This window comes from Roseobacter weihaiensis (assembly GCF_020622345.1).
In the GTDB taxonomy this organism is placed as follows: Bacteria; Pseudomonadota; Alphaproteobacteria; order Rhodobacterales; family Rhodobacteraceae; genus Roseobacter; species Roseobacter weihaiensis.
The window spans coordinates 1-56,665 of sequence record NZ_JACNMO010000024.1 but is presented as its reverse complement, the minus strand read 5'-3'; the positions used below and the strand labels follow the sequence as shown (position 1 = coordinate 56,665).

Sequence of the window (56,665 nt, the reverse complement as noted above, 5' to 3'; positions counted from 1 at the left end):
GTCTATTCCAGACGAATTATCCGCCAGCTGAATGTCGGCGAGGATCAGATCGGGCTTGTCCGCTTTCCCCAGGGATACGGCCTCTTCGCGGGTGCGCGCAACGCCCGTGACCCTGTGACCCATATCGGAAATGATGTTTTCAAGGTCCATCGCGATGATCGCCTCATCCTCGATGATCATCACCGAGCCCGAGACCGCATCCGATATCTCGCGGCGCGCAATCTCGACAAGTTCTTCGGCCTCACCCTGATCAATCCCGATGATTTCTGCAATCTTATCAAAGGTGAAGCCTTCAAGCGTATGCAGCAAAAGCGCTTCGCGGCTGTTGTCGGTCAGCTTGCTCATGTGGCGTTGCGCGCGGGCTTTCAATCCGCTTTCGCCTTCGTCGACCGGGGCACCCGCACTGGACCAGATGCGGTAGAGCGCGCGGAAGAGCCCGGTTTTGACATCCACCCCCTCCAGCACCGAACGGTCGATCAGGATGGCTTCGAGGGCTGCCGCGGCAAAGCTGTCTCCGCTGGATTGGCTGCCGGTCATCGCCCGCGCAAAACGGCGCAGATAGGGCAGGTAGGTACCCAGTTGGTCACTCACATCCTGGGTATTTGAAGTATCCGACATAACCGCGTCCTTTTTTTCAGCGTCTTGGGAACCATATAGTGTTCAGTGAGGTTCACTTGCAATCGGGTCTAACACTTTCAACCGCTTCGGGGAATTTTGATCTCAATGGCTCAGTCAGGCGCAGATCGGAAACGGGAAACGATCATTGATGAGAACCTCAAGCGGGTCTATGACGAGGCGGTCGAGCAGGCTGTGCCAGATCGGTTCCGCGTGCTGCTTGAAGCGCTCAAACAGCAAGAGCAGGATCAGGGTTCCTGCAAATGACCTTTTATGATCCCCGCGACGACCTTGTGGATCATCTGCCCGCCCTGAGGGCCTTTGCAATCAGCCTGACCCGTAACGCCGCCACCGCGGACGACATGGTCCAGGATACCATTGTCAAAGCCTGGACCAACATCGAAAAATTCGAGGCCGGCAGCAACCTGCGCGCCTGGCTTTTTACGATCCTGCGCAACACCTATTATTCGCAACGGCGCAAGACAAAACGCGAAGTTGCAGATGTCGACGGCATTCACACCGGGGCCCTGGCGGAGAAACCGGCGCATGACGGGCGGCTGCAACTCGCCGACTTCCGGTCAGCGTTCGGACAATTGACCGATGAACAGCGCGAGGCCTTATTGCTTGTCGGCGCCTCCGGGTTTTCTTATGAAGAGGCGGCCAGGATGTGCGGCGTTGCCGTTGGCACCGTAAAAAGCCGGACAGGACGTGCCCGGCAGCGGCTGGCAGAACTGATGCAACTCGAAGAGGAGGACGCGCTGGAAATGACCGATGACGCGACCCTGTCCGTTCTGACAGCCGGAAGAACCGCATCCGCGTGATATGACAGGCGGTTTCCTTGATGGCGATGTCTTCAAAGGGCTCGCCTTTCGCATCCTGCTGTTTCTGACGCTGGCGTTGCTGCCCTTTGGCCTGATCGCCGTGTTTCAGACCCGAGAGATTGCCCGTCAGGCGAATTCCAATTCCGAACTGTCTTTGCTGGCCCTCACCGATCAGGCGGCCAGTGCCGAGCGGTCGATCTTTCAGGAAGCCTTTGGTGCGGCAGAAGCCCTGAGCGCGCTGGCCCAGCTTTATGCACGGGACGCGCGCGCCTGCTCGACGTTTCTGGAGGCATATCGGCGGGCGGTGGGGCGCTATTCCTTCATCGGGTATCTTCCCCCTGACGGTGTCATGCGGTGTTCCTCTGCGGGTAGCGAATTTGATTTCAGCGGTTTTCCCGGTTTCGTGGAAGAAGTCGAAGCGCCAAGGCGCCAGATCACCTGGAACCCCGAAGGCGCGATCAGCGGTGAACCGGTACTGGTGCTGTCGCAGCCGTTTTTTACCCGCGTAGGCTTTGCGGGTTTCATGACAATGTCCGTCCCGCTGACGGTCATCGCGGCCGAGATGGCCTCGCCGCTGCAAGGTATGCCGGCCAATATCGTGACCTTCAACGCCGATGGCGTCATTGTCCGCTCTGACCGGGCCAGAGAGATTACGGACATCGACCTGCCAGCCAGCAAACCGCTGAGCAAACTGGTCGGGCAAGAGCCCACCGTCTTCAAAGACATAAATTTTGACGGCGCCTCCCGCATCTATGCGGTTGTGCCTGTTGTGCCGGGTGTCGCCTACGCAATGAGCATCTGGCGACCCGACGAAATGCAAGAGAGCCTGCGCCAGTCCATTGGCCTGAGCCTGTCGCTGCCGGTGCTGATGTGGCTGGCGAGCCTCGTGGTGGCCTTTTGGTCGTTGAACCGGCTGGCGGTGCGCCATATCCGCAAGCTTGGCCGTCAGATGCGCCATTTTGCCTATAACCGCAGGGTACCCCGGACCGCCTTGGGGCAGGGCGTCCCCCGAGAACTGGTAGAAATTCAGAAAGCTTTTGTGCGGATGGCCGATTCAATCGTGCGGGACGAGGCCGCTTTGGAAAATAACCTGCGCGACAAAAACATCCTGCTGAAAGAAGTCCATCACCGGGTGAAAAACAATCTGCAGCTGATCTCCTCGCTGATGAACATGCAGATCAGGCGCGCGCAGTCAGACGACGCCCGGCAGGTGCTCAAACGATTGCAGGACCGTCTGCTCAGCCTCGCGACAGTGCACAAGAACCTCTATCAGACCGAGGATCTGGACCGCGTGGACGCGGGCAAGCTTGTCGAAGAGATCATCGGCCAGCTTTTGGTCATGGGCCTGTCTGCCGCGCGCGGCGTGCAGCTCACGCAGCAATATGCGTCGATCGAGATGGATGCGGATGATGCAGCCCCGCTGACCTTGCTGGTCTCCGAGGCACTCACCAACGCGTTGAAATATCTCGGGCCGCCCCGCGATGGTGGACCTACCCGGCTTGAGATATCGCTGAAAAAGACCGACGAAGCCGAGGCGGAATTCTGCATCGTCAACTCGACCGCCGGTGCCCAGGGCAGCGCAGGCACCGGTCTGGGCTCACAGCTCATCAGCGCCTTCGCACGTCAGTTGAACGGCCATGTGGAAGTTGGATTTGAAAACGATGAGCACGCGTTAAAGCTCCGGTTTCCAATTCTGCAACGCGTCAAGGACGCTTACGATTTCTGAACCAATTCCTCCTATGAAACAGGCTTTGTGCGTTTCGGCCTGTAGGGATTTGGTATGTCGATTGAGCTTTTTGCAATTGGGTCCAGTGGTTTGGCGCTGGTTGCGGTTATCCTGATGGTCGCCACACGCACGGACGATGCGCCCACCCAAGACCTGCCCCGGCCCGATCCAAAAAGCGCTGCGCGGAAATCGCGTTAAAAGGGCGGGGGCGCAAAACTCTTTTCATCTGCGCGGTTCCACCGATTGCGATAGTCAGACAGCACGGCTGACTCCTCCTCCGTGTTCAGCAAGAACCCTTCCGGCAGATAGGTAAAGGCGTCGCTGGCTTCGACCATCTTTTTGTCCCCCAGCCGCAGCATCATGTGTTGCGGCATGAAATCTCCGGGCTGTCCAAGCCCTGCCGCCCCTGTCATCTCGCCCAAGGCTTTGAGCGTATTGCGGTGATAGCGCGCCACCCGGTGCGATTTTGATCCGACATCCAGCGCACGGGCCCGCACCGGGTCTTGTGTGGCCACACCCACGGGGCAGTGATTGGTGTGGCAGGCCTGCGCCTGAATGCAGCCGATGGCAAACATGAACCCGCGGGCTGAATTGCACCAATCCGCCCCCAGCGCCAACGCCCGCGCCACATCGAAGGCCGAGACGATCTTGCCCGCCGCCCCGATCTTGATCTGATCGCGCAGGCCCGCCCCCCGCAGCGTGTTGTGCACAAAGGCCAGCCCTTCGACCATCGGCATGCCCACATGGTTGGTAAATTCGACCGGAGCTGCCCCGGTGCCGCCTTCGGTCCCGTCGACCACAATGAAATCCGGGACAACGCCGGTTTCCAGCATGGCTTTGACCATGCACATGAACTCGCGTCTGTGGCCGATACACAGCTTGAAACCGACAGGTTTGCCACCCGACAGCTCGCGCAGCTTTGCGATGAACGCCATCATCTCCAGAGGGGTCGAAAAGGCGGAATGCGCCGCGGGAGACACACAGTCCACACCCATCGGAATGCCGCGCGCTTCGGCGATCTCCTCGCTGATCTTGGAGGCGGGCAGCATGCCGCCATGGCCCGGGTTTGCGCCTTGGCTCAGCTTGATCTCGATCATCTTGATCTGGTCGAGGCTGGCCGTTTCACGGAATTTATCGGGGTTAAAAGTCCCATCCCCGTTGCGGCACCCGAAATACCCGGAAGCCACCTGAAAGATCAGGTCTCCCCCGCCGGTCTTGTGATAGCGGCTCACCGAGCCTTCGCCGGTGTCATGCGCAAATCCGCCCATCTTTGCGCCCTTGTTCAGAGCCTCGATGGCATTGCCTGAAAGCGAGCCAAAGCTCATCGCCGAAATATTGTAGATCGACGCGTTATAAGGTTGCGTACAGGCCGGCCCACCGATCATCACGCGGAAATCGGTATCTTCGATGTGGATCGGGCAGACCGAATGGGTCACCCAGGCATATCCCGCATCGTAAACCCGCATGCGTGTCCCGAAAGGGCGCTTGTCCTCCTGCCCCTTGGCGCGCTGATAAACAAGAGACCGCGCATCCCGCGAAAACGGCTCTTCATCCTGATCGGATTCAATCAGGTACTGGCGGATCTCCGGCCGGATCCCCTCGAACAGAAACCGCATATGCCCCAGAACAGGGTAGTTCCGCAGGATGGAGTGATCCGGCTGTCGCAGGTCATGCACGCCCAGCAGGGTCAATGCGCCAAAGGCCACGAAAGGGATCAGAAGCCAGGGTCCCCAGATCGCAGCCGCAACCAGGCAAAGAAGGGTCATGAGAGCGACAACAGCGAGCGTGGTAAACCGCAACATCTGTTCCAAAGCGTGCATAGATCATTCCCTTTTCGAATCCCGCGGCAGCGACCTGCTCGATCAAATCAGCTGCCCCTGATCGTGTGACATTGCGGGACTATGTGCAAGGATTTGCCTTGGACGGTCAGACATTTAGTTGCGCAGGAGCGCCGGTCAGGATTTGAGGGGCCGTGTCAGGCAGCCGGGTGGCTAGCGCAGCCCCTCGCGCGCAATAAAGCTGGCCAGATCCAGTATGATCCGCCCCCGTGCCGCCGCGATTGCCGCAGGGCCTGCCGCAGGGTCAAAACCCACCGCCAAATCGAACAGGCCCGATCGCTCCCGCCGCCCGTCGGGCACGGCCACGAAATACTGCCCCGCAGCACGGTACTGCCCATCCGTCCCGGCAATCAGGGTTTCGAACCGCACGTCGAGCCGCGCGTCCGGGAAGGCGTCAAAAGGCCAGGGATCAGAGGCGACCCGCGCGCCGGTGATCTGCGCCAGATGCCTGCTCAGCTCCAAGGCGACCGCCCGGTCGGGTGTGTCGGCCCAAAGGACGCGGCCATCGCTGACCACCCTGCCATCCCCGGCGCGGATCGTGATCTCATCGGCAGCGGCATAAGCAGGCAGGGACACATCGCGCACTTCCAGCGCGCCAAAGGCAATCCGTTGCGTCTGCGCTGTTGTGGGCTGGGTCACCGCATAACGGTCCGGTGACGCCCCACAGGCCGCCAGCGCCCCGATCAATGTCAAAACGTGCAAAAGAGGTTTCATTTATCGCCCTCGTATCAAAGCGCTGGGGTTGCGTTCAAGCAAACGTGCAAGGGCTGTAATGGCATCTGCCGCCTGAGAGATATCGCGCAGCGCAGCCTGTGCATCCCGGCTGACCACCTCGCCCTTGTTGTACCCGGCAATCGTGGCGCTGGCCTGATCGAAAACCTCTGTGATGCGGTCCACAAGCGCGGGCAGATCACGGGTGGAAAGGGCCACCGCGTCCGCCGCATCCCGGCTCGACTGCAACGTTGCATTCACATTGGCAACGGCCCCTCCGGCGCGCAGTTCCGACAAGGTCGCCTCCAACGCGTTGAACGCGCCGGCCAGCGACAAGGGCAGGTCCTGCATGGCGGGGGCGCCCAGCACATCATCCGCCGAGTTGAGGATCTGCGTGATCTGTGCGGTGAGCTCTTCCAGCGGCAGGGCGGCGGCTTTCTCCGCCACACCGCCCAACTGGTCTACCAGCCTTGGCAGGCCCTCAACCGAGCTGCCCAGCGTGTCTGCGGCGGTGGTCGCGGTATCTATCGCGGCCAAAATCCGCGCCACGGCCTGCTCTTGCTCTATCTGGGCTAGGATCATGTCCAGCCGCGTCAGTGCCGTGTTCAGCGTCACGGGGATTTCAGTGACGCTATCGGAGGTGACAACCCCGCGAATATCCCCCAGCAAGGCCCTCAGATCCTGCGGGGCGGCGCGCAGATCGTCGCTTGTCAGAAGGCTCTGCGCGCTCTCCAGAAAGCTGATCGCGCTGATCAAGAGGTCTTCGATCGGCAGGCTGTTGATACGGGTAAAGACACCTTCGACGGTCGCCGCCGCATCCGAGATTTCGCTTGCCGTTGAGGGCATTTCCGGGACCGGGCCGCTCGCTACGTCAATCTCGGCAGGGGGGCTATCCTCGACCTCGACCAGCTCCACCTTCAATCCGCCGGTCAGCAAGTTGCCGGATGCCAGTCTCGCCCGCAGACCGTTGCGTACACGTTCACCAAGAAAGGCCAGCGCCGCTTCGGGCGTCACGTCACCTGAAAGCCCCAGGCGGGCCGGCTGAATACCCAGCACAACACTGAGCCGCACGCGGTTATCGCCGTAGGTGTCCTCATCCACGATGCCGGAGAGGTTCTCAACCGACCCGATCCGCAGCCCGCTCAGCTCCACCGGCGCGCCGAGCGAGAGGCCCGAGATATTCTCGTCAAAGATCACCCGCATCTCCAGGATTTCCACCTCGGAAGCGTTAAAGACACTGTTGCGCGCATCCGTATCCGAGGCGAAGACTTCAAAAACCGATCCGTCTCCGACCGGTGCCCCGCCCGAGACAAACGTGTCAAAGGTAATGCCCCCGCCGACGAGCGACGCCAGCGAGGAGAAATCGACCTGAGCCCCGGCCGGCCCGATCGACACGCTGAACCCGGATGTGTCCCAAAACCGCGTTGAGGGGGTAATCAACCGACCATGCGGGTCGTAGATAATGGCCTCGGCGATGGCGAAGTTACCCCGTTCCGAGATCCGCGCGGTCCCGACGCGACCCACTTCTATCCCCCGGTAGAGGATCGGCGTGTTATCGGTCAGCGACCCGCCGGGGATGGACCGCAAGGCGATTTGCAACCCTTCCTCGCCCGGTCGATAGAGCGGCGGTGTCGCAAACCCACGGAAACTGTCGCGGGGCGGCCCGATTTCACCGTCCCAGGAGCCTTCGATAAAAACACCGCTCAGCACCGTGTCCAGCCCGCTGACACCCTGCGCGGTCAATTCCGGCTGCACGACCCAGAAGGTGGCGGCGGAATCGATAAAGGGGGCGACTTCCTTCTCCACCCGCACCCGTGCAATCACCGATTGCAGACCTTCGCTGAACTGCAGCTCTTCTACGACACCCACTCTGACATCGCGAAACCGCAGATCCGTTTCGCGCGCGGTGATCCCGGCCCCATTGGAAAATTCAATGGATATCAGAGGACCACGGTCATTGTAGGACTGCCAGGCTACCGCCAGTGCGATGACCAGCGCCGCCAGCGGAATGACCCAGACAATCGACATGTTCCTGAAGGCCGGTCTTTCATCCGCATCAATGGACACGGGGGGGACGTCAGTCATCTTCGGTTCTTTCTTCCTACGCGTCGTCGGCGTCCCAAATCATCCGGCTGTCAAAGGCCTGTGCAGAAAGCATAGTGAAAATAACCGACAAGGCAAAAAACAGACTGGCAGGCCCCGGATAGATCGCAACCACGACGTTGAGTTGCACCAGAGAGGACAGGATCGCAACCACAAAGATATCAATCATCGACCAGCGCCCGATGTACTCTACCACCTCGAAAAGCATCTGACGCTGTCCTTTGGAGACCGAGGAGGGCCGTTGCACCGAAACCGCCAGAAAGGCAATGGCCAGAAACTTGCCGATGGGGATTGCGACCGAGGCAAAGAGAATGATCGCGGCAACGGCATAGCTGCCATAGTGGACAAGCTCGATAGCGCCGCCGATGATCGTGTCCCGCTGGGTATAGAAAAATGTCCGCGTCTGCAGCATCGGATAGAGGTTCGCAGGCACGTAGCACATCAGCCCAATCACCCAGAACGCCCAGACCCGTTGCAGGCTTTTGCGGTCGCGCCCGACCAGCCTATGCCCGCAGCGCGTGCAACGATCCACCTCTTGCGGCCAGACCTGCTGGCAGCGCTGGCACGCCACCAGGCCCAGCTGGCGCGCTGTTACGATTTTCGCCGTGTGCTCAACGCGTTCCATACGGACCACCTGCAAATGAAATTTTCCTGCACCACAACCAGCACAACCAGTGCCGCAAACATCCAGAAGGCCGGGCCAAAGGTGACATCGGCCAGATCGCTGATCTTGATGACGGCCACCGCGCAGCCGATGGCGAAGATTTCAGCCATCGACCAGGGACGCAGCGTCTCTGCCAGGCGAAAGGCCCTGGCGGCGTGGCGGGCGGGCGGGCGGTCCGCCACCAGGGGGACCAGCACGTAGAGAGACAACAGCACACGACAGAGCGGGATCAGAAAGATCAGCGCCGCTGTGGCCAGCGACAGCAGGATCAGCGGCCCGTCACTGAAGGCAAGGGCCGCGTCTATGATGGAGACCGAATTGCTCGCTCCGACGGCATGGACCGACAGAAACGGAAAGAAGGCCGCCCCGAGGATCAGGATCACGATTGCAACCGACAGCGCGATGATCTGAAGCCCCGCCTTGCGCCGCGGTGTGATGAGAACGGTGGCGCAGCGCTGACAAACCGCCCGCTGTCCGTTTTCAGGGCGCTTCAGCGCAAAAACGGCGTCACATCTGGGACAGACAATCAGGTCGGCACGCGGTTTCAAGGGCAGCGTGGGGACACCCGAGGCCGCTTCAGACAATGACACCGCCGTCATCGTCGTCCCCCGTCGCCTGCTGCAGGCGTTCAAGGTCGATGACCCGGAACCGGCGTTTGTCGATGAACTCCAGAATGCCATCCGACTTCAACTTGCCGATCTGACGGCTGACTGTTTCAACCGTAAGCCCCAGATAGTTGGCGATATCGCCCCGCGACAGCGGCAGAACCAGATCGGGGCGCATACCATCCTTACGGTCAAAATGCTGGCGTCGCACAACCATTTCCACAAAGGTGGCGATCTTTTCGCCCGCGGTTTTACGCCCCAGCAGCAGCATCCAGTCGCGGGCGGCATCCAACTCGTCCATCGCCAGTTCGATCATGCGCTGCGAGATATGCGGCACGTCCTTCAAAAGCTGGTCGAAGGGCGCTCTGTCGAAGCAACACAAGACGACATCGCTGGCCGCCGTCACATCAAAGTCGATTCGTGTTCTGCCGGGGTGGCCGATGAAATCAGACGGCAGCAGCAGGCCCACCATTTGCGTCCGCCCGTCCTCCATCGTCTTCTCAAGCGTCGCCACCCCCTCGATCACCGAGGCCACATATGTCAGATCATCCCCGCGCCAGAAGATTGCTTCACCGGCCTTGAAAGACCTGTATTTCTTCATCGACTCAAGCAACATGAGCTCGGCATGGTCACAACGGGAACAGACCGCCCGATGCTGGATCGGGCAGTCTGTGCATTTTACACCGGAGATTACATTATTCTTCAAAAACTTGACCTACATCAAACGGTCGGGCGCACTTGGGCCTAGTATAGCCGGATGGAGAACTTGGAACAACTGCGTTGCTCGGGACTGTTCGACGCACGTGTGCCGCGGTACACGAGTTATCCTCCGGCTGACCGGTTTGTTGCCGCCGAAGGTAAGTTGTTCCAGCAGGACTGGCTGCGCGCCGTGCCGGCACACGAGAAGATTTCTCTCTATATTCACGTGCCCTATTGCGAAAACCTGTGCTGGTTTTGCGCCTGCCGGACACAGGCGGCAGATCGGCAGGACGTCGTCTCCGCCTATATCGACATCATCCAAAAGGAGCTGGCTCAGGTCAGCGCCAGAATGCCCTCCGGCGTGCGGCTCGCGCGCCTTTACATTGGCGGAGGCACGCCGACCTTGCTGGCGCAACCCGTCATGGACCGGCTGCTTGATGATGTCTTTGCGGCTTTCCCAAAGGCAGTGGGGTTTGAGGGGTCGATCGAAATCGATACAACGCAGGTCCGCGAAGACCTGATCCACGGCCTGATCGCGCGCGGCATGAACCGCGCGATTGTCGGAGTGCAGGATTTTGACCCAAATGTGCAAAAGCAGATCGGACGTCGGCAGAGCTTTGACCAGACCCTCAAGGTGGTGCGCAAGCTGCGCCGCGCCGGTCTGGAGTTTCTGGATATGGAGTTGCTTTACGGGCTGCCGTCGCAGTCAAGCACCTCCATTGCCGAGACGACGCAACAGGTCTTGGCGATGGATCCGGATCGTCTGGCGGTCTGCGAATATGTGCATGTGCCGAACCTCGCCAAACGTCAGATCATGATCGACGCGCGCCATCTGCCCGCAGCCGAGGATGCCTTTGTGATGTCGCAGGTGGCCCGGCATATTCTGGTATCGGACGGCTACGAGCCCATCGGGATCGATCATTATGCCCGGCCGGACGACACGCTGGTCGCAGCCCGCAACGGTATCAAATTGCAACGTGATTTTCAGGGCTATTCGGATAACGCCTCTTATGCGCTCATCGGGTTGGGGGCCTCCGCGATTTCGCGCTTTCCGCAAGGGTTTGTGCAGAACCTATCGGCCACGTCGCTCTACACGAAAAGCATCCGGGCAGGCGTGCTGGCCGGGCACCGGGGCTATGCAATGACCCACGCGGATCAGGTCATTGGAAAAATGATCGAAATGCTGATGTGCCAGTTCCGCATTGATCGCACGGCGATGCTTGAAAGCTACCCCGATGCCGAACGCTTCGTGGACACGGCTTTCAGAAATCTCAGCAGGATTTACGACCCCTATCTGGAGATCACCGACGACAGCATCAACGTAAAGCCGATGGCCCACCCTTTGGCGCGGATGATGTGCTACAGTCTTGAGCAGCTGAGCACCCCCGCCTAGCCTTCAGGCGCTTTCGACGCAGGGGCCTTTGCAGGCGGGCAGTTGCCCGCCCCCGCTTTTTCAACGACAGTATATCCGCGCGGGCTGGGCAGGAAACCGGCCGCGCAGGCGCAACGGGAGACCAGAATGAACACCGCCCAGGATGGCAGACCCCGTATAGGCTTTTTCGTGACCTGCATTGTGGATGCGATGCGCCCCAATATCGGCTTTGCCAGTCTCAAGCTTTTGGAGGACGCCGGATGTGATGTTTCGGTCCCTGCCGCACAGACCTGTTGCGGCCAGCCTGCGTTCAACAGCGGGGATGATGCAACCACCCGCAGGCTGGCCCGTCAGGTGATCGAGGCCTTTGAACCTTTTGACTATATCGTCGTGCCCTCCGGGTCCTGCGCCAGCATGATCCGCAGCCATTATGGGGAATTGTTTCAGGACGATCCGGACTGGCAGGCCCGACAAAAGCCCGTCTCGGCCAAAACCTGGGAGATTCTGAGTTTCCTGACCGATGTGTTGCACTACACACCCAAGGGTGTTCGTTACCCCGGCACCGCCACCTATCACGATAGTTGCTCCGGCCTGCGGGATCTGGGAGTGCACGATCAGCCGCGCGCGCTGCTGGCCGAGGTCGATGCGCTCGATCTGGTGCCGCTTGAGGGCAACACCGAATGCTGCGGGTTCGGCGGGACCTTCTGCGTGAAATACCCCGAACTTTCCACCGCGATCGTGGCGGAGAAGGCCGCCAAAATCAAAGCAACCGATGCGGACACCCTGTTGGGGGGCGATATGGGGTGCCTGATGAACATGGCCGGCAAGCTGAGCCGCGACGGATCGGACCTGCGCGTCTTTCACACGGTTGAAGTGCTGGCAGGCATGGCAGACGGCCCCGGCATCTGCGCCCCGAGGCTCAAATGAAACAGACGTCGCATCGGTTTTCCCAAAACGTGACCCGCGCGTTGGCTGAACCAACGCTCAAACTCGCCCTGGACCGGACAACGACCCTGCTGCGCAGCCGACGCGCCAGGGTAATCGCTGATTTTCCGCAATACGCCCAGGCCCGCGAGACCGCGCAAAAGATCAAGGATCACACGCTCGACAATCTGGGTCATTACCTGCGGCAGTTCGAACAAAACGCCATCGCCAGCGGCGCGCAGGTCCATTGGGCCGCCACCCCGGCCGAGGCGCGCAAGATCGTGACCGACATCTGCACCGCGGAAGGGGCCAAGACCGCCACCCGCGTGAAGTCCATGCTGGGCGAGGAGATCGGCATCGGTGAGGCGCTTGCCGAGGCAGGTGTCGAACGGATCGAGACCGATCTGGCCGAGCATATCATTCAGCTCGCCGGGGACCCGCCTTCGCATATCGTGATGCCCGCGATGCACAAGACCCATGAACAGGTGGCGGAGCTCTTTGCGGACAAACACGCGCAACCGAGTGCCACCCAGGACGTGCCCGCCCTGGTGGAAAGCGCGCGACGCGAGCTGCGGCCCAAGTTCCTCAATGCCGACATCTCGATCTCGGGCGCGAATTTCCTGATTGCGGACACAGGCTCTTTCATCACGGTGACAAACGAGGGCAATGCCGAGCTGACCACCACCCCGCCCAGGACCCATATCGTGACCGTGGGCATTGAGAAGATGGTCCCGAGCCTGAAGCATGCCGCCGTGTTCCTGCGGCTGCTGTCCCGCGCCGCGATCGGGACGGAGATCACGCAATACACCACCTTTTACAACGGGCCCAAGCGGGCAGGGGACCGCGACGGACCAGAGAGGGTGCACATCGTGCTGGTAGACAACCACCGCTCTGACATGCTGTCGGATTTCCTGCGCCCGATGTTACGCTGCATTCGCTGCGGGGCCTGCATGAACCATTGCCCGGTCTATTCCGCGGTGGGCGGGCATGCCTACGGCGCGGTCTATCCCGGTCCGATGGGGTCGGTGCTGACCCCTGCAATGACCGGGTTGAAAGGGTCCAAGGATTTGCCCAACGCCTGTACGCTCAATGGCCGCTGCAAGGAGGTTTGCCCGGTGAACATCCCCCTGCCTGACATGCTGCGGTCGCTGCGCGCGCGACAGTTTGATGCCGGTATGGCAAGCCCTAGGACGGCATGGAGCCTGCGGCTCTGGGCGATGCTGGCCACGCGGCCCGCGCTTTACCGGCTGGCCACGGGGGCGGCCAATATCGGGCTGCGGGTCCTGGCGCGGGGGCGCGGCAAGATCAGCGCGGTGCCACTGGCCGGCGGCTGGACCCGGACCCGTGATCTGCCCCAGCCCGAGGCGGGCACCTTCATGCAGCAGTACAAGAAGAAAAGGCATTAGCCGATGTCCCGCGACGCCATTCTTGCCAAGATCGACCGGGTCAACGGGAAAGGCGACCCCTCCGGTATCGCTGAACTTGCCGCCGCCCTGATCGCAGAACCGGATGGGTTTCGCGCGACATTCCCCGACCGGCCCACCTATGAGAGGTTTGTGGCAAAGGCGACGTCCGACACCGTCACGGCAACAGTGGAACCGCTTTCGGGTCTGAGCGCGTTGCCTGCCGCCATTGCCGCGTATCTTACGGAAAATGGCCTAGCACAGCATATCGCGCTGCAGCCCCGCGACAGTCTGACCGCGCTTGATTGGACCGGGTTTGAGACTGCGGCAAGCGCCCGGATGGACGAACCCGTGGCCGTGACATTTGCCGATGCGGGCATTGCGGAAACCGGCTCGCTGGTGTTCCAATCCGCACCGGATGCCCCGGTGCTGCTGAACTTTCTGCCGTTGCATCACCTGGTCGTCATCCGTAAAGACACGATCCTGCCGCATATGGAGGATGCATTTGAGCGTTTTGGCACCTTGGCGTCAGACCAGCAGCGCAGCCTCAATATCATCACAGGCACCAGCGGCACCGCTGATATCGAGGCCAGAAATGTCCGCGGCGCACATGGACCAAGGTACATGCATATATATATATATTGTATCGATAGTTAATTTTTTAACATAATGTTGATTACACAGACCAACTCTGGAACACGACAAAACCGCCATGGATCACTTCACCGTGGGCCACGGTCGATTACTGTCGATTTTTCCCACGTCCGACCACATGTCTTTCAAATGTTCACAAGCCTTTTCGGCAAGAAAGGATAGTTTAGAATGACACGGACCGGATATCTGGGCGCGGCCCTTTTTCTGCTGGGCGCCTGCTCCACGATCGAAAGCGAAACGTTTCAGACAATCGAGCTGAATGGCCAGCCCACTGAACTGCGTACCCGGACAATTGCCGGCCCTGATGGGAGCGCTGTGACCCATAGCGTGCGGTCAAGCAATGGGACGTATCGGACCTGCGATCCGGATCAACCGGGCTCCTGCGCGTCGGCGGCGCGTGCGGATGCGGGTGGGAAAGGCAGATAGTCAGCTGGTGGCGGTCTCGGCCAGGCTACCAAAAATCGTCTTGGCGTGATCGCGCAGGTAGATGCGCAGCCACGGGGTAAACCGGTCGGGCGCGTTTTCGACCTGGATCAAAAGATCTGGGAACCGCACCCATTCCACCGCCATCACCTCCTCGGGGTTGGGGTCGATCTGCAGGCTGTCGTCGGCATTGGCAACAAAGACATCGACCACCTCATGCTCGATCAGGCCACCGCCCACCTCGGCGCGGTACTCCAGATGGTGTCGGTGGTGCGGGGTCAGACCTTTGAGGCCCAGCTCGTCGTCCAGCCGACGCACCGCGCAGGCACCGGGGGCCTCATCCCATGCGGGATGGGTACAGCAGGTATTCGTCCAGAGCCCGGGCGTGTGGTATTTGCACAGGGCGCGCTGCTGCATCAGCACCTTGTCGCCCTTGAGCACAAAGACGGAAACCGCCTTGTGTCGCAGCCCCTTCACATGGGCTTCGAGTTTTTCAACCGGGGTCAGATTTCCGTTGACCCAGGCCGGGATCATGATGGTCATACACGTGTCGTTGCCACAATGCCCGTCAGATGCGCAAGGTTTTTCAGGCCGATCTTCAGATGCGCCATGGGCCGCGCCCGGACGAGCTTCTTGTTCATATAGGCTTCGAACGTCAGCCGCTGCACATCGATATCATGGCAGAGTGAGACAAAACGTTCGCGCCGCTCGTCGCTGCGGTAATAGGCATTCTGCATGGAACCCAGCACCCGAAAGACCATTTTATGCTCTTTCATGAAAAGCTGCCGCGCCAGCCGCAGATCCTTGACCCGGCCCGAGGCGAGCGTGGCCGCACAGGCCGTGGCGGCCACACGACCCCCGACCATGGCATAATAGATGCCTTCGCCGGAACTGGGGGCCACGACACCCGCGGCATCGCCCGCCAGCAACACGTCTTTGCCGTTGTCCCACCGATCCAGCGGGCGCAGCGGGATCGGCGCACCCTCCTTGCGAATGGTTTCGCAATCCGCCAGACCCGAGGCCACACGCAGGGCGGCTGTCGCCTCCTTGAGGTTGACCGAGGACTGCTCGGTCCCCATGCCCACGCTGGCGCTGTTGCCATGCGGGAAAACCCAACCATAAAAATCGGGCGAAATCGCACCGTCATAAATGACATCGCAGCGCTGGGGGTCGTAGATGGCGGATTTTGGCGGGGCCTTGATGATCTCGTGATAGGCAAAGACCAGCGGCACCTTGTCGGCGTCCTTGACCTCTGCCAGCCCGACGCGGGATTTCGCACCATCCGCCCCGATCACCAGCTTGCAGGGCAACTCGCGTTCCTCCTGCGTGGCCTTGTCACGGTAGATCACCACGGGCGTGCCCTCCGGGCGGTCGATCCGCACGAATGTGCCGGTGAAGTATTCAGCCCCGGCCTCTGCTGCGCGGGCGCGCAGGAAGGGGTCGAATTCCTTGCGATCCACCATACCGACAAAGCCGTTCTCGATGGGGATATCCACATGCCGCCCGGTGGGAGAGATCATGCGCGCGGTGTTCACCTTGGCCAGAAGCTGATCTTCGGTGATGTGAAAATCCTGCATCAGACGCGGCGGGATCGCCCCGCCGCAGGGCTTGATCCGCCCTTCGCGGTCCAGCAACGCGACCTTATGGCCTGAATTGACCAGATCAAGGGCTGCCGTGGCCCCCGATGGGCCACCTCCAACAACGACAACATCATACATAGATCATTCTCCCGGCATCAGGGCAGGTCGCGCCTCAGCGCCTGCGGTGGGTGAGGTCAGCCGCAGCGCAAGGGCTGCCGCGACCAAGAAAACAAAACCTTCGAAGGCAAAGACGCTGCCGTAAGCCAGCGCGTCCATCGATGTGAGCAGGCGCATGATGTCGACCATGGCGGTGCCCGCAAAAGACCCCAGCCCAAAGGCGATGGCCTGTGCCGCGCCAAAAAGACCCATGCGCAGACCTTCACTGCCATCGCCGCCTTCGCGGGCCAGGCCCATCATCGCGCCGATGGCCGCCACGGCGAAAGCACCATTGGCCAAGCCGAGAACAAAGACATTCGCCGCAATCGGCCAGGTGCTCGCATGCAGGCCGCCATAGGCCAGCCCCCCCAGCGAAACCCCGGACAAAAGGCAGCCGCCGACAACCCAGACCCGCAGGGAAACGGTCACCCAGCGCGCCAGAAACGTACCGGCAAAAAGCACCGTGACCATCCCTGCAAGCGCCCCGGCGTGGTGCATGCCGCCCAGCTTGGTGCTTTCGCCCACCGACAGGCCAAAGACATGGCCCGCGAAGGGTTCAAGAATGAGGTCCTGCAGGTTGTAGGCCAGCATGGAGGCAAAGACGAAAATGGTGAAAATCCGCACCCTCCGATCGGTCCAGAGCGCACGGACCACACCGCGGAAGTCGCCTTGCTTCTTTTCGATGACACGTTTCTCACCCCGCTCCTGCCCCCAGATGCCAACAACACTCAGGCAGAGCGCCACAGCGCAGACCCCAAGCGTCACCACAACCAGACGTGTGTGCGTGTAAGGATCAAGCAACAGGCCGGCGGTGATGCCGGTGGCGGCAAGGCCAAAGATCATCATGATCCAGACCAGACTGCCGGCCGGGGCCTGCCGCGCCGCACTGACGCGGGTAGACAACAGCGCCAGCAGATTCGTGCCTGCCGAGCCGATGCCCAGACCAATCAACAGGAAAGACGGCACCGCCGCCGCAATCCCCATCCAGGCCGCCCGCTCCATCAATCCGACAGAAAGGGCAGCCGATATGGCGCCGGCGGCCAGCAGCGCAACGCCGCCCAGAATCCAGGGGGTACGGCGCCCCCCCTGATCGGCCCCATGGCCAAAGCGCGGGCGCAAGAACTGGGTGCCGTAGTATAGGGAGACCAACAGACCCGGCAGGATCGCGGGCATCGCCAACTCGACCACCATCACCCGGTTCATTGTCGCCGTGGTCAGCACGACAATCGCGCCCAGCGACATCTGCACCAACCCCAGCCGCGCAATGCCAAACCAGCTCAGCATCAGATCAGCCCCCGCACGGCAAAGGCGGTGACCATCATCCCACTGATATAAAGCAGCACGCCGGTGCCGTTATACCAGGGCGCTTTGGCCTTGGGGTCCTTGAACATCACGGTCATGGCCCAGAATTGCAGCAGCAAAACCGCACCGACCCCTGCGGCATGCAGCGGCTTGTCCCAGAAAAACAAAAGCCCCACGACAATGGCCTGCGGCACCGCCATCACAATGCAGGCCACCTGCGCGGCCCGCACCGGCCCCAGCGTCACGGGCAGGGAATTCACTCCCATCTGCCGGTCGCCTTCCAAGGCCTTGAAATCATTCAGCGTCATGATCCCATGCGCGCCAATCCCATAAAGCAATGCGACCGTGATAACAGGTAAGCTCGGCGCGCCCGCACTCAGGACGGCAGCACCGGTGAACCACGGCAGGGTCTCGTAGCTGAGCCCCACCAGCCCCGGGCCCCACCAGCCGGAGCGTTTCAGGCGGATGGGTTCGACCGAATAGGCCCAGGCCGCCAGCACGCCCACCACCGTCGCCCCAAAGCCCCAAGGGCCAAGCTGCCAGCCCACGAGAAGCGAAAGAGCTGTCATCGCCAGGGCGATCCACAATCCCCAACGGCCCGGAATGCGCCCCGAAGGAATCGGTCTGTCGGGTTCATTGATCGCATCGACATGGCGGTCGCACCAGTCATTGGCCGCCTGGCTCATCCCGCAGACAATCGGCCCCGCGAGAACAACACCAAGGATCACCAGACCCCATTGCCCGGCAGGCCACACGCCAGAGGAGACAACCCCACAAAGATAGGCCCACATCGGCGGGAACCAGGTGATCGGCTTGATAAGCCGCAAGGCGGCTGCGGGCTCCGGATATCGCCGCGACTGTATGATCTGAGTGACAGACATGTGTCAACTATGGCTGACACTTTGAGTCGGTGCAATAGGGTCTGGCGCGTCAAACTAGCCGTTTTTACTCAGCAGACCGTATTTGCGCAGCTTCACGTAAAGGCTTTGCCGGGACAGGCCCAGCATTTCAGCCGCCGCCACCCGATTATTCCCGGTGAGTTCGACCGCTGTCTCGATGCACATCTTCTCGACCACATCCGTCGTTTCAGCCACGATATCCTTGAGCGAGGCCGAACCGACCAGATCCATGACATTGCGTGCAGGCTCGGCCGGAACCTGTGCCGCCCCGCCGCCGCCCGTGGCCGCGCGGGCGGTCTCCGCCCGGCTGACGTCCCTGATAATGCACCCGATGGCGGGCACATCACTGTCGACCAGATGGGTTGCGGAAATCTCCACCGCCAGACGCGTGCCGAGATCGTTGATCAGCTTGGTGGCATAAATCTTCATACGCCCCGACCGTTGCGGCTGGTCGGTCAGCACGGCCAGATCAATCTGACCCCGGCCAAGAAAATCGCCAAGACTGCGGCCCACAACGTCAGACAAATGCGCGGCCCCCACCAGATCGAGGAAGCTTTCGTTTACAGAGACGATGTTGCCCTTGGGCGACATGAAGAGCATGGCATCACTGCCCGCCCGGAAAAGCGCCAAGGCATGTTCAGAGGCGGTATCGGGTGCACTCTTCTCCTCCCCTTCGATGGCCAGACGGCACATCAGAACCCGCTGCCCGCCAGCGCGGAACACAACAGGGTAGGCGATGATCGTGGCCTTCGTGCGGCTGGCCGTCAGGGTCACGCGCCCGCCCTCTTCGGCAAGCGTCGCGTTCATCAGGCTTTCCGTCAGCTCCACACTGGAGCGGTCCGCGAAATTCTGGGCGAACGCGCTGCCGCGCAGGGCATCCGTGCTCAGCCCCAGCAGCGTGGCCGCCGCCTCATTGGCATCTTCGACCCGCCCGCTCTGAACGGAGACAAAAACCACCGCCTGTTTGATGTTGGCCAACAGCACCCGGTACCGCGCATCAAATTCGCGGCGCGCTTCATAGCCTTGCTCCAGAGCGATCTGGGCCTGCACCAGCTGCTGTTGCGTCTCGGCAATCGGGCGCAAATCACGGCCCAGCAACAGGGCTGCATTCTCCTGACCGAACCGGTGAAAGGTATAGCGGACAGGATATTGCCAAACGGCATTGTCAGTGTGATTCAGCTCCAATTGCTTTTTGGGCACCTCGCCAACCAGATAGGAGGCATGGGCCTTTTCAAATTTGGGAATGGACTCGCGCGTCAGGAAATCGGCAATCGGGCGCCCCTCCCAGTGCTTGAGATTGCCAAAGGACTCGCTGTGTTGATTGATGACAACCGACAGGATGATCGCCTCAGCCGATACGACCAGCGCGATATCCGCGGCGGCCCCAATAATACTACTGAGAAATTCCGGCTCAATCAGCGGTACTGATCCGCTGCTCCAAAAAGTGTTGCCGCCGGTTTTCATAAAAATTTCTGAGAAATCTTGCGCTTCGTACAATATGCGACCGCTTCCTCAGCGACATTCGTTACGATATCGGCGCCCGTCAAATCAATCACGTCTTTTTCTTTCATCTTCATCGCACCGCCGACGGCCACAATCGGACCTGTTGGGGCGGCGGTTCGGATTGTCTGCACCGTTCGCGCAACACTTTCAAGGGTCTCTCGCCGTGCGCAGGTAATCAGCACAAGGTCGGGGATACCCTGCATCAGTCGCGTGGTCAGGGTCGCAGCATCTTCGTCGTAGGACATCGCGACATCGCAGCCCATGCGGCGCATCTGGCCTGCCACAACGCTCGCCCCCAGAAAGTGCTGTTCGTCATTTGGCACCACGACCAGCGTGTTCAGCTCTGCCTCTTCTGTAGGAGACGTGAACCCTGTCGTCGCCGTGGCCTCGCTCAGGAGCGCCTGCAGGCGCATGACCCCGATGGTGACCTCGGCAAAACTGATCCTGTCGTCCACCCAGAGCTCGCCCAGCAGGCGGGCGGTGGCAGGGACGTAAAGATCAATGATGGCATCCACGGTCAGCCGGTGGCCGCGCAACTCCGCCAACAGGTCCGCCGCCGAAAAGCCACTTGACGCCAATGTCAGACGCACCATGTGATCGAGTACAAACTGGCGCAGGCCCTCACAGGAAACGACCTGCCTGCCCCTCAGGACAGATATAACGGTCGACGCGAGCGCATCTACGTGTTCGGGTCGATTGCGCTGAACGCCACGCGGGTCAATTTGATCGTCCATCGACATGGCTCATCCTCGGCCAACTCTTTCCTTGGAACGCACAAGCAGAGGCCTGCACAGAGTCGGTATGGCGAAAATCGTCTACCCTTGACAGGCAAATGTCAAATCAAATTGACAGTTTTTACCTGCTCGGCATAGAAAAATCAGCAGGAAATCGAGCATTTATTCAATTATTGTAGGGTTTACCGCTCATTCGCCCATTTTTGGGGCAAAACCCAACTGTAAACAAACCGCTTCGGCAGTGTAAGTTTTAGTTGACACTTTTCTGCGAAAGCCGCTAGCTTTGTTCCAGATGGCAGCAAAGGTGACTCCCTAAATGCACGGACATTCGGCGCGAAATTCGGTACCGGTCGGCTTGTACACGGCAGAGGAACGCGCGCGCAGGGATGCCACCGTCTGGACAACCATTCAGGGCGTGCTGGCCCCGCTGCAATTCCTGGTCTTTCTGGTCTCTCTCGTGCTGGTGATCCGCTACCTTTGGAACGGCGAAGGCTACGTGATCGCGACATGGTCCATCGTGGCCAAGACCATGATCCTTTACCTCATCATGGTGACCGGTGCGATTTGGGAAAAAATCGTTTTCGGTCAATACCTTTTCGCGCCCGCTTTCTTTTGGGAGGACGTCTTTTCCTTCGCCGTTATCGCGCTGCACACCGCCTATCTCTGGGCGCTTTTCACCGCGGCGATGAGCACCACCTCGCTGATGATTTTGGCACTGGCCGCCTATGCCGCCTACGTCATCAACGCCATCCAGTTTGTCCTCAAATTGCGCGCCGCGCGCCTGCAGGCTGCAGCGGCATCAAGCCCCGCTTCGGAGGTCCCCGCATGACCGAACTGCCTCGTATTCCAGCCAGCGGCGGCTGCCGTGAAGAACCGATTCTAAAACAGCGCGGCCAGCGCGAAGTCTTCTGCGGCCTGACGGGAATCATCTGGCTGCACCGCAAGATGCAGGATGCGTTCTTTCTGGTGGTCGGCAGCCGCACCTGTGCGCATCTTCTGCAATCCGCCGCAGGCGTGATGATTTTTGCCGAACCGCGCTTTGGCACCGCGATTCTGGAGGAAACCGATCTTGCCGGGCTTGCCGATGCACAGGAAGAGCTCGACAAGGTGGTCGATCAGCTTCTGGCCCGTCGCACCGATATCAAACAGCTCTTTCTCGTCGGGTCCTGCCCCTCCGAAGTCATCAAGCTCGACCTCAGCCGCGCCGCTGAACGCATGACGGAGCGCTACGCACCCTCGGTGCGGGTGCTGAATTTCTCGGGCTCCGGTATCGAGACAACATTCACCCAGGGCGAAGACGCCTGCCTCGCCTGCATGGTGCCCGTGCTGCCCGAGACCGACACGCGGCAGTTGCTGCTGGTGGGGGCGCTGCCCGATGTGGTCGAAGAGCAGGCCGTCTCCTTGCTGGAAGAAATGGGCATCGGCCCGATCAAGGTGCTCCCCGCGCCCCGGGCGGAAAGCGACCTGGGTTGCGGCGAAAACACCGTCTTTGCCCTGACACAACCCTTCCTCGGCGATACCCATGCCGCCCTGGAACGGCGCGGCGCGCGCCACCTGCCTGCCCCCTTCCCCTTTGGCGAAGAGGGCACAACCGCCTGGTTGCGGGCCATCGCCGATGAGTTCGGCGTCGATCCCGAGACCTTTGCGCGGGTCACCGACGCCCCCCGTGCCCGCGCGCGCAAGGCCATCGCGCAGGCCTCCGAAATGCTGCGCGGCAAGTCGATCTTTTTCTTCCCCGACAGCCAGTTGGAGATACCGCTGGCGCGCTTTCTGACCCGTGAATGCGGCATGGAGGCGGTCGAGGTGGGCTCCCCCTTCGTCCATAAGGGCATCATCGGCCCGGATCTGGACATGCTCGCCCAGGGCCCCACGATTTCCGAAGGTCAGGATGTCGATCTGCAGCTTGACCGTTGCCGCGCCGCGCGCCCCGACCTCACGGTCTGCGGTCTCGGTCTGGCCAACCCGCTCGAGGCGGAAGGCCTCGCCACCAAATGGGCGATCGAGCTGGTCTTTACCCCGGTGCATTTCTACGAACAGGCAGGCGATCTCGCCGGGCTCTTCTCGCGGCCTGTGCGCCGGGCGGACCTGCTCAAGGTGGAGGCCGCCGAATGAAGCTCACGGTCTGGACATACGAGGGCCCGCCCCATGTGGGGGCCATGCGCGTCGCCACCGGCATGACCGGCCTGCACTACGTGCTGCACGCCCCGCAGGGCGATACATACGCCGATCTGCTTTTCACCATGATCGAGCGGCGCGACCACCGCCCGCCGGTCAGCTACACGACATTCCAGGCGCGCGATCTTGGCTCTGATACGGCGAATCTCTTCAAACAGTCGCTACAGGACGCCTATGAACGGTTCCAACCCGAGGCGCTGATTGTCGGGGCCTCCTGCACGGCAGAACTGATCCAGGACGACCCCGGCGGCATGGCCGAGACGATGGGCATCCCGGTGCCCGTGATCCCGCTGGAGCTGCCCAGCTACCAGCGCAAGGAAAACTTCGGCGCGGATGAGACCTTCTTTCAGATCGTGCGCACATTGGCCAAACCGATGGCGCGCAGCGCGCAAGTAAGCTGCAACCTGATCGGGCCGACCGCGCTGGGGTTCCGGCACCGCGACGACATTACCGAAATCACCAGCCTGCTGTCAGACATGGGCATCAGCGTGAATGTGGTGGCTCCGATGACCGCTTCGCCCAGTGATATCGCGCGGATGGGGGCGGCGCATTTCAATGTGCTGATGTATCCCGAAACCGCCGAATCCGCCGCCCGCTGGCTGGAACGCGAGCTGGGCCAACCCTACACCAAGATCGTGCCCATCGGCGTCGGCGCCACCCGCGATTTCGTGGCCGAGGTCGCAGCTCTCACCGGGGTCGCGCCCTATCTCGATGACAGCCGCCTGCGCCTGCCCTGGTACTCGAAATCCGTCGACAGCACCTATCTGACCGGCAAACGCGTCTTTCTCTTTGGCGACGGCACCCATGTTGTTGCCGCCGCGCGGGTCGCGCGCGACGAAATGGGGTTCGAGGTGGTTGGCCTGGGGTGCTATAACCGTGAGATGGCACGCCCGGTCCGGGCGCTGGCCCGCGACTATGGCGTCGAGGCGCTGATCACCGACGACTATCTTGAGGTCGAGCGCGCCATTGAGGCGCTGCAGCCCGAGATGATTCTCGGTACCCAGATGGAACGGCACATCGGCAAACGGCTGGGCATTCCCTGTGCCGTGATCTCCGCGCCCGTGCATGTGCAGGATTTCCCCGCCCGCTACAGCCCGCAAATGGGGATCGAGGGGGCAAATGTGCTCTTTGACACCTGGGTGCATCCGCTTGTGATGGGCCTTGAAGAACACCTGCTGCATATGTTCCGCGATGATTTTGAATTCCACGATGCGGCAGGTCCCTCGCACCATGGTGGCCACGCGCCGGTGGCGCCGCAGGCGTCCACGCCGGACGCGGGGGGCTCAATGCCGCCCGAGGCCGGCCCCGCTGGTCCCGTTTCCGTCGTCTGGCTCCCGGCGGCTGAAAAAGAGCTGAAAAAAATCCCCTTCTTCGTGCGCGGCAAGGCACGGCGCAATACCGAAACCTTCGCCAGTGAACGCGGCGTCGATGAGATCAGCGTCGAAACCCTCTACGAGGCAAAGGCCCATTATGCGCGATGACGGCATGATAAAGGGCGCCCTGCCCGGCTACCGCGTCGTGATCCTGACGCTGGACAGCCATGCCGCAGGCCCTGCCATGCGGGCCGCGGACCGCCTGGCGATGGACTATCCGGGTCTGAGCATCTCCATCCACGCAGCCGCCGAATGGGGCGAAACACCGGGGTCTTTCGAGGCCGCCCGCGAAGCTGTCGAGACCGGCGACATCGTCGTGGCTAACCTGCTCTTTCTCGAAGAACACGTCGCCCGCATCCTGCCCAGCCTTGAGAGGCGTCGCGACGAATGTGACGCAATGATCGGCGTGATTGCCGATGCCGCCATCGTCAAGCTGACCCGCATGGGATCGCTCGATATGATGGCGCCGCAGTCGGGCACCATGAAGCTGATGAAAAAGCTGCGCGGCTCCTCCAAGCCTTCCAGTTCTTCGGGCGCGGACAAGATGGCATTGCTGCGCCGCCTGCCCAAAATCCTGCGCTTTATCCCCGGCAAGAGCCAGGATCTGCGCGCCTGGTTCCTGACCATGCAATACTGGCTCGGCGGCTCTGATGACAACGTCGAGGCGATGCTGCGCTTTTTGCTCAACCGCTACGCAAAAGACACCGGCTGGGCCAAAGCGCCCGAGGCCGCAGCCCCCATCGACTACCCCGATTCCGGTCTGTATCACCCCGACCTGCCCGAGCGGATCACCACGGACATCAGCGCCCTGCCCGTCCCCAAGGACGCCACGACCACTGTCGGGCTGCTGATGATGCGATCCTACGTGCTGTCGTCGGATACCGCCCATTATGACGCCGTGATCCGGGCCTTTGAGGCGCGCGGTATCGCGGTGCGCGCCGCCTTTGCGGGGGGTCTCGACGGGCGCCCAGCCATCGAGGCCTATTTCCGCGATGCGCAGGGGGCGACAGTTGATGCGCTGGTCTCGCTGACCGGGTTCTCACTGGTCGGCGGCCCCGCGTACAACGATAACGACGCCGCGATCGAGGTGCTCAAAGCGCTTGATGTGCCCTACATCGCCGCCCACCCGCTGGAATTCCAGACCCTCGGGCAATGGACCGCCTCCGCTCAGGGGCTCGGCCCCATCGAGACGACGATGCTCATCGCCCTGCCGGAACTGGACGGCGCCACCAACCCCACGGTCTTTGCCGGACGACATGGCGAGGAAGGCTGCGACGGGTGTCATTACAACTGCCCGCGCGCCTCTGACTGCAAGGCCATGGCGCCTTGCGTTGAACGCATCGAGAGCCTGGTGGAAAAGACCGCGCGGCTGGCCGGACTGCGGCGCAAGGCCAATGCAGACAAGACCGTCGGCATCGTTCTCTTTGGCTTCCCGCCCAATGCCGGTGCCGTTGGCACAGCCGCCTACCTGAGTGTTTTTGAGAGCCTTTTCAATATCTTACATCGCCTCAAGGCGGATGGCTACACGGTTGAGGTGCCCGACACGGTCGATGATCTGCGCGCCCGCGTCCTGCAAGGCAACGCCAGCCAATACGGCCAGGAGGCCAATGTCGCAGACCACGTCAGCGCCGATACCATCGTCAGAACCACCCCGCCACTGGCCGCCATTGAGGCCGTCTGGGGCCCGGCCCCCGGCCGTATCCAGTCCGACGGGCGCGGCGTCTTTGTGCTGGGCGCGCATTTCGGCAAGGTCTTTGTCGGCGTGCAGCCCACCTTTGGCTACGAAGGCGACCCGATGCGGCTGCTCTTTGAAAAAGGTTTCGCCCCCACGCATGCCTTTGTCACCTTCTACCTGTGGCTCAAGAACACGCTGAAAGCGGATGCGATCCTGCATTTCGGCATGCATGGGGCCCTTGAGTTCATGCCGGGCAAGCAGGCGGGCATGGGGGCCTACGACTGGCCCGACCGGCTGATCGGCGAGATGCCGAATATTTATCTCTATGCCGCCAACAACCCTTCCGAAGCGACCCTCGCCAAGCGGCGCTCGGGGGCTGTGACTATCACGCATCTCACCCCGCCGTTGGCCGCTTCCGGTCTCTACAAAGGGCTGTTGGAGCTGAAAGACAGTCTGACGCGTTGGCGCAGCCTTGACGCCGCCTCCCCCGAACGGGACGAACTGGAAGCGCTGATCGCGGTGCAGGCCGAGGCCGTTGATCTGGGCGAGACCGCCCCCGATGCGCTCTGGCTCAAGCTGCTGGAGACCGAAGACGCCCTGATCCCCGACGGGTTGCACATCGTCGGCCAGCCGCTCAGCGATGCGGCCCGCGCCGACTACCTCGCAGTCATGGAGCATGCGGATGACGAGACCCGCGACCGCGTCGATCGGATGCTGCAGGAAGACACCGAACTGGAGGCGCTCAGCCGGGCGCTCTCGGCCCGCTATATCGAGCCGGTCCCAGGTGGCGATCTGATCCGGTCCGCCGACATCCTGCCCACGGGGCGCAACATCCATGCCTTTGACCCCTTCCGCATGCCGACCGCTTATGCGTGTCAGGACGGAGCCCGACAGGCGCAACTGCTGCTGGACACCCACGACACCCTGCCGCGCACCGTCGCGCTGGTGCTTTGGGGCAGCGACAACATCAAATCCGACGGCGGCCCGATTGCGCAGGCGCTGGCGCTGATGGGCTGCACCCCCCGCTTTGACAGCTTTGGCCGCCTGGCCGGGGCCGATCTTGTTCCGCTGGAAGACCTCGGCCGCCCCCGCGTCGATGTCATCATGACGCTGTCGGGGATTTTCCGCGATCTTCTGCCCTTGCAGACCCGGATGCTGGCCGAGGCCGCGCAGAAATGCGCCCTGGCCGAGGAACCGCTGGAGCAGAACTTCATCCGCGCCCATGCGCTGGCCTATGCCGAGAAGGCCGGTTGCACCCTGCAGGAGGCCGCGCTGCGGGTCTTTTCCAACGCCGAAGGGGCCTATGGCTCCAACGTCAACCAACTGGTCGACAGCTCCGCCTTTGGCGATGAGGACGAACTGGCTGACGCCTATGAGGCGCGCAAGAGCTTTGCCTATGGCACCGATGGCAAGGCCGCAGCCAATGCCGATCTGCTGCAGGCGACGCTCGCCGAGGTCGATGTGGCCTATCAGAACCTTGAATCGGTCGAGCTTGGTGTCACGACGGTGGATCATTATTTTGACACGCTGGGCGGCATCGCCCGCGCGGTGAAACGCGCCAAGGGCTCTGACGCGGCGGTCTACATCGGCGACCAGACCCGCGGGGCGGGCAAGGTCCGCACGCTCAAGGAACAGGTCGCCCTGGAAACCCGCTCGCGCAGCCTCAATCCGAAGTTTTTCGAGGGGCTGCTCAAGCATGGCGCCGAAGGCGTCCGCCAGATCGAAGCGCAGGTGACCAACACCATGGGCTGGTCGGCCACCACCGGTCAGGTCGACCCTTGGGTCTACCAGCGGATTTCCGAGACCTTCGTGCTGGATGCCGAGATGCGCCAGCGGCTCGCTGATCTCAACCCGACCGCCTCGAGCCGCATGGCCAACCGGCTGCTCGAAGCACATGACCGCAAATACTGGAGCCCCGACGCCGACACGCTGGCCGCCTTGCAAGAGGCAGCCGACGCGCTTGAGGACCAGCTCGAAGGGATCGCAGCGCAATGATCCTCGCGACCAAAACACAAACCGGGGAATGCGCCCCTTGGAAAGGACGATGACATGAGCCCATTGGACAGAACGCCACCGACCTTGCGCGGACAAGACGGCGAAGGATCGGTGCAGGTGCATCAGGACGACAGCGCCAAGATCGAGGGGGCCAAGGTCTTTTCCGTCTACGGGAAAGGCGGGATCGGCAAATCCACGACATCCTCGAACCTCTCGGCAGCGTTTTCGATGCTGGGCAAACGGGTGCTTCAGATCGGCTGCGATCCCAAGCACGACAGCACCTTTACCCTGACCGGCAGCCTTGTGCCCACGGTCATCGACATCCTCAAGGACGTGGATTTCCACCCCGAAGAGCTGCGCGCCGAAGATTTTGTCTTCGAAGGTTTCAACGGTGTGAAATGCGTCGAGGCCGGGGGGCCGCCCGCCGGCACCGGCTGTGGCGGCTATGTTGTGGGCCAGACGGTGAAACTGCTCAAGCAGCACCACCTGCTGGAAGATACCGACGTGGTGATCTTTGACGTCCTGGGCGATGTGGTGTGCGGCGGGTTTGCCGCCCCCCTGCAACATGCCGACCGTGCCCTGATCGTCACCGCCAACGATTTCGACAGCATCTACGCGATGAACCGCATCATCGCCGCCGTGCAGGCCAAATCAGCCAACTACAAGGTCCGGCTGGCCGGCTGTGTGGCCAACCGCTCGCGTGAAACCGACGAGGTGGACCGCTACTGCAAGACCGTGGGCTTCAACCGCATTGCGCATATGCCCGATCTGGATGCGATCCGCCGCTCGCGGCTCAAGAAAAAGACGCTGTTCGAGATGGCTGACGACGAAGAGATCGTTCAGGTCCGCAAGGAATACATCCGCCTGGCCGAAACCCTGTGGAACGGGACAGAGCCGCTGGCCCCGGCCCCGCTGCCGGACCGGGATATCTTTGAGCTTCTGGGATTTGATTGATGCGCGATGAGGTCACCCTCTCTGACACGGCCGCTCCCCGGTACAGCGCCACGCTGAACCGGGTAGAGACCTATTTTGACCAGACCGCCACCCGCACCTGGGAGCGGCTGACCTCTGACGCGCCGGTCTCGAAGATTCGCCAGACGGTGCGGGCCGGGCGCGACCGGATGCGCAATCTGATGCTGAGCCGCCTGCCCGCCGATCTGACCGGCGCACGGGTGCTGGATGCCGGGTGCGGCGCGGGGCAGATGACCATTGAGCTGGCCAAGCGCGGCGCGGAGGTGCTCGCCACCGATATCTCGCCCGCGCTGGTGCAGATCGCCGAGGACCGCCTGCCGCAGGAATACCGACGCCAGGTCACTTTTACCTCCGGCGATATGCTCTGTGCGTCGCTGGGGCGGTTCGACTACGTCCTGGCGATGGACAGTCTGATCTATTACGACGCTGAGGACATCGCGCGCGCGCTCCACGGGCTGGAGCATCGCACCGACGGCCGCATCGTCTTTACGGTTGCGCCGCGCACCCGCGCGCTGATGGCAATGTGGTACGCGGGCAAGCTCTTTCCCCGCTCGGACCGCAGCCCGGTGATGATCCCGCACGACGCGGGAAAACTGGCAATTGCCGCTCAAAATCAAGGGGTTATCGGTAGCGTTCGGCCTGTTGACCGGATCTCTTCCGGCTTTTACATCTCGCAGCTGATGGAGGTGCAGACGTGAGGGCATCGGGCCTCAAAAGACTGTCGCTCAAGGCGATGCCCTTCTCGGATGCGGCCAGTGCCGATCTGCCGCTGTCGCAATTGCTGCGGCTCTCGCTGTTTCAGGTCTCCGTGGGCATGGCCGCCGTGATGCTGCTGGGCACGCTGAACCGGGTCATGATCGTGGAGCTGAGCGTACCGGCCATGATCGTCGCGGTGATGATCGCCCTGCCGGTGCTGATCGCGCCCTTCCGCACGCTGCTGGGGTTCCGCTCCGACACGCACCGCTCCGCCATCGGGTGGAAGCGGGTGCCCTACATCTGGTTCGGCACGCTCTGGCAGTTCGGTGGGCTGGCGATCATGCCCTCGACGCTTCTGGTACTGGGGGGTGACGTCTATATCGAGCTGCCCTTTGCCGGGGAAATCCTCGCCGCGCTGGCCTTCCTGATGACCGGCCTCGGCATGCATATGACGCAGACCGCGGGCCTCGCGCTGGCCTCCGACCGCGCCACGGATGAAACCCGCCCCCGCGTGGTTGCCCTGCTCTACGTGATGTTCCTGGTGGGCATGGGTATTTCGTCGCTGATCATCGGGTTCCTGCTGCGCGACTTTACCCCGCTCAAGCTCATTCAGGTGGTGCAGGCCACCGCCGTTGTGACCGTGGTGCTGAACCTCATTGCCCTGTGGAAACAGGAAAGCCTGCAACCGATGAGCCGCGCCGACCGCGAGACACCGCGCCCCCGGTTCTCGGACGCCTGGAATGACTTCATGACGGGCGGTCAGGCCGGGCGCCTGCTGGTCTGCATCTTTATCGGGACCATGGCGTTCAACATGCAGGATGTGCTGCTCGAACCCTACGGTGGCGAAATCCTCGGCCTGTCGGTTTCCTCCACCACGCTGCTGACGGCGATGTGGTCGCTGGGCGCGCTCGCAGGCTTTGCGCTCGCGGGCAAACGGCTGGCGGCGGGCTCGAACGCCTTCCGGCTGGCGGGCGCTGGCATCCTGGCCGGGATCTGGGCCTTTTCGGTGGTGATCTTTGCCGCCCCCATGAACTCGCCCACGCTGTTTTTCGCCGGGGCCGCCCTGATCGGCTTTGGCGGCGGACTTTTTGCCGTGGCTACGCTGACCGCCTGCATGACCCTGCCCGAAACCGGCACCGCCGGGCGCGGGCTGGCGCTGGGGGCCTGGGGGGCGGCACAGGCCACTGCCGCGGGCCTCTCGATCGCCATCGGTGGCAGTTTGCGCGACTGGGTCGATTCCGTGGCCATGTCCGGCGCCTGGGGCGAAGCGCTGATGTCGCCTGCCACCGGCTATTCATTCGTCTACCATACCGAGATTGGCCTGCTCTTTGTCACTCTCGTGATCCTGGGACCGCTCGTGCGCCAAAGTGGCCCCCTCACCCCGACGGAAAAAGGGTCGCGCCCGCTGGGCCTGGCCGATTTCCCAACATGACCCCGTTTCAGGAGGAAACAACATGACTGGAACATTCTTTGGCGAATTTGATCTGGCCAGCCTGTCTCTCTGGCTGTTCTACATCTTCTTTGCAGCCCTTGTGATCTGGATCCAGCGCGAGAACATGCGCGAAGGCTATCCGCTGGAAGACGACGAAGGAAACCCCTCGTCCAACCCCAGCATGTGGCCGCTGCCCGAAGACAAGACCTTCAAGCTGCCCCACGGCCGCGGCGAAGTGACCGTGCCAAGCGGTCAGACGCCTGAGCGGGCGGACATTGCACTGAAACGGGTGGGCCCCGGCAATGGCTATCCGCTGGAACCCACGGGCGACCCGATGCTCGACGGTGTCGGTCCGGCAAGCTGGGCCCCGCGCCGCGACGCACCGGAGCTTGACGGCCACGGCCATCCCAAGATCGTACCGATGTCTGCCGCCGAAGGCTTCATCGTCTCGGCCGGACGCGACCCGCGCGGCCTGCCTGTCGTTGCAGGCGACAAGGAGATCGTCGGCAAGATCACCGATATGTGGATCGACGAGCCGGAACAGCTTGTCCGCTATCTGGAACTGGAACTGGACAGCAAATGGGGCTCCGGCACCCGCCTGCTGCCGATGACCTTTGCCAAGATCAAATCGGACCGGGTCAACGTGCACGCGCTTTACGGCAAGCACTTTGCCACCGTGCCGACCATCGCGAGCCCGCGTCAGGTGACGCTGCTCGAGGAAGACAAGATCTCCGGCTACTACGGCGGCGGCAAGCTCTATGCCGGCACCCGCCAGGAACCGAAGCTCTGAGGATCTGACACCCGCGCCGCCGATCGGGGTCACCCCCCGGTCGGGGCCTATTGGACACGAAACCGCAACAGGAGGAGATACTCGCCATGTCTCACCACCCAACGAACAGCCGGCCCGCCCACGGGCATGACGATTTTGAGATAGAGCCCGTTGAGGGGCTTCCCGCAGAACCGCCCAAGGGCGAGCAGATCCTCTGGCAGGGTCGGCCCGACTGGTGGCGTCTGGCGGTTGAATCGCTCAATGTGAAATGGGTTGCGGGCTATTTCATCCTGCTGTCGCTCTGGCGCTTCGTGTCGCAACTGGATCTGTTGCCGCTGGGACAGGCGGTGGGCGCGGCAGTGCCCTTCATGATCCTGGGTCTGGTGACCTGTGGGTTGCTGACCCTCGTGGCGGTCGCCCAGGCCCGCGCCACGATGTACACGGTGACGGACGCCCGCGTGGTCATGCGGATCGGGGCGGCGCTGACGATCACGCTCAATATCCCTTACGTGCAGGTCAGCAACGCCATGCTGGACCTGCGCAAAAACGGGACCGGCACCATCGCCCTGGAAACGATGGGAGACACGCGTCTTTCGTACCTCGTTTGCTGGCCTCACGTGCGGCCTTGGTTTATAAAGGAACCACAACCGGCGCTGCGCTGTATTCCCGACGCGGAAAAGGTCGCGGCCCTGCTGTCTGAGGCGGCAGAGGCGCGAATCGCAATGCCAAAAATCGCGCGCACGAGCCCCCGTGCCAGCGCCGTTGCAGCGGAGTAGCCCCATGAACACACAAGCTCAGCCCCGCATTCACGCCAAGCCCGAAGAACTGGTGCCCCGCCTTCTGGTGCGGGCCATGTTCACCCTGGTCGCACTGGTGCTGCTGATCGTCAGCATCGCCACCCTCACGGGGCGCCCGGTGCAGAACACGCCCCCCGCGGGCGAAGTGATCCGCGAACGCGCCATCCACCTCTCCGGAGATGCCTCCGGCGCGGCCCGCGTGCTCGACGGCACCACGGGCGCGCTGATCGCCGACTTCCCCTCCGACAAGGGCGGCTTTGTTGCCGGTATCGAACGCGTGATTGCCCGCAACCGCGGCCTTTCCGGCACGGACATGTCAGCCCCGGTGCTGCTGCAGCTGCGCGCGGGCAACCGCCTCTCCATTACCGACCCCGTCACCGGATGGTCTGCCGAGCTCATGGGCTTCGGCGCCTCCAACTCCCGCGTCTTCGCCAGACTGCTGGACCAACCCTGAACCCAGAAAGGAAGCCACCTCATGGGACTACTGACAAAGGACATCGAACGTGCCCCCTGCACGGTCGAGATCAGCCATAAATTCGAAAGCCTGCATGCGCATGTTCGGTTCAACAACGGGGCCGTGATCTACCCCGGTGACGAAGTGCAGGTGCATGGGCCGGAAATCATGGCCCCCTTCGGAGAGGTCATCTCCGAGGACCGCGACGCCACGATCATCCGCGCCAGCAAGCTTGAGCGCCTCTGGACCCGCCTGACGGGGGATTTCGAGGTTATGGAGCTTTGCGAATTTTCCTTTTCAGAGGAGGTCACGCTATGAATGTCAGACCCACCCACACCGCCGATATCACCGATGCCGAGGAAAGCCTGAAGCTGCAGGAATCCCAATCCGTGATCGACAGCACCTCCGCCACCGAGGTGGCGATGCAGAACACGCTGCTGACGCCGCGCTTTTACACCACCGATTTTGACGAACTCGACGCCATTGACGTGTCGGGCGTGCGCGAGGAATGGGACAAGCTGATCGCGCAGATGGTGTCCGACCCCAACAAGGGGCATTTCAAAAAGAACGAAGACTGGGATCACGTCGACTGGGACGGGATGGAGCCTCAGTTGAAAAAGGAGTTCATCGACTTCCTGATCTCGTCGTGCACGGCCGAATTCTCGGGCTGCGTCCTCTACAAGGAGATGAAACGCCGCGGCAACAACAAGGACATCACGCAGCTTTTCCAGCTGATGGCGCGCGACGAGGCGCGGCACGCGGGTTTCATCAACGATGCGCTGCGCGAAGCGGGTGTGGCGGTGAACCTCGGGTTCCTGACGCAGAAAAAGAAATACACCTACTTCCGGCCCAAGTTCATCTACTATGCGACCTACCTGTCGGAAAAGATCGGCTATGCCCGTTACATCACCATTTTCCGCCATCTGCAGGAAAACCCGCAGCACCGGTTCCACCCGATCTTCAAGTGGTTCGAGGAGTGGTGCAACGACGAGTTCAGCCACGGCGAGGCCTTTGCCCTGCTGATGAAGACCGACCCGAAGCTGACCAAGGGCATGAACGTCTACTGGATCAAGTTCTTCCTCACGGCGGTCTATTCCACGATGTATGTGCGCGACCACCAGCGCCCGGCCTTCCACAAGGCGCTCGGCGTGGACCCGGACTGGTACGCCCACGAGGTCTTTACCAAAACCTCCAAGCTGACCGAGCAGATCTTTCCGATCACGCTGGATATCGATCATCCGCGCTGGCAGCCCAATCTGGAGAAGATGCAGAAAGCCAATGCCGATCTGGCGGAGGCCGCCGCCGAAGGCCGCTTCTTTGGCAAGCTGGGGGCACAGTTCCGCGCGGTGAAAGCGTTTATCGCCCTCATCACGATCCCGGCGAAACAGCACAAGGTGCCCGCCGTTACCCGGTTGGAGCCTTCGTACTGAGATGACCGTCTGGACCGCCTCCCTTCTGGCCCTTTTTGTCTGGTGGTTTTCCACGGGGGCGATCCTGTGGGTCGTGAAGACGGCGGACCGCAAAGGGGGCGGCGCAGGTCGCCGCGCCACCCTCTGGGGCCTGCCGATGGCGGGCCTTGGGGTCTGGGGGTTCTGGGCCAGCCTCGGCGACGCCTCCATCCTGGGGGCCTGTGTGGCCTTCCTCTCCGCCATTCTGATCTGGGGCTGGATCGAGCTGGCCTTCCTCACTGGCGTTGTGACCGGACCCAACGCCTACCCGCTGCGCCCCGACGCACCCGAATGGGAACGGTTCATCCGCGCCTGGGGCACGCTGGCCTATCACGAGATGCTGCTGGTGGCCACGCTCATCACGCTGCTGCTCATCGGGTGGAACTATCCCAACATCTTTGGGCTCTGGACCTTTGCAATCCTGTTCTTTGCGCGGCTCTCGGCCAAGCTGAACCTCTATCTCGGCGTGCCGCATATCAACGTCGACTTCCTCCCCGGCGAGCTCAAGCACCTTTCGACCTATTTCCGGATCAGACCGCTGAACTGGCTGTTCCCGATCTCCGTCTCCGCCCTGACCTTTGCCACCGCCTGCTGGCTGGAACGGATCCACGGGGCCGAGACCGACGGCCAGATCATCGGCTTTGCCCTGCTGGCCGCCATCACCGCACTGGCCCTTCTCGAACACTGGGTGATGGTTCTGCCGATCCCGGATGAAAAACTCTGGCGCTGGATGCTCCCGGCGCCCAAACAACCAACACCCAAACCAACGACACTAAAAGGGGGACACCATGGACTTTGATAGATTGTTCCAAGCCCAACTCGATACACTGAAAGAAGATGGCAACTATCGCATCTTCGCGGAACTGGAACGCAAGGCCGGCGCTTTCCCCCAGGCCCGGTGCCACGACCCGGACAGTCCCGATCAGGTGACGGTCTGGTGCTCAAACGACTATCTGGGCATGGGCCAGCACCCCACGGTGATCAACGCCATGAAGGACGCCATCGACCGCTGCGGGGCGGGCGCGGGTGGCACGCGCAACATCTCGGGCACCAACCACGCCCACAAGCGGCTGGAGGCCGAACTGGCCGACCTGCACCACAAGGAGGATGCGCTGCTCTTCACCTCCGGATATGTCTCTAACTGGGCCGCTTTGTCCACATTGGGCAGCCGTCTGCCGGATGCGGTGATCCTCTCGGACGAGCTGAACCACGCCTCGATGATCGAAGGCATCCGCCATTCCCGCGCCAACAAGGTGCTGTGGAAACACAACGACCCCGAAGACCTGGACCGCAAGCTTGCCGCCCTGCCCGCCAACAGCCCCAAGATCGTGGCCTTCGAATCCGTCTATTCCATGGATGGCGACATCTGCCCGATGCAGGAAATCGTCGAGGTGGCCGAGAAACACGGCGCCATGACATATCTGGACGAGGTCCACGCGGTGGGCCTTTACGGGCCCCGCGGCGGCGGCATCTCCGAGCGTGACGGGCTGCAGGACCGCATCACCCTCATCGAAGGGACGCTGGGCAAAGCCTACGGCGTTGTGGGGGGCTATATCACCGGATCCGAAGCGCTCTGCGACTTCATCCGGTCGTTTGCCAGCGGGTTCATCTTTACCACCGCCCTGCCCCCGGCTGTCGCCACGGCCGCCCAGGCCTCGATCCGCCACCTCAAGCAATCCGATCAGGAGCGTATCCTGCAACGCGAGCGCGTGGCCTATCTGCGCAAGCGCCTCGATCAGGAGGGCATCCCGCATCTGGAAAACCCCAGTCACATCATCCCGGTGATGATCAAGGACCCGGTCAAATGCCGGATGATCGCGGATTATCTGATGCAGCAATACGGCATCTACGTGCAGCCCATCAACTATCCCACAGTGCCCAAAGGCACGGAACGGCTGCGCTTTACCCCCTCGCCGCTGCACAGTGTCGAGGACATCGAACATCTGGTGCTGGCGCTCAAGGATCTGTGGAAGCAATGCGCGATCTCGCACGCGGTGGCCTGACACCCCACTAGCGGCATTGTGACTGTTGACTCTGCGCGTGAAGTCCTACGTTATTTCCCGAGCAACGAAGGAGATAATGATGACTCGGACATTCGCAGCCATACTCGCAATGACATTTGCCGCAGCCCCCGCTTTTGCGCAGGGAGATGCCGTATCCGGTGACCCCGAAGCCGGTGAGCGGGTTTTCAATCGGTGCGCCGCCTGCCACATGGTGGTTGACGGTGACGGCAACACGCTGGCTGGCCGCAGTGGTCGCGTTGGGCCAAACCTTTACAATATCACCAACAAGGCAATGGGATCGGTCGAGGATTTTAACTACTCCGATCTTAGCATGGCCGCCAACTCACAGGACATCCGCATCACCGAAGAGACCTTCGCCGCCTACCTTGCAGACCCGACCGGCTGGCTCGAAGAGCAGACCGGCGAAGATGGCCGCAGCAACATGGCCAGACAGCGCGTGAGCGATGAGGACGCGGTCAATCTCTTTGCCTACCTCGCATCGCTGGCCTCCGCGCCCGACAGCTGAGCGCCCCGAGACATCCAAGATCGTGAACGCCGCTCCAGATCGGGGCGGCGTTTTACGTATCGGCAGCGGGCACAATCATGGCGCAGCGTCTGCCCCCCTACTCTCTTTCGTTGATCTGCTTGATGCTCTTCGGGATTAGCACCTCAGACTTTTGTGCGCGATAAACAGCTTGTCCGCGTGAGAGCCCCGCGATAGGCCACGGAAAAACGCATCCCCCTTCAGATCGCACGCAGGAGCCGCCCCATGGAGAAACGCAAGCTGACCTCTTTGTTCGAGATCACCGGATCGGTCTCCGCCATGGTCTACGCGGTGCTGATCGCCTCCAATACCGGCAATGAGATCGTCGGGTTTTCCCTGCTGCTGCTCTCGGCCAGCCTCTTTGCCGCCTGGGCGGTGATCGACCGGCGCTGGACCTTCCTGCTTTTGCAGGCCTTCTACGGCGGCTCTGCCATTCTCGGGCTGATCCGCTGGGGCTAGCCGCGGCTACACAACCACCCGCAGCTCGCTGATCTCCGCGTCGATCTCGCGCAGGGCCAGCAGCACGCGGCGTTCCAGGTGGGTCTGCACGTAAACCGCGTGGAACCGGGACGGCGCCCGCAGCGTCAGCCGCCCCCCTGCCCTCTCGGCCCGCTCCAGTGCCGCGAGCCACGCCGCGTAGCTCGCGGCATCCTCGGCGTGCAGCAGCGCCTGCGCCAGCGCCCATTCGGTGCCTGACGTGATATCGGGGGCCGGCACCGCGCCGCTCACCGGCAGGGCCACCACCTTCGCAGGGTCCGCGCCGCCCATGCGCAGCTCGAAATCAGAGCCTACAGCGGGCCATTGCGGCTCTGTGTCCCGCAGGATCTGGTCGATCCCCAGACCGTATTGCGTGACCCGGCCCCGCGCACCCTGCCGTCTGACCACCAGCCAGCCGCGCGCCCGCAACAGCGCCATCTCGCGTTTCACGGTACGTTCGTCCACGGACCAGAGCCGGGCAATCTCGCGCTGGCCCACGGCGAGCTCATCGCGGGCCCAATTGTATCTTGCTGTGATCAGGGTCATCAGACGGAGCGCGCGTCGCTGGTCAAACTTGTCCTGCGCCAATGCAAAAGCGCCAAGAGCCGTGAGCAGATCGTATTTACGCGCAGCCGCGCCACGGCCCACAGGTTTCGTGGAAAGCATAGGCTGCCTTTGCTGCAATGATGTCCGGCGCGGGATGTGCCGGTCGTGCCTCGGGAACGGGCTGATGGGTCAGCCTCTTTTTTTGGAGACGGGCGCTCATTTCCAACGCTATTCACCGTCCTGCCCTGATTTGCGTCCTAAACGGCGATTCTGTCAAGTCTGGAGTTCGAAGAAGCTTTGGTCCACGGCAAATCCTGATCCATTTCAAATCATGAAAACAGGTATATACGGTATTGGGGGACGCTCACGCTGTCCCCTATTCCGGCCCTTTTGTCCCCCAATAGGCTGGTGTGCCTGCAAGACTGTCCCCCATATCTGGGGGCGGCGCCAAGCTCTTTGGGTGTTCATGGGCCGAAATCTCCAGAATCGGGTCCTCTCCCTCTTTCGCCCGTCTTTGAGGGTCTGCGCGGCTCTGCGCTTTTTCCCGGGTGCAGGATATTCCCTTTTGCGTTTTTCTCCAAATCCGCGTAAATCTTGGAAAACCCGGAATTTGCGTCCCCGCAGGGACGAGGGTTCCGATACATGATCCGAGCAGAGACAGGCCCCCGATGTATACCCACAAAGATCTCGCCCAGCTTCAGGCGCAATCGCTCAAGATGCAGGGGTTCATTCGCCAGCAGACCTACAGCCCGCAGAATGAAAAGACCCTGCGCCGCTTCTCAAGCTGGGAGGTCGCCGAACTGATCTTCAAGGTCAACCAGTCCACCATGCGCGGGCGGCTCGCGGCAGACCCGAGCCTGCCCCAGGGCCAGGTCGAAGAAGACGGCCGACAACGCTGGTACACCCTCGATGAAATCAATGAATTGCGCCGACGCCTCAAGGTCAACCGCCGCTCGCTGATGCCCTATCGGCCGGCGGGCAAGCGGGCGATGCGCGCGGCGATTGCCAACTTCAAGGGGGGCGCCGGCAAATCCACCGTGGCGCTTCATTTCGCCCATGCCGCAGCCCTTGACGGCTACCGTGTGCTCTGCGTCGATTTTGACCCGCAGGCGACGCTCAGCCATTCGATGGGGCTCAGCGATGTGGCCGAGGAATACACCGTCTGGGGGATCATGGCCCGCGATCTCGCGGCGGAGACCACGCGGATGAACGCCGCCTCTCAGGGGGCCGAAAGCGGCGCCACCCTGCCCCGGCGCCGCCTGCCCAGTTCGATCACCGACATGGGGTTGGCCGACCTGCGCGTCTCGGATTTCATCAAACCGACGAACTGGCCAACCATCGACATCGTCCCCTCCTGCGCCAACGCGGCCTTTGTCGAATTTGCCTCCGCCCAGTACCGGCACATGAACCCCGAATGGTCCTTCTTTGCCGCCGTGTCGCGCTTTCTCGACCAGTTGCCGCCGGAGGCGTATGATTTGGTGATCTTTGATTGCCCGCCCGCCATCGGCTACCAGTCGATGAACGCGGTCTTTGCCGCCGACATGCTCTACATCCCGTCGGGTCCGGGCTATTGGGAGTATGATTCCACCACCTCCTTCATCGGCCAGCTCTCCGAGGCGCTGGAGGATCTCAGCCGGTTTTCCGGGCTTGTCCCCGCGGGGACAATGACGCTGCCCAAGGCGTTTCTCGACCTGCGCTTTCTGCTGACGCGGTTTGAGCCGAACAACGATCTGCACCGCGCGATGCAGCAGGCTTTCATCAAGGTCTGGGGCGATAGAGTGGCCGAACACCCGATCGAGATGACCCGCGCGGTGGAGCAGTCAGGCCGCTTTCTGTCGTCCATCTACGAGATCGACTACCGCGATATGACCCGCGAGACATGGCGCCGCGCGCGGGCGAGCTTCGATCAGGCCTACGACGAATTTCGCACCCATCTGGGGACGGCATGGGACAAACTGGAGGATGAGGCATGAGCAAACGCCGCGTATTCGACATCGATTTTGACGATAGCGCTGTCCCCGCGGGGACAGAAGAGGCGGCAGAGGCACGGCGGGGCCCGATGGCCGCGGCGATCACCGAGAATGCCGAGGCGCTTGGTGCCCGGCAGGCCGCGGAGGCCGCGATCCGCGCCGAGAACGACCGGCTGGCGCATGAATATGTGGCGCTCAAGAAAAATGGCCAAATCGTGGGGCTCATCGGTCTGGAGGAGATCAGGGCGGATAAGCTGATCCGCGACCGTGTGGTGGAGCGCGACCCGGAGCTCGAGGAGCTCAAGGCCTCGATCCAGGCGGTCGGCCTGTCTAACCCGATCCATGTGGAAGAAGTGGCAGACGGGTTCGAGCTGATCCAGGGCTTTCGCCGTCTGAGCGCCTACCGCGAACTCCTGGCCGAGACCGGAGAGGACAAATACGCGCGAATCCCGGCGACCCTGCAGGCGCGGGGCGCGCAGGTCGAACAACTCTACCGGCGCATGGTCGATGAAAACATGGTGCGGCGGGATATCTCCTTTGCCGAAATGGCGCAGCTTGCGATGTCTTACGGGGAGCGCACGGGCCAGACGATCGGGTACGGGGGCGACCCGGTGGATGTGCTCTTTGCCTCGGCAGGTCGGCAAAAGCGCAGCTACATCCGGCATTTTGCGCAGCTCTTGCGCACGCTTGGCGATACGCTGAAACACCCCGAGGCGATTCCACGTGCGACGGGTCTCAGCCTGGTGAAACTGATGGACACGCAGCCGCGGTTTGCCGGGCAGGTGCGCGGGCTCTTGCAGGGCCACCCGGATCGCGATGCCGCCACCGAGCTTGCGCTGCTGCGCGGGGCTGTGGCCAAGGGGGCCACCAAACCCAAGGCGGCCAAACCCCCTGCCCCGAAATCCTCAGCCCGCACAACGATCAAGCTCAACCGCCCCGAAGGCACCGCCCGCTGTACAGCGTCGGCCGGCAAATTCGAGGTCTTGCTGGATCAGGATTTCGGTGCCGTGGATCCGCGCAGGCTGGAGCTTGCGGCGCGCGCGTTTCTGGACGCGCTCAAGGATTAGCCGGTCAGAAAGTCGCGGATCAGTTCGGTGACTTCTTCCGGGGCTTCTTCATGGGCCAGATGCCCCAGGTGCGGCAGATGCACGACGGTTGCTTTTGGCAGGCGCGCTGCGGCTTTGTCGGACACAGAGGCCGGGACGACACCGTCCTGGTCGCCCGCGATGAACAGAGTTGTTGCATCCACATCCGGCAAATCTGCCACCAGGCCCTCCAGGGACCACTGTGCCATCATGATCAGGGCTGCATCCGCGTGATCGCGGTCTCCGATCAGGCGCTGGTAAAGAGACAGGCCCGCAAGGTCGATATCAGAGCCTGTGCTGCGTATCAGAGCCTCTATGCGCTGCGGCGTTCGAGAGGTTGACGCGAAAATCTGCGCGGTGAAGGGCACGGCGGAGAGCACCTTGGCGAGGGCGGGGAACAGCACCCCTGCGACCCCCTTGAAGGTGTCGAGGGCCGGGTTGATCCCGATGACCTTCGGCGGCTGTCCCTGCGGGGACAACAGAGCCTGAGACAGCCGCAGTGCCAACGCTCCTCCGGCGGAATGACCGATGAGGGCGCTGGGGTGCCAAGCTTCCTGATCGCAAAGTCCGATGATATCATTGGCCGTGGCCTCAAGGCCGGATCGGTGGCGGGCGCCCAACTGCGTGAATCCCTGGCCCGGCAGGTCCAGTGCAATCACGTGATAGTGCTGGCTCAGCAGCCGGATCAGATCGCGAAAGGAATGTGTGCTGCCGCCTGCACCATGCAGCAGCAACAGCGTGTCGCCGGTGCCGGTTTCCTGCACATGCCAGCGATGCGGGCGACAATAGATCTGACGGGAGAGATCGGCATGCGGCCAGTCGGGGGGTGGTGGCCAGCGCATGCCGCTACCCGTCGAGGGCTGCGCTGACAGCCCCTGTGAGCCGCTGCGCATCGGCCCGTGGCAGGGCCACGTAAGGCGCGTCAAGGCGCGCGGCGAGGCCTCTGAGCGCCTCCTGGGGCCGGTTTGACATGTCGATCACCAGGCTGGCGATCTTTTGCGCCCGCAGGAGTTGCGCCAACTGCTCTGCGTCGGCCTGTGCTGCCGCGCGGTCGGCGGATCCGTCCAGGGCGATATTCGCCCGCCCGTCGGTCAAGACCACCACCGTGGGGGTCAGCCCCTTGGCGCGGCTTTGCCGGGCGAGCAGCGCGGCTTGCTGCAGACCGGCGGCCAGCGGCGTGCCGCCCCCGCCGGGCAGGCTGGCCAGCCGTCGCTTGGTCTGCACCAGCGACCGGGTGGGCGGCAGCAGCAGCTCAGCCCCGTCGCCGCGAAAGGCGATGAGGGCCACATGGTCACGGGCGGCATAGGCCTGCGCCAGCAGCAATTCAACCGCGCCCTTGGCTTCGTTCAGGCGCGACATTGCCGCCGAGCCGGAAGCATCCACAGTAAAGATCAGCAGCCGGTCCGATTGGTCCTGATAGCGTTTCAGTCGGATGTCTGCGGGGCGGATATGCAGGCCAGTCCCGGCGGGGACGGCCTGTCGCCGCAAGGGTTGCCAGGGGGCCGCGGCGCGCAGGGTTGCCACCAGATCGATCCGGGCGCGGCCGTCCAGCCTGCCGGGCCGTGGGGGCAGGGGCCGTCCGCGCCGGTTGCCCTTGCGCTTTTGACCGGCCCCCATGCCGCTGGCGCTGCGGCTTGTCCCCGCGGGGACAAGGCCTGCCAGCAGATCGGGGGGCAGCAGCGCCTTGACGGCCTCCACCAGCATGTCGCCTTCGGGCAAGGAGAGCGCGTCGCTGTCGCCCGCGTCCTCATCTTGCGGGGTGTCCTCGGGCGGGGCAGGGGGGTCCTGCGGGCGCTCGGGTGTCTCCGGCACGCGGGTGGCGCGGTGCGGGAAGGTCAGCTCGGCGGCGGTGTTGAGGTCCTCTTGCGTGACCTCTTTGCGGCTCTGCAACGCGGCATGCGCCTTGGCCACGCGCAGCGCCAGCCAGGGCGCGCGCAGGCTGTCGATGCCGAACACAGCCGCCAGGGCCGTCAGCGTCTCGATATCTGCCGCTGTGGTGGTCACGGCGCGGGGGTCGCCGGGCACTGTCCCCACGGGGACAGCCTGTGTCGCGGGCCATCCCTCCGGCAGGCGGCCCGTGGGGTCGATGTGCAGGGCAAGCCTGTCCGCGAGGGCCGGGGGGGCGTGTTCATCCGGTTCCGCACCTTCGTCGAGGGCGACGATCAGATGGCCCGCATCCTTGTCGATTTCCCGCGCCAGCTTGGCCGCGAGATCCGGGCCACAGCGTTCTGCCATGATCAGGAATGCATGGCATTGCATGTGAAAAAATGATTTATTTTCAATGAGTTGAGATGATTCCAGCGTCGCGGCCAGGTCGAGGCCGCCAAACAGCTGATCGTCACTGATGGTGGGGTGGATCTTGCGCCAGGACAAACCCTCAAGCTGGGCGAGCACCGCGGCCCGCGCGGGGCCTGCGCGCATGCGGATCACGGCCCCGCCGAGCCCCGCGTTGTCCACCTTGAGCAGCCGGAGCGCCAGGGCGGCGCGGTCCCAGCTGCCGGTGTCATCGCTCACGCCAGAACCTCATCCACGATCCGGGCCACCCGTGCGCCGGAGCCTGCCTCGTCCAGCGGATCGCGGCGCAGGCGGTGCGACAGGGCAGAGGGGGCGATGGCGCGCAGATGGGCGCGGCTGAGCGTCCGGTCTCCCTGGTAGGCCGCCAGCGCGCGGGCGGTGCGCAGCAGCGTGAGCTCGCCGCGCAGCCCGTCCGAGCCAAGGGCGATGCAGAGTGCTGCGCAATCGGTCAGGATGTCCTCGGGCGTCTTGATCCTGGGCAGGCGTTTGCGCGCCTTGAGGATGGTGTCGCGGACCTTGGCATCCTCCGCCCCGTGATGGGTCATGAAGGCGTCAAAATCGCTCTCGAACGCATCGCGGCGCTTGATCACCTCGACCCGTTCGGCAACGTCATCGGGCGAGCGGACCTCGACCGACAGACCAAACCGATCAAGCAGCTGCGGGCGCAACTCGCCTTCTTCGGGGTTGCCGGAGCCGACCAGCACAAAGCGGGCGGCGTGGCGGATCGACAGCCCCTCGCGTTCCACCACGTTCTCGCCCGATTGGGCCACGTCCAGCAGCAGGTCGACGATGTGATCCTCCAGCAGGTTGACCTCGTCGATATAGAGATACCCTCGGTTGGCCCGCGCCAGCAGGCCTGGCTCAAACGCCTTTTCGCCGCGGGTGAGGGCGCGTTCGATGTCCAGCGCGCCGACGACACGGTCCTCGGTTGCCCCCAGCGGCAGATCGATCACGGGTGTGGGCCGCTTGACGCGTTTTTTCGAGCCTAACTCGGCCCAATCGGGGCATTCTGCCACCGTGGCCGCATTGACCGGGCAGCTCTCCACCATGGTGATGGGGGGCAGCAGCGCCGCCAGCGCGCGCACCGCGGTGGATTTGCCCGTGCCGCGGTCGCCAAAGACCAGAACCCCGCCGATGCCGGGGTCCACGGCGGTGAGGATCATCGCCTGTTTCATCTCGGTCTGGCCCACGATGGCGGAGAAAGGGAAGGGGGTCTTCATGCAGGGATATCCAATGTATTGAGGGGGCTGGTGCCGCCCCATGTGCCCGTGTCGCCCAGAATGGCAAAGCGGGCGTAAAGCTCTTCGGCGAACCAGTTGCCGTCGCGCACCGCGCGGATGGCCGCCGCGTGGGGGCCGTTTTCACGGGCAAAGGCGCCCATGCTGCGGGTGTCGGGCCAGATCGAAAACGTGACCTGATGCAGCAGCGGGACCTCGCCGATGCCGATCTTGAAGGCGACGTTGCGATCCGCGCCGATCATGCGGCTGATGTCGGGCACCCGGCCCCAGAATTTCAGGGCGACAGAGGGTTTCACCGTGGCGCGGGTCAGGGCGGCGAGGGGGCCGTCAAGGGCCCGGCCGGTGGCGCTGAAGGGCGCCCCGCCGGACCAGACGCCGCGCGCGCTGCTGGTCTCGAGAATGATGGTCCAGGTCTCGGTTGCCCTGGCGCGATAGGCCTGAAAAATCCCGGCGGTTTCGGTTTCTCTGCGGGCGGTGGCCTCGTCCGGCCAGGTCGCGAGGATGGCATAGACAGCGGTGTTGGGAATGGGGGTAAAGCCCTCTCCGGTGCCGGATCCGCAGAGCTTCCAAAAGCCGATTCCCGCCACTTTCGGCAGGGCAAATCGCGCGCGTCCCATCATCCACAGCGCCCAAAGACGCGTGGTTGGGCGCGAAAAGCGGAAAAAACTCAAGGTGACGATGGGTGTATGGGTCATTTGCGCGCGGCGTGGTTCTCAAGTGTAAATTTAGTCTGACACTAATTCCCGGCAAATGGAAGAACACAATTGTCAAGTGAACTAGACACATCTACTGTATCCCCATGATGACACGTGTTGATCCTATCGAATCTGTCGTGGCCGCCCAGGACGACGGGCGCCGCGCCATCGTCATCGGGGCCGGGCTCGGCGGATTGGCGGCGGCCATGCGTCTGGGGGCCAAGGGCTACCGGGTGACGGTGATCGACAAGCTGGACGTGCCCGGCGGGCGGGGCTCCGCCCTCTGGCAGGATGGCCACCGCTTTGATCTGGGGCCGACCATCGTGACGGTGCCGCAGCTTTACCGCGAGCTTTGGGCGGCCTGCGGGCGTGACTTTGATGCGGATGTGACGCTGCAGGCGCTTGATCCGTTCTACGAGATCCGCTGGCCGGATGGCACGAGGTTCGTGGCCCAGCAGGATACCGAAAAACTGCGGGCCGAGGTGGCAAAGCTGTCGCCCTCCGATGTCGCGGGCTTTGACAGGTTTCTGGAAGACAGTGCCAGGCGCTACTGGTTCGGGTTCGAGGATCTGGGCCGGCGGTCGATGCACAAGCTCTGGGATCTGGTCAAGGTGCTGCCGACCTTTGGCATGCTGCGGGCTGACAGGTCGGTCTATGCCCATGCGGCCAAACGGGTGAAAAACGAAAAGCTGCGCATGGCGCTCAGTTTTCATCCGCTCTTTATCGGCGGCGATCCGTTGCATGTGACGTCGATGTACATCCTGGTGGCCTACCTCGAAAAGGAATTCGGGGTGCATTACGCCATGGGTGGCCTCGCGGGTATGGCACAGGCGATGGCGCGGGTGATCGAGGATCAGGGCGGCACGCTGCTGATGAACACCGAAGCGGATGAGATCGTGGTGCGAAACGGCTCTGTCACGGGCGTAAAGCTGAAAAGCGGGCTGGAGATGGGGGCGGATGTCGTGGTTTCCAACGCGGACGCGGGCCATACCTACAGCCAGCTTTTGCGCCGCCACAAAAAGCGGCGCTGGACAGCGGCCAAGCTGAAACGGACCCGTTATTCGATGAGCCTCTTCGTCTGGTATTTCGGCACCAGGGGCACCCGCGATCAGTGGCAGGATGTGGGCCACCACACGATCCTGAACGGGTCGCGCTATACCGGGCTGCTCAAGGATATCTTCATCAAGGGCAAGCTCTGCGACGACATGAGCCTTTATGTGCATCGCCCGTCGGTGACCGACCCCAGCGTCGCGCCCGAGGGGGATGATACCTTCTATGTCCTCAGCCCGGTGCCGCATCTGGGGCATGACAACGGGGTCGATTGGGCGGCGGAGGAACCGAAATACAAGGCCAGGATGCTCAAGGTGCTGGAGGATCAGCTGCTGCCCGGTCTGGGCGACAGGATCAGCAGCGAGGTGGTCTTTACGCCCGAGACCTTCCGGGACCGCTATCTCAGCCCTCATGGCGCGGGGTTTTCCATCGAGCCGCGCATCCTGCAAAGCGCGTGGTTCCGGCCGCATAACGTCTCCGAAGAGGCCAGGGGGCTCTATCTGGTGGGGGCCGGCACGCATCCCGGTGCCGGGGTGCCGGGGGTAATCTCCACCGCCGAAGTGCTGAGCACGCTGGTGCCCGATGCGGTGGCGGTCAAATGATTGCGGCGGCGGACCTGGAGCATTGCCGCGAGGCCATCCGTCATGGGTCCTTGTCGTTTCATGCCGCGTCAAAGCTTTTGCCCGCCTCGGTGCGGGACCCGGCGCTGGCGCTTTATGCGTTTTGCCGGTTGGCCGATGACGAGGTCGATCTGAAAAAGGACAAGGTCGCTTCCGTGCTGCGGCTGCGCGACCGGCTTGATCTGGTCTACGCGGGGCGGCCCAAGGCGGCACCCACGGACCGGGCCTTTGCGGCCATGGTCGATCAGTTCGAGATGCCGCGCGCGCTGCCGGATGCCTTGCTCGAAGGGCTGGCCTGGGATGCCGAGGAGCGTCGGTATCAGACCCTGTCGGGGGTCAAGGATTACGCGGCCCGTGTGGCCGCTGCCGTGGGCGCGATGATGTGCGTGCTGATGCGGGTGCGCGATGCCGATGCGTTGGCGCGGGCCTGCGATCTGGGCGTCGCCATGCAGCTGACGAACATCGCCCGCGATGTGGGCGAAGACGCATTGGAGGGACGGATTTACCTGCCGCTCGACTGGCTGGAGGCGGCGGGGATCGACCCGGAGGCCTTTCTGGCGGATCCCAAACCCACAAAGGCCCTGCGCGGTCTTGTCAAGCGGTTGGTGATGGAGTCCAACCGGCTCTACATGCGGTCCGAGGCCGGTGTCGGGGCCTTGCCGCTTGGCTGCCGTCCGGGGATTTACGGCGCGCGGTTCATCTATGCGGGCATTGGCAGGCAACTCACTGCGATGGGCTATGATTCCATCACCGCACGGGCCCGCACGGGCACGTGGCAAAAACTGGGCTGGCTGGGACAATCCATGCTGCTGAGTGCGGCGGGCATGATGATGCCCACCTCTCCGGTGCTTTATGCAAGACCGCAGCCGGAAGTGCAGTTTCTGATCGATGCGACGGCCCGAGGGGCGCCGCAAAGCACACGCAGTGATACGCTGATTTCGGTGCTGGCGACGCTGGAGGCACGGCGACAGGCCCAACGCGCCGAGTTGACAGGGCAGAGCGTTCGGCCTACGTGACTGCCATGTTCTGGCTTTTATTCTGCATCTTCTTCGCCGCCTGCCTTGGCGCGGGCGTCACCGGCGGGTTGTTTCAGCCGGGGCCTTGGTATCGCCAGTTGAACAAGCCATGGTTCACGCCGCCCGATTGGGTCTTTCCGGTGACATGGATGGTGCTCTATATCTGTATCGCGATGGCCGGTGCGCGGGCTGCGATGGCCGAAAACAACGGGATCGCGCTGGCCTTCTGGGCGTTGCAGATCGCGTTCAACGGGCTCTGGACGCCGGTGTTTTTCGGCCTCAAGAACATCCGCATGGGGATGGCCGTCGTCACGTTTCTATGGCTCGCGGTGTTCAGCGCCATGCTGGCGCTCTGGCAGGTGGACCGGATCGCGGGACTGCTGTTTTTCCCCTATCTGGTCTGGGTGACCATCGCTGCCGCGCTCAATGCGTCGGTCTGGCGGTTGAACCCGGATGTGGCCCGCAACCCGCCGGAGATGGCGCAGTAGCCTCAGCGCCAGCCTTTGCGGCGGGGCACCCGCAGGGCCAGCATCGGTTTGAGCAGCGCAGAGCGGAACCGCCTTAGATCCAGCGCTTCATGCACGCCGGTTGTGACCTCGCCTGCCAGCTTGGTTTCCACTGCTGAGCGCGTGTAGAAAGGCGCATCGAGCATCTGCATCACCTGCCGGGGGCGAAAGCCTGCGTCGGCGCGGGTTTCACGCTTCACGGCCCAGAGGCTGCGGCGCAGGGCGGTTTTTTGCGGCAACGGTATCTGTTGCACCTGCCCCGAGGGGTCAAAGGCAAACCCGGCGGAAAGTTCCGACCCGTCAAGCCGCGTGGCGTCATAGAAACAGGTGGCCCCTGTGGAGGTGGGGAAGCGGCCCCAGGTCCAGTAGCTGAAGTCTTCCTCCAGCGCGCGGGTGCCGAAGTTGGCGTCAAAATAGCCCTCGCCCTGCCACTGCCAGCCAGGCCGGTCGATGTTGACGCTGATCCGGGATGTGGGGGCAAAGGGGCGCCAGATGTGGGCCCCGTCCGGCGTCAGCGGCAGCTCCACCGATGTGATCGCGGAAGGGGTTACGCGAATCTCCCCCCGGATGCGGCTGATGAGCGGCAGGCTGGAAATCTCATCGATCTCGATCACCAGATCGGCCCCGTCCCAGCGCATCATCGAGGGGCCAACCTCAAGCCGTGACGCGGTCTGGCGCAGGGCGGATTGCCCGCGATCGGTCATGGTGAATCGCCCGCTGGGCCCGTAGGTCGCCACGTTGATGCAGACATGATCCTGCGGGCATTTGCGGCCCGACCAGCGGTACCAGGGCGAAAAGACCGAGCCGATAAACCCGATGACGGAGACCGCCCGCGTGCCGCAGGCGCTCAGCCCGTCGACATACCACCAGGCGTAGCCGTTGGGGCCGACATCGATGTTGAAGTTTGGGCGCGCAAGATCGCCTCTGCCGCGTGCCGGGCGGAGAGCGTCGCCATCGGCACCCCCGCGCCCGGATGCGTCCCACCGCCTGCCAGCCAGAGCCCCTTGATCGGGGTCTGGGCCGTTGGACGGCGCAGCGCTGCGGTCAGCCCGTGCGGGGTCTGGCCGTAAAGCGCGCCCAGCGTCTGGGGAAACAGGCTTGCGAAGTGTTGCGGTGTCGTCATCGTCGAGGCCGGGGGCGTTGGCGTGAAGGCCAAGCCCATATCCGCTATCTTCTGCATGATCTGATGATGCCATTGGTCGAGGTCCTTCGGGGGAGTTTCAGTCTCTGTTGCGGGCGCGTTCGAGATCATCTCGAAGCGTTCAAGCGGCGGGGGGGCGGTGGTCTGGCCCCGGTCTTCGGCGCAGAGATAGAGGGTCGGGTCCGGCGGCAGTCGCCCCGCTGCGAGGTCGCGGAATTCGCGGTCAGGGTCGGCGCCGAAAAACACGTTGTGGTGGGTCAGATCGACCCCCTGAGGCGTTGCGGCAAAACTGTGCACGCGGGCGGAGAAGGATCGGGGCAGGCTACGCGTTTGCGGGGCCACGACTTTCAGCGCGGCCCCCATGCTGCCTGTCGCCAGGGCGCGCGGATCCCCGGCATAGAGGATCGCATCCGCCTCCAGTGTGGTCTCGCCGATTGTCACGCCGGTCGCGCGCCCGCCCGTGACGCGGATTTCATCCACATGGGCCCGGTGTCGGATCTCCACGCCGGCCTTCTGGGCGAGCTTGGCCATCGCCTCGGCCAGTTTGTGCATGCCGCCTTTGACCACCCAGACGCCTGCGGCCTCGGCCTGCCAGATCAGCGACAGGATCGCCGGGCTGAGATGCGGCGCGCCGCCCACATAGGTCGCGTAACGACCGAAAAGCTGTGCCAGCCGCGGGTCACTGAACTGCCTTGCCAGAGACTGATTCAGGGTCGAAAGCGGGGCCATGGCCCGGATCAGGCGCGGTTGTCTCAGCACATAGGGCACCAGTGCGCCCAGACGGGGGGCAGGGGCCTGCATCATCGGTATGTCGAAAGCCTTGAACAGTGTTGCTGTGCGGGCATGAAAGCGGGCGAAGTCATCGGCGGCCTGCGGCCCTGCAAAATCGGCAATGGCGGCCCGGCTGGCCTCTGCATCGGCGTGCAGATCCAGACGGCTGCCATCCGGCCAGAAATGGCGCGCCAGAATGCCTTGCGGAATCAGCGTGACATGATCGTCCAGCTGCGCGCCCGCCGCGGCAAAAAGCTCGTCAAAGACGTGCCGCAGGGTCAGCACGGTCGGGCCTGCGTCCACAGGCCCGGCGGCACTGGGCAGGGTTCTGATCTTGCCGCCTGCGTGCGCGTGCCGTTCCAGCAGCGTGACCTGCATCCCGCCACGGGCCAGCCGCAGTGCCGCGGCCAGCCCGGCAACGCCCGCGCCGATCACAATGGCGCGCGGGCGGTCCGGAACAAGGGGTGCTGTGGAAACATGCATAGGGGATTGTTGACTCAACGCGGCAAACTGTCCAGTATGATTTACACTTTAGTGTCGCAAATTCTTGACACACCCCTGCTGAAAGGACCTTCGCATGGGCATGAATACCCGAATTGAAACCGCAATCGCACAGTCCGTCGCTGTGGGGCAGGGGCGTGGCGCTGTGCCGCCGCGTTTGTCGTCCGCCCTCGGCTATGCGACCTCTCCGGGCGGCGCGCGGATCCGGCCGACGATTCTCACCTCCGTGGCGATGGCCTGCGGCGATGACCGGCCCCGGCTCACCGATGCGGCCGCTGCGGCGCTGGAGATGATCCACTGCGCGAGCCTCGTGCATGACGATCTGCCCTGCTTTGACGATGCGGATATGCGGCGGGGCAAGCCATCGGTGCACAAAGCCTATTCCGAGCCCTTGGCGGTGCTGACCGGCGACAGTCTGATCGTTCTGGCCTTCGAGACCCTGGCCCGTCAATCGGGCCTTGCCCCGGAGCGGGTCGCCCAGCTTATCATCATCCTGTCGCAGCGCACCGGCATGCCGGGCGGGATCTGCGCAGGCCAGGGCTGGGAGAGTGAAGCCGAGATCGACCTCTCCGCCTATCATCAGGCCAAGACCGGCGCGCTCTTCATTGCGGCCACGCAGATGGGCGCGGTTGCGGCGGGGCAGGAGGCCGAGCCCTGGTTCGAGCTTGGCGCGCGCATCGGCGAGGCTTTTCAGGTGGCCGACGATCTGCGCGACGCACTCTATGATGCGGAGACGCTGGGCAAGCCTGCGGGTCAGGATGATCTGCACGGGCGGCCCAATGCGGTGACCTTGCTGGGCGTGCAGGGGGCGATCTCAAGGCTCAAGGACATTCTGGGCGGGGCGATCGCCTCGATCCCGTCGTGCCCGGGTGAGGCGCAGCTGGCCGAGATGGTGCGCAAATATGCAGAGCGGCTGACACCGGTCGCGCCCCATGTCTCGGCCGCGCGCAGCAATGTCTGACACCGCACATGACCTGACGGGTCCCGGCCTGCCGGATTGGCGGGGGGGCTGGCTGAACCGGTTGGTGGCCCGCCCCGCGTTTCAAAGCTGGGCGAGCCGGTTTCCCCTCACGCGCCGCCGGGCACGCCGGGATGGGGCGGCGCTTTTCGAGATCGTGCAGGGATTCGTGCAAAGTCAGGTGCTGATGGCCGTGGTGGAACTGGACCTGTTGCGCCGGTTGCGCGGCGGGCCGCAAACGGCCCAAGGGCTAGGCCGGGCGACAGGCATTGCCGCGGACCGGATGGCGGTGCTCCTGCAGGCGGCCGCGGCACTGGATCTGGTAAAGCGCAAACGCCGGGGCGGATATGCCTTGGCCCGCAAGGGCGCCGCGCTGATGGGTGTGCCGGGGCTGGAGGCCATGATCCGCCATCACAAGGCGTTCTACGCGGACCTCTCGGATCCGGTGGCGCTGCTGCGCGGGCCTGAGCGCACCGAGCTGTCGGAGTTCTGGCCCTATGTTTTTGGCGCGCGCGGCGATGTCGACCCGGAGGCCGCGCGGCGCTATTCCGACCTCATGGCGCAAAGCCAGTTGCTGGTCGCCCAAGACACATTGCGCGCCGTCTCTTTCAGAGAGACCAAGCGGCTGATGGATATCGGCGGCGGTACCGGCGCGTTTCTCGAAGCGGTCGGGACGGCGCATGCCGGCCCGGAGCTGGTGCTCTTTGACCTGCCGCAGGTCACACCGGGGGCCACCGCCCGTTTCGAAGCAGCCGGTCTGATGGATCGCGTCACCATCCAGCCCGGATCGTTCCGGGATGATCCGCTGCCCCGGGGTGCCGATACGATATCGCTGGTCCGTGTGCTCTACGATCATCAGGACCAGACCGTTGCCGCCCTTTTGGCGTCGGTCTTTGCAGCCCTGCCCGAGGGCGGACGGCTTGTGATCTCGGAACCCATGGGCGGCGGGGCCAAGCCGGACAGGGCCGGGGACATCTATTTTGCCTTCTACACCATGGCCATGCAGACCGGCCGGACCCGATCCGCGCAGGAGATTGCGCGCCTCTGCGCCGAGGCCGGCTTTACCGATATCAACTGTCCGCAGCCTGCCCGGAATTACGTCACACGGGTGGTCACCGCGCAAAAGCCAAAACTGTCAGATTAAATGTGTCAATTATAGTTGACACAAAATGATGTAAGTTTAAACTGACAGGTAACGAAGCCAGAATCTGTGAGTCTTTGACCCCGTTCAAAAGACCCCGGATTGAGACAGGAGCCACGCCCTTGGACACCACCGCCGTTCTTCTGAAAGGTCCCAAAGACCTCGACGTTGACACCCTGATGCTTAAGGCACCGGGGGAGGGCGATCTGGTTGTGGACATTGAACATTCCGGGATTTCGACCGGAACCGAGAAGCTGTTCTGGTCTGGTGAGATGCCACCCTTCCCCGGCATGGGATACCCGCTGGTGCCCGGCTATGAGGCGGTGGGCGAAATTGTCGAAGCACCGCTGTCGACCGGCTTCAAGGTGGGCGAGCGTGTCTTTGTTCCCGGGGCCAACTGCTACGACGGGGCCTTCGGGCTTTTTGGCGGGGCGGCGTCGCGTGTGGTTACAGCGCCAGACCGGGTGACCCGGATCGACGCCGGTCATGGCGCCAGCGGCGCTTTGCTGGCGCTGGCCGCGACCGCGCGCCATGCGATGGCCGGGCTGAACAAATCCGTCCCGGACCTGATTGTGGGGCACGGTGTTCTGGGCCGCTTGCTGGCGCGTCTGACAATTGCCGCAGGTGCGCCTGCGCCCATGGTCTGGGAAATCGATGCAAGCCGCCGTCAGGGGGCTGCGGGCTATCAGGTGATCGCGCCCGAGGATGATCCGTGCCGCGACTACATGTCGGTCTATGATGCATCCGGTTCGGTTGAGGTGCTCAACGATCTGGTGGGGCGTCTGGGCAAGGGCGGTGAAATCGTGCTGGCCGGATTCTACACCACGCCGATCAGTTTCGCCTTTCCGCCCGCCTTTATGAAAGAGGCGCGGTTCCGGGTTGCAGCGGAATGGACGCATGATGATCTGGCCGCCACGCGGGCGCTGGTCGAAGCCGGGCTGCTGAGCCTGGACGATCTGATAACGCATCAGGCAGGCCACCAGAATGCGCGGCAGGCCTACATCCAGGCTTTCACCGATCCCGACTGCCTGAAAATGATTCTGAACTGGAAGGACGCCGTGTGAAAGACGAAGTTCCAAACCTCAAAGATTTCGACAAGCGCCTGCGCGATGAAGCTGCGGCGGAGCCCTCGCTGGAAGTGCCGCAGGGTGCGCCCACCTCCAAGACCCAGATCATTGCGATCTATGGCAAGGGGGGGATCGGCAAATCCTTTACGTTGGCCAACCTCAGCCACATGATGGCCGAGCAGGGCAAGCGCGTATTGCTGATCGGCTGTGATCCGAAATCCGATACCACCTCGCTGCTCTTTGGCGGCAAGGCCTGCCCGACGATCATCGAGACCTCGACCCGCAAGAAGCTTGCAGGCGAAGAGGTCAAGATCGGAGATGTGTGTTTCAAGCGCGGCGGCGTCTTTGCCATGGAGCTTGGGGGGCCCGAGGTGGGGCGTGGCTGTGGGGGCCGGGGCATCATTCATGGCTTCGAGCTTTTGGAAAAGCTTGGCTTCCATGACTGGGACTTTGACTATGTGCTGCTGGATTTCCTCGGCGATGTGGTCTGTGGCGGCTTTGGTCTGCCGATTGCGCGGGACATGGCGCAAAAGGTGATCTTGGTGGCCTCCAACGATCTGCAGTCCCTCTATGTGGCCAACAATGTCTGCTCGGCGGTGGAGTATTTCCGCAAGCTGGGGGGCAACGTGGGGGTCGCAGGGCTGGTCATCAACAAGGATGACGGCAGCGGTGAGGCGGCAGCCTTTGCGCAAGCCGTCGATATCCCGATCCTCGCCTCGATCCCGCAGGACGACGATCTGCGCAAGAAATCCGCGAATTACCAGATCGTCGGCACCGCAAAATCCCAATGGGGCAGTCTTTTTGCAGAGCTGGGCGATAACGTTGCCGTGGCTCCACCGGTACGCCCCGCGCCGTTGGATCAAGATGGTTTGCTCGGGCTTTTCGATGCGTCGGAAACCGGGGGCGATTTCGTGCTGGAGCCTGCAACTGACATGGATATGCGGGGCAAGAACGCAGCGCCGCAGCCCTCGCTGGAGGTGGTTTATGACGACGCATGAGCGATCCGAGAAGACCCGTCAGGCGCGGGCCCGCGGCCTGTGGATGGGTCAGCAGTCCATGGCGATCTACGAGGCCAGCCAGGACATCATCGCAAAGTCCATCCAGTTGATGGATGACGTGAGCAGGCTCACCCCGACGTACAAGGCAAGCGTGGAATGAAGAAAGAAGTCACATATGATGACGCCGCCGACGTGGAGGTGATCAAAGGTCATCCGCATGGTGATGTGTCGCGTGTGGCTGATGCAGCTCTTGGAAGCGCACCCGCCGATGCGATGGGCTGTCACTCCGGTGCCGATATGGCGCAGGCCGCGCGCGATGCGGGCCAGTCGGAGCTGTTGGATAAATTCCGGGCGGATTACCCGATGGGTCCGCACGATCAGCCGCAGAGCATGTGCCCGGCCTTTGGCTCCCTGCGGGTGGGTCTGCGGATGAAGCGGGTGGCCACGGTGCTCAGCGGCTCGGCCTGCTGTGTTTACGGGCTCACTTTCGTGTCGCATTTCTACGGCGCGCGGCGGTCTGTCGGCTATGTGCCGTTCAATTCCGAGACCCTGGTGACAGGCAAGCTTTTCGAGGACATCCGCGAGAGCGTGCATGAACTCGCCGATCCGGATCGCTATGACGCGATTGTCGTGACGAACCTTTGTGTGCCGACGGCCAGCGGGGTGCCGCTGCGTCTGCTGCCAAAGGAAATCAATGGTGTCCGGATCGTCGGGATCGACGTTCCCGGATTTGGGGTTCCCACACATGCAGAGGCCAAAGACGTTCTGGCCGGTGCCATGCTGAACTATGCCCGCGCCGAAGCGATGGCGGGGCCGGTGGCAGCACCCGTGGGTGGGAAGTCTACAAGGCCAACGGTGGCGATGCTGGGAGAGATGTTCCCCGCTGATCCGATGATGATCGGTCAGATGCTCGCCCCCATGGGCCTTGCAGCAGGACCGGTACTTCCTTGTCGGGAGTGGCGCGAGCTTTACGCAGCACTCGATTGTGCCGTGGTGGCCGCGATCCATCCATTCTACGTGGATACGGTCCGTGAATTCAAAGCCGCGGGGCGTCCCGTGGTAGGTTCCGCACCTGTCGGATATGACGGCACGGCGGACTGGTTGAAAACCATTGGCGAGACGCATGGTGTGTCCGCAGATGACATTGCAGCCGCGCAGAATGCAGCCCTGCCCGCGATCCGCGCCGCCTTGGCGGCCACACCCATCAACGGCACGATCACCCTGTCGGGCTATGAAGGCTCCGAGTTGCTGGTGGCGCGTCTGCTGATCGAAAGCGGCGCGAATGTGCCTTACGTGGGCACGGCCTGCGCCAATTCGCCCTGGTCCGCCGAGGATGCCGCCTGGCTGGAGGCCAAGGGCACAAGGGTCAAGTACCGTGCCTCGCTCGAGGACGATTGCGCGGCGATGGAAGCGATCCAGCCGGACCTCGCCATCGGCACGACGCCCGTGGTGCAGAAAGCCAAGGAGCTGGGCATTCCCGGTCTCTACTTCACCAATCTGATTTCCGCGCGGCCCCTGATGGGGG

At 62.9% G+C, this 56,665-nt stretch carries 56 protein-coding genes (1 of these 56 cut by a window edge); 36 read left to right on the top strand and 20 right to left on the bottom strand.

Annotated features, from left to right (window positions below):
• Positions 1–618, bottom strand: partial view of a response regulator gene (locus H7847_RS20725; protein WP_227271397.1) — the 5' portion only. 192 nt of this gene lie to the left of the window's left edge; only the first 618 of its 810 coding nucleotides appear in the window; the start codon lies at positions 616–618; the stop codon falls past the left edge of the window.
• A gap of 105 nt (positions 619–723) precedes the next feature.
• Between H7847_RS20725 and H7847_RS20720 the strand changes: the two genes are divergently transcribed.
• From H7847_RS20720 to H7847_RS20705, 4 genes are read left to right on the top strand one after another with little or no spacing between them, the layout of a single operon-like run.
• Complete coding sequence (locus H7847_RS20720; RefSeq protein WP_319799786.1) at positions 724–882, top strand: NepR family anti-sigma factor; 159 nt, start codon at positions 724–726, stop codon at positions 880–882.
• The gene (locus H7847_RS20715; RefSeq protein WP_227271395.1) at positions 879–1,436 is read left to right on the top strand and encodes an RNA polymerase sigma factor; all 558 of its coding nucleotides are present in this window, start codon (positions 879–881) and stop codon (positions 1,434–1,436) included. Before H7847_RS20720 ends, H7847_RS20715 begins: the two co-directional genes overlap by 4 nt.
• Position 1,437: 1 nt before the next feature.
• Positions 1,438–3,162 carry a sensor histidine kinase gene (locus H7847_RS20710; RefSeq protein WP_227271394.1) on the top strand — a complete coding sequence of 575 codons (1,725 nt, stop codon included), beginning with the start codon at positions 1,438–1,440 and terminating at the stop codon, positions 3,160–3,162.
• A gap of 54 nt (positions 3,163–3,216) precedes the next feature.
• A complete protein-coding gene (locus H7847_RS20705) occupies positions 3,217–3,360 on the top strand; it encodes a hypothetical protein (RefSeq protein ID WP_227271393.1) in 144 nt (47 codons plus the stop codon).
• Here the strand turns inward: H7847_RS20705 and H7847_RS20700 are convergent.
• The 6 genes from H7847_RS20700 to fnrL form a co-directional block, all read right to left on the bottom strand.
• A complete protein-coding gene (locus tag H7847_RS20700; RefSeq protein ID WP_227271392.1) occupies positions 3,357–4,982 on the bottom strand; it encodes an FMN-binding glutamate synthase family protein in 1,626 nt (541 codons plus the stop codon). The two genes, H7847_RS20705 and H7847_RS20700, sit on opposite strands and share 4 nt — an antisense overlap.
• 171 nt (positions 4,983–5,153) lie before the next feature.
• Complete coding sequence (locus H7847_RS20695) at positions 5,154–5,714, bottom strand: PqiC family protein (protein ID WP_227271391.1); 561 nt, start codon at positions 5,712–5,714, stop codon at positions 5,154–5,156.
• Positions 5,715–7,796: a PqiB family protein gene (locus H7847_RS20690; protein ID WP_227271390.1), complete on the bottom strand. Its 2,082-nt coding sequence runs from the start codon at positions 7,794–7,796 to the stop codon at positions 5,715–5,717.
• Positions 7,797–7,812: 16 nt separating this feature from the next.
• Positions 7,813–8,439: a paraquat-inducible protein A gene (locus H7847_RS20685; protein WP_227271389.1), complete on the bottom strand. Its 627-nt coding sequence runs from the start codon at positions 8,437–8,439 to the stop codon at positions 7,813–7,815.
• Positions 8,406–9,077, bottom strand: coding sequence for a paraquat-inducible protein A (locus H7847_RS20680; protein ID WP_227271388.1), 672 nt, complete (start codon positions 9,075–9,077; stop codon positions 8,406–8,408). Before H7847_RS20680 ends, H7847_RS20685 begins: the two co-directional genes overlap by 34 nt.
• The gene (gene fnrL, locus H7847_RS20675; protein WP_406676027.1) at positions 9,055–9,789 is read right to left on the bottom strand and encodes a transcriptional regulator FnrL; all 735 of its coding nucleotides are present in this window, start codon (positions 9,787–9,789) and stop codon (positions 9,055–9,057) included. Before fnrL ends, H7847_RS20680 begins: the two co-directional genes overlap by 23 nt.
• Positions 9,790–9,849: 60 nt before the next feature.
• Here fnrL and H7847_RS20670 point away from each other — a divergent pair, with 60 nt between their 5' ends.
• From H7847_RS20670 to H7847_RS20650, 5 genes are all read left to right on the top strand, one after another.
• Positions 9,850–11,175: a radical SAM protein gene (locus H7847_RS20670; protein ID WP_227271386.1), complete on the top strand. Its 1,326-nt coding sequence runs from the start codon at positions 9,850–9,852 to the stop codon at positions 11,173–11,175.
• Positions 11,176–11,301: 126 nt separating this feature from the next.
• Entirely contained in the window at positions 11,302–12,081 is a 780-nt protein-coding gene (locus H7847_RS20665; RefSeq protein WP_227271385.1) for a (Fe-S)-binding protein, read from the top strand.
• Positions 12,078–13,484, top strand: a complete 1,407-nt coding sequence (locus H7847_RS20660; RefSeq protein WP_227271384.1) for a lactate utilization protein B — start codon at positions 12,078–12,080, stop codon at positions 13,482–13,484. The genes H7847_RS20665 and H7847_RS20660 overlap by 4 nt, the downstream gene beginning before the upstream one ends.
• A gap of 3 nt (positions 13,485–13,487) precedes the next feature.
• Positions 13,488–14,138: a LutC/YkgG family protein gene (locus tag H7847_RS20655; protein ID WP_227271383.1), complete on the top strand. Its 651-nt coding sequence runs from the start codon at positions 13,488–13,490 to the stop codon at positions 14,136–14,138.
• A 165-nt stretch (positions 14,139–14,303) separates the two neighbouring features.
• Positions 14,304–14,561, top strand: a complete 258-nt coding sequence (locus H7847_RS20650; RefSeq protein ID WP_227271382.1) for a hypothetical protein — start codon at positions 14,304–14,306, stop codon at positions 14,559–14,561.
• On the opposite strand, the gene idi is transcribed toward H7847_RS20650, so the two are convergent.
• Genes idi through H7847_RS20620 form a run of 6 tightly spaced genes read right to left on the bottom strand, consistent with a single transcriptional unit; the run spans position 14,562 to position 20,732 of the window.
• Entirely contained in the window at positions 14,562–15,101 is a 540-nt protein-coding gene (gene idi, locus H7847_RS20645) for an isopentenyl-diphosphate Delta-isomerase (RefSeq protein WP_227271381.1), read from the bottom strand.
• Positions 15,098–16,276 carry a geranylgeranyl diphosphate reductase gene (locus tag H7847_RS20640; RefSeq protein WP_227271380.1) on the bottom strand — a complete coding sequence of 393 codons (1,179 nt, stop codon included), beginning with the start codon at positions 16,274–16,276 and terminating at the stop codon, positions 15,098–15,100. Before H7847_RS20640 ends, idi begins: the two co-directional genes overlap by 4 nt.
• Positions 16,277–16,279: 3 nt before the next feature.
• The gene (locus H7847_RS20635) at positions 16,280–17,578 is read right to left on the bottom strand and encodes a BCD family MFS transporter (protein ID WP_227271379.1); all 1,299 of its coding nucleotides are present in this window, start codon (positions 17,576–17,578) and stop codon (positions 16,280–16,282) included.
• Entirely contained in the window at positions 17,578–18,477 is a 900-nt protein-coding gene (gene chlG, locus H7847_RS20630; protein WP_227271378.1) for a chlorophyll synthase ChlG, read from the bottom strand. Before chlG ends, H7847_RS20635 begins: the two co-directional genes overlap by 1 nt.
• Positions 18,478–18,531: 54 nt before the next feature.
• Entirely contained in the window at positions 18,532–19,959 is a 1,428-nt protein-coding gene (gene ppsR / locus H7847_RS20625; protein WP_227271377.1) for a transcriptional regulator PpsR, read from the bottom strand.
• Positions 19,956–20,732, bottom strand: a complete 777-nt coding sequence (locus H7847_RS20620) for a cobalamin B12-binding domain-containing protein (RefSeq protein WP_227271376.1) — start codon at positions 20,730–20,732, stop codon at positions 19,956–19,958. The genes ppsR and H7847_RS20620 overlap by 4 nt, the downstream gene beginning before the upstream one ends.
• A gap of 316 nt (positions 20,733–21,048) precedes the next feature.
• On the opposite strand from H7847_RS20620, the gene bchF reads away from it, so the two are divergent.
• The 16 genes from bchF (at position 21,049) to H7847_RS20540 (ending at position 37,524) form a co-directional block, all read left to right on the top strand.
• A complete protein-coding gene (gene bchF, locus H7847_RS20615; protein WP_227271375.1) occupies positions 21,049–21,561 on the top strand; it encodes a 2-vinyl bacteriochlorophyllide hydratase in 513 nt (170 codons plus the stop codon).
• Positions 21,558–22,844 carry a ferredoxin:protochlorophyllide reductase (ATP-dependent) subunit N gene (locus H7847_RS20610; protein ID WP_227271374.1) on the top strand — a complete coding sequence of 429 codons (1,287 nt, stop codon included), beginning with the start codon at positions 21,558–21,560 and terminating at the stop codon, positions 22,842–22,844. Before bchF ends, H7847_RS20610 begins: the two co-directional genes overlap by 4 nt.
• Positions 22,841–24,388 (top strand): ferredoxin:protochlorophyllide reductase (ATP-dependent) subunit B, encoded by a 1,548-nt coding sequence (bchB, locus tag H7847_RS20605; RefSeq protein WP_227271373.1) that lies wholly within the window; start codon positions 22,841–22,843, stop codon positions 24,386–24,388. The genes H7847_RS20610 and bchB overlap by 4 nt, the downstream gene beginning before the upstream one ends.
• Positions 24,378–27,950 carry a magnesium chelatase subunit H gene (locus tag H7847_RS20600; RefSeq protein WP_227271372.1) on the top strand — a complete coding sequence of 1,191 codons (3,573 nt, stop codon included), beginning with the start codon at positions 24,378–24,380 and terminating at the stop codon, positions 27,948–27,950. Before bchB ends, H7847_RS20600 begins: the two co-directional genes overlap by 11 nt.
• Positions 27,951–28,004: 54 nt before the next feature.
• A complete protein-coding gene (gene bchL / locus H7847_RS20595; RefSeq protein WP_227271371.1) occupies positions 28,005–28,904 on the top strand; it encodes a ferredoxin:protochlorophyllide reductase (ATP-dependent) iron-sulfur ATP-binding protein in 900 nt (299 codons plus the stop codon).
• Complete coding sequence (bchM, locus tag H7847_RS20590) at positions 28,904–29,620, top strand: magnesium protoporphyrin IX methyltransferase (RefSeq protein ID WP_227271370.1); 717 nt, start codon at positions 28,904–28,906, stop codon at positions 29,618–29,620. Before bchL ends, bchM begins: the two co-directional genes overlap by 1 nt.
• Positions 29,621–29,655: 35 nt before the next feature.
• Positions 29,656–31,050, top strand: a complete 1,395-nt coding sequence (locus H7847_RS20585; protein ID WP_227271422.1) for a PucC family protein — start codon at positions 29,656–29,658, stop codon at positions 31,048–31,050.
• A gap of 22 nt (positions 31,051–31,072) precedes the next feature.
• A complete protein-coding gene (gene puhA / locus H7847_RS20580) occupies positions 31,073–31,840 on the top strand; it encodes a photosynthetic reaction center subunit H (protein WP_227271369.1) in 768 nt (255 codons plus the stop codon).
• A gap of 86 nt (positions 31,841–31,926) precedes the next feature.
• Positions 31,927–32,595, top strand: a complete 669-nt coding sequence (puhB, locus tag H7847_RS20575) for a photosynthetic complex putative assembly protein PuhB (protein WP_227271368.1) — start codon at positions 31,927–31,929, stop codon at positions 32,593–32,595.
• Positions 32,596–32,599: 4 nt separating this feature from the next.
• Complete coding sequence (gene puhC / locus H7847_RS20570) at positions 32,600–33,070, top strand: photosynthetic complex assembly protein PuhC (protein WP_227271367.1); 471 nt, start codon at positions 32,600–32,602, stop codon at positions 33,068–33,070.
• A gap of 21 nt (positions 33,071–33,091) precedes the next feature.
• Complete coding sequence (locus H7847_RS20565) at positions 33,092–33,388, top strand: hypothetical protein (RefSeq protein ID WP_227271366.1); 297 nt, start codon at positions 33,092–33,094, stop codon at positions 33,386–33,388.
• A complete protein-coding gene (gene acsF, locus H7847_RS20560; protein ID WP_227271365.1) occupies positions 33,385–34,500 on the top strand; it encodes a magnesium-protoporphyrin IX monomethyl ester (oxidative) cyclase in 1,116 nt (371 codons plus the stop codon). The genes H7847_RS20565 and acsF overlap by 4 nt, the downstream gene beginning before the upstream one ends.
• Before the next feature lies 1 nt (position 34,501).
• Positions 34,502–35,317: a putative photosynthetic complex assembly protein PuhE gene (puhE, locus tag H7847_RS20555; RefSeq protein ID WP_227271364.1), complete on the top strand. Its 816-nt coding sequence runs from the start codon at positions 34,502–34,504 to the stop codon at positions 35,315–35,317.
• Complete coding sequence (hemA, locus tag H7847_RS20550; protein WP_227271363.1) at positions 35,307–36,521, top strand: 5-aminolevulinate synthase; 1,215 nt, start codon at positions 35,307–35,309, stop codon at positions 36,519–36,521. The genes puhE and hemA overlap by 11 nt, the downstream gene beginning before the upstream one ends.
• A gap of 79 nt (positions 36,522–36,600) precedes the next feature.
• Positions 36,601–37,047, top strand: coding sequence for a c-type cytochrome (locus tag H7847_RS20545; protein ID WP_227271362.1), 447 nt, complete (start codon positions 36,601–36,603; stop codon positions 37,045–37,047).
• A gap of 243 nt (positions 37,048–37,290) precedes the next feature.
• Positions 37,291–37,524, top strand: a complete 234-nt coding sequence (locus H7847_RS20540) for a hypothetical protein (RefSeq protein WP_227271361.1) — start codon at positions 37,291–37,293, stop codon at positions 37,522–37,524.
• 6 nt (positions 37,525–37,530) lie between these two features.
• Here H7847_RS20540 and H7847_RS20535 read toward each other — a convergent pair whose 3' ends face one another.
• Positions 37,531–38,208, bottom strand: coding sequence for a hypothetical protein (locus tag H7847_RS20535; RefSeq protein ID WP_227271360.1), 678 nt, complete (start codon positions 38,206–38,208; stop codon positions 37,531–37,533).
• 548 nt (positions 38,209–38,756) lie between these two features.
• On the opposite strand from H7847_RS20535, the gene H7847_RS20530 reads away from it, so the two are divergent.
• Both H7847_RS20530 and H7847_RS20525 read left to right on the top strand, forming a co-directional pair.
• Positions 38,757–40,061, top strand: coding sequence for an AAA family ATPase (locus tag H7847_RS20530; protein WP_227271359.1), 1,305 nt, complete (start codon positions 38,757–38,759; stop codon positions 40,059–40,061).
• On the top strand, positions 40,058–41,125 hold the full coding sequence (locus H7847_RS20525; RefSeq protein ID WP_227271358.1) for a ParB/RepB/Spo0J family partition protein: 1,068 nt from the start codon (positions 40,058–40,060) through the stop codon (positions 41,123–41,125). Before H7847_RS20530 ends, H7847_RS20525 begins: the two co-directional genes overlap by 4 nt.
• On the opposite strand, the gene bchO is transcribed toward H7847_RS20525, so the two are convergent.
• Genes bchO through crtA form a run of 4 tightly spaced genes read right to left on the bottom strand, consistent with a single transcriptional unit; the run spans position 41,122 to position 45,371 of the window.
• Entirely contained in the window at positions 41,122–41,985 is an 864-nt protein-coding gene (bchO, locus tag H7847_RS20520; protein ID WP_227271357.1) for an alpha/beta fold hydrolase BchO, read from the bottom strand. The two genes, H7847_RS20525 and bchO, sit on opposite strands and share 4 nt — an antisense overlap.
• Positions 41,986–41,989: 4 nt before the next feature.
• Positions 41,990–43,657, bottom strand: coding sequence for a magnesium chelatase subunit D (locus H7847_RS20515; protein WP_227271356.1), 1,668 nt, complete (start codon positions 43,655–43,657; stop codon positions 41,990–41,992).
• Positions 43,654–44,658 (bottom strand): magnesium chelatase ATPase subunit I, encoded by a 1,005-nt coding sequence (gene bchI, locus H7847_RS20510; RefSeq protein ID WP_227271355.1) that lies wholly within the window; start codon positions 44,656–44,658, stop codon positions 43,654–43,656. Before bchI ends, H7847_RS20515 begins: the two co-directional genes overlap by 4 nt.
• Positions 44,655–45,371, bottom strand: coding sequence for a spheroidene monooxygenase (crtA, locus tag H7847_RS20505; RefSeq protein WP_227271354.1), 717 nt, complete (start codon positions 45,369–45,371; stop codon positions 44,655–44,657). Before crtA ends, bchI begins: the two co-directional genes overlap by 4 nt.
• A 104-nt stretch (positions 45,372–45,475) precedes the next feature.
• Between crtA and H7847_RS20500 the strand changes: the two genes are divergently transcribed.
• Genes H7847_RS20500 through tspO form a run of 3 tightly spaced genes read left to right on the top strand, consistent with a single transcriptional unit; the run spans position 45,476 to position 48,545 of the window.
• Entirely contained in the window at positions 45,476–47,023 is a 1,548-nt protein-coding gene (locus H7847_RS20500) for a phytoene desaturase (protein WP_227271353.1), read from the top strand.
• A complete protein-coding gene (crtB, locus tag H7847_RS20495; protein ID WP_227271352.1) occupies positions 47,020–48,057 on the top strand; it encodes a 15-cis-phytoene synthase in 1,038 nt (345 codons plus the stop codon). The genes H7847_RS20500 and crtB overlap by 4 nt, the downstream gene beginning before the upstream one ends.
• 5 nt (positions 48,058–48,062) lie before the next feature.
• Positions 48,063–48,545, top strand: a complete 483-nt coding sequence (gene tspO, locus H7847_RS20490) for a tryptophan-rich sensory protein TspO (RefSeq protein ID WP_227271351.1) — start codon at positions 48,063–48,065, stop codon at positions 48,543–48,545.
• Between the two features lie 2 nt (positions 48,546–48,547).
• Here the strand turns inward: tspO and crtC are convergent, their stop codons facing one another.
• On the bottom strand, positions 48,548–49,414 hold the full coding sequence (crtC, locus tag H7847_RS20485; RefSeq protein WP_227271421.1) for a carotenoid 1,2-hydratase: 867 nt from the start codon (positions 49,412–49,414) through the stop codon (positions 48,548–48,550).
• Entirely contained in the window at positions 49,411–50,958 is a 1,548-nt protein-coding gene (gene crtD / locus H7847_RS20480) for a 1-hydroxycarotenoid 3,4-desaturase CrtD (RefSeq protein WP_227271350.1), read from the bottom strand. The genes crtC and crtD overlap by 4 nt, the downstream gene beginning before the upstream one ends.
• 94 nt (positions 50,959–51,052) lie before the next feature.
• On the opposite strand from crtD, the gene H7847_RS20475 reads away from it, so the two are divergent.
• From H7847_RS20475 to bchY, 6 genes are all read left to right on the top strand, one after another.
• Entirely contained in the window at positions 51,053–51,937 is an 885-nt protein-coding gene (locus tag H7847_RS20475; protein WP_227271349.1) for a polyprenyl synthetase family protein, read from the top strand.
• Positions 51,930–53,078 (top strand): methyltransferase, encoded by a 1,149-nt coding sequence (locus H7847_RS20470; RefSeq protein ID WP_227271348.1) that lies wholly within the window; start codon positions 51,930–51,932, stop codon positions 53,076–53,078. The genes H7847_RS20475 and H7847_RS20470 overlap by 8 nt, the downstream gene beginning before the upstream one ends.
• Positions 53,079–53,197: 119 nt before the next feature.
• Positions 53,198–54,139 carry a chlorophyll synthesis pathway protein BchC gene (gene bchC, locus H7847_RS20465; RefSeq protein WP_227271347.1) on the top strand — a complete coding sequence of 314 codons (942 nt, stop codon included), beginning with the start codon at positions 53,198–53,200 and terminating at the stop codon, positions 54,137–54,139.
• Entirely contained in the window at positions 54,136–55,140 is a 1,005-nt protein-coding gene (locus H7847_RS20460) for a chlorophyllide a reductase iron protein subunit X (protein WP_227271346.1), read from the top strand. The genes bchC and H7847_RS20460 overlap by 4 nt, the downstream gene beginning before the upstream one ends.
• Positions 55,127–55,300, top strand: a complete 174-nt coding sequence (locus H7847_RS20455; protein ID WP_227271345.1) for a hypothetical protein — start codon at positions 55,127–55,129, stop codon at positions 55,298–55,300. The genes H7847_RS20460 and H7847_RS20455 overlap by 14 nt, the downstream gene beginning before the upstream one ends.
• The coding region (gene bchY / locus H7847_RS20450) for a chlorophyllide a reductase subunit Y (protein WP_227271344.1) at positions 55,297–56,665 on the top strand (1,369 nt) is incomplete at its 3' end. The genes H7847_RS20455 and bchY, both read left to right, overlap by 4 nt.

Coding starts and splice junctions, on each gene's coding strand:
- H7847_RS20455 (WP_227271345.1), top strand. CDS start 55,127: ATGACGACGCATGAGCGATCCGAGAAGACCCGTCAGGCGCGGGCCCGC.
- bchO (WP_227271357.1), bottom strand. CDS start 41,985: ATGCGCTGGCCACCACCCCCCGACTGGCCGCATGCCGATCTCTCCCGT.
- bchB (WP_227271373.1), top strand. CDS start 22,841: ATGAAGCTCACGGTCTGGACATACGAGGGCCCGCCCCATGTGGGGGCC.
- H7847_RS20610 (WP_227271374.1), top strand. CDS start 21,558: ATGACCGAACTGCCTCGTATTCCAGCCAGCGGCGGCTGCCGTGAAGAA.
- H7847_RS20530 (WP_227271359.1), top strand. CDS start 38,757: ATGTATACCCACAAAGATCTCGCCCAGCTTCAGGCGCAATCGCTCAAG.
- H7847_RS20665 (WP_227271385.1), top strand. CDS start 11,302: ATGAACACCGCCCAGGATGGCAGACCCCGTATAGGCTTTTTCGTGACC.
- H7847_RS20470 (WP_227271348.1), top strand. CDS start 51,930: ATGTCTGACACCGCACATGACCTGACGGGTCCCGGCCTGCCGGATTGG.
- bchI (WP_227271355.1), bottom strand. CDS start 44,658: ATGAAGACCCCCTTCCCTTTCTCCGCCATCGTGGGCCAGACCGAGATG.
- crtB (WP_227271352.1), top strand. CDS start 47,020: ATGATTGCGGCGGCGGACCTGGAGCATTGCCGCGAGGCCATCCGTCAT.
- bchF (WP_227271375.1), top strand. CDS start 21,049: ATGCACGGACATTCGGCGCGAAATTCGGTACCGGTCGGCTTGTACACG.
- H7847_RS20635 (WP_227271379.1), bottom strand. CDS start 17,578: ATGCTGAGCTGGTTTGGCATTGCGCGGCTGGGGTTGGTGCAGATGTCG.
- H7847_RS20585 (WP_227271422.1), top strand. CDS start 29,656: ATGCCCTTCTCGGATGCGGCCAGTGCCGATCTGCCGCTGTCGCAATTG.
- idi (WP_227271381.1), bottom strand. CDS start 15,101: ATGACCATCATGATCCCGGCCTGGGTCAACGGAAATCTGACCCCGGTT.
- H7847_RS20640 (WP_227271380.1), bottom strand. CDS start 16,276: ATGTATGATGTTGTCGTTGTTGGAGGTGGCCCATCGGGGGCCACGGCA.
- H7847_RS20620 (WP_227271376.1), bottom strand. CDS start 20,732: ATGGACGATCAAATTGACCCGCGTGGCGTTCAGCGCAATCGACCCGAA.
- bchL (WP_227271371.1), top strand. CDS start 28,005: ATGAGCCCATTGGACAGAACGCCACCGACCTTGCGCGGACAAGACGGC.
- H7847_RS20695 (WP_227271391.1), bottom strand. CDS start 5,714: ATGAAACCTCTTTTGCACGTTTTGACATTGATCGGGGCGCTGGCGGCC.
- crtD (WP_227271350.1), bottom strand. CDS start 50,958: ATGCATGTTTCCACAGCACCCCTTGTTCCGGACCGCCCGCGCGCCATT.
- puhA (WP_227271369.1), top strand. CDS start 31,073: ATGACTGGAACATTCTTTGGCGAATTTGATCTGGCCAGCCTGTCTCTC.
- H7847_RS20720 (WP_319799786.1), top strand. CDS start 724: ATGGCTCAGTCAGGCGCAGATCGGAAACGGGAAACGATCATTGATGAG.
- H7847_RS20685 (WP_227271389.1), bottom strand. CDS start 8,439: ATGGAACGCGTTGAGCACACGGCGAAAATCGTAACAGCGCGCCAGCTG.
- H7847_RS20705 (WP_227271393.1), top strand. CDS start 3,217: ATGTCGATTGAGCTTTTTGCAATTGGGTCCAGTGGTTTGGCGCTGGTT.
- puhC (WP_227271367.1), top strand. CDS start 32,600: ATGAACACACAAGCTCAGCCCCGCATTCACGCCAAGCCCGAAGAACTG.
- H7847_RS20565 (WP_227271366.1), top strand. CDS start 33,092: ATGGGACTACTGACAAAGGACATCGAACGTGCCCCCTGCACGGTCGAG.
- puhE (WP_227271364.1), top strand. CDS start 34,502: ATGACCGTCTGGACCGCCTCCCTTCTGGCCCTTTTTGTCTGGTGGTTT.
- H7847_RS20475 (WP_227271349.1), top strand. CDS start 51,053: ATGGGCATGAATACCCGAATTGAAACCGCAATCGCACAGTCCGTCGCT.
- crtA (WP_227271354.1), bottom strand. CDS start 45,371: ATGACCCATACACCCATCGTCACCTTGAGTTTTTTCCGCTTTTCGCGC.
- ppsR (WP_227271377.1), bottom strand. CDS start 19,959: ATGAAAACCGGCGGCAACACTTTTTGGAGCAGCGGATCAGTACCGCTG.
- H7847_RS20680 (WP_227271388.1), bottom strand. CDS start 9,077: ATGACGGCGGTGTCATTGTCTGAAGCGGCCTCGGGTGTCCCCACGCTG.
- H7847_RS20525 (WP_227271358.1), top strand. CDS start 40,058: ATGAGCAAACGCCGCGTATTCGACATCGATTTTGACGATAGCGCTGTC.
- H7847_RS20500 (WP_227271353.1), top strand. CDS start 45,476: ATGATGACACGTGTTGATCCTATCGAATCTGTCGTGGCCGCCCAGGAC.
- bchM (WP_227271370.1), top strand. CDS start 28,904: ATGCGCGATGAGGTCACCCTCTCTGACACGGCCGCTCCCCGGTACAGC.
- acsF (WP_227271365.1), top strand. CDS start 33,385: ATGAATGTCAGACCCACCCACACCGCCGATATCACCGATGCCGAGGAA.
- hemA (WP_227271363.1), top strand. CDS start 35,307: ATGGACTTTGATAGATTGTTCCAAGCCCAACTCGATACACTGAAAGAA.
- H7847_RS20715 (WP_227271395.1), top strand. CDS start 879: ATGACCTTTTATGATCCCCGCGACGACCTTGTGGATCATCTGCCCGCC.
- H7847_RS20535 (WP_227271360.1), bottom strand. CDS start 38,208: ATGCTTTCCACGAAACCTGTGGGCCGTGGCGCGGCTGCGCGTAAATAC.
- H7847_RS20710 (WP_227271394.1), top strand. CDS start 1,438: ATGACAGGCGGTTTCCTTGATGGCGATGTCTTCAAAGGGCTCGCCTTT.
- H7847_RS20540 (WP_227271361.1), top strand. CDS start 37,291: ATGGAGAAACGCAAGCTGACCTCTTTGTTCGAGATCACCGGATCGGTC.
- H7847_RS20655 (WP_227271383.1), top strand. CDS start 13,488: ATGTCCCGCGACGCCATTCTTGCCAAGATCGACCGGGTCAACGGGAAA.
- H7847_RS20690 (WP_227271390.1), bottom strand. CDS start 7,796: ATGACTGACGTCCCCCCCGTGTCCATTGATGCGGATGAAAGACCGGCC.
- H7847_RS20660 (WP_227271384.1), top strand. CDS start 12,078: ATGAAACAGACGTCGCATCGGTTTTCCCAAAACGTGACCCGCGCGTTG.
- chlG (WP_227271378.1), bottom strand. CDS start 18,477: ATGTCTGTCACTCAGATCATACAGTCGCGGCGATATCCGGAGCCCGCA.
- puhB (WP_227271368.1), top strand. CDS start 31,927: ATGTCTCACCACCCAACGAACAGCCGGCCCGCCCACGGGCATGACGAT.
- H7847_RS20650 (WP_227271382.1), top strand. CDS start 14,304: ATGACACGGACCGGATATCTGGGCGCGGCCCTTTTTCTGCTGGGCGCC.
- H7847_RS20700 (WP_227271392.1), bottom strand. CDS start 4,982: ATGCACGCTTTGGAACAGATGTTGCGGTTTACCACGCTCGCTGTTGTC.
- H7847_RS20600 (WP_227271372.1), top strand. CDS start 24,378: ATGCGCGATGACGGCATGATAAAGGGCGCCCTGCCCGGCTACCGCGTC.
- tspO (WP_227271351.1), top strand. CDS start 48,063: ATGTTCTGGCTTTTATTCTGCATCTTCTTCGCCGCCTGCCTTGGCGCG.
- H7847_RS20545 (WP_227271362.1), top strand. CDS start 36,601: ATGACTCGGACATTCGCAGCCATACTCGCAATGACATTTGCCGCAGCC.